This window comes from Nocardia sp. NPDC005746 (genome assembly GCF_040630785.1).
Lineage (GTDB): Bacteria > Actinomycetota > Actinomycetes > Mycobacteriales > Mycobacteriaceae > Nocardia.
In genome coordinates, this window is record NZ_JBEXYE010000006.1 from 284959 (window position 1) to 340065 (window position 55107).

Here is a 55107-nt window from a genome sequence, read left to right on the forward strand (position 1 = left end):
CGCGATGGGCGCGGCGGTGGCGATATCGCCGAGCCGGGCCAGGCTCCACGCCTGGATCGCGAGTGCCCGGGTCAGCAACCCCAGCCGACCGGCGGAACGGAATCCGGGTGCGGACGCCGCCGCGAACTGGGCAGCCAGATCGAACGCGCCGACCTGGTAGGCGGCGCTGCTGAGATAGTGGTCGACCTCGGTGTCGCGGCCGGAGGTCGCCGCCAGCGTACGCAGGTGGCCGAGGACCTCGTCGCCCCGCTCGAACGGGGCCACGATCGAGTCGATCGCCAGCTTGGCCGGATCGCCGTCGGGAATGGCGAAGGTGTCGGCGACCGCGAGCACCGCGCGCCGGGTGTCGGGCCCGGGTTCGGACCAGAAGCAGCGGGCCGCCGCCGCCCACAGGATCCGCAGCGCGGGATCCGGGTAGCCGTCGGCGGCGACGTCGGCCGCCAGCACGGCCAGTTCGCCGATGCGCGTGTGGCTTTCGCGCATGCCGTCCTCGAAACCGCTGAGCAGCCAGGCCGCGGTGGCCTGCTGTCCGGCCGTGAGGGGCAGCATGCGCGCGGCGTCCACCAGCCGTTCGACGGTGTCGCGGCGGCCGGCGTCGACGGCCAGTTCGGCGGCGCGCAGCAGGCGGTCCGCGCGGCGGCCGGCGGTGACGGTGAGGGCCGCGGCGTGTTCCATGGCGGCGACCGCGCCACCGCGGTGCCGGGACCGTTCGGCGGCGGCTTCGAGCGCGGCGGCGACGTCCTCGTCGGCGCCGGCCGTGCCCGCCGCCCGATGCCACACCTGGCGTTCCGGCGACTCGGCGAGCACGTCGGCGAGCGCCAGGTGGGCGCGGCGGCGTTCCGCGCCGGTCGCCGCGGCCACCAGGGCCGACCGCACCAGGGGATGACGGAAAGTGACCGTGCCGGAACCGATCTCGACCAGCCGGGCCGCGACCGCCTGGGCGAGATCCTCGGCGGTGGCGGCGGAATCCAGGAGAATCCCGGCGGCGGTCAGGGTTTCGGCGACCGAGTCGCCGTCGTTCAGGGCGGCGACCAGCAGGACCGAGCGGGTCGGGCCGGGCAGGGCGGCGCTCCGGGCCGAGAAGGCCTGTTCCAGACGCTCGGTCAACGGCAGCGCCGAAGCGCTCTCGGTGAGATCCATCGCGGTCAGGGGTAGCTCGGTCAGGGCGAGCGGGTTGCCGTGCGATTCGGCCAGCACGCGACGCCGGACCTGTGCGGGCAGATCCGGTGCGACGGCGTCGAGCAGCGCGTTCGCGTCATCGCCGGGAAGCGGTCCGAGCCGCATGACGGTCAACCCGGCGGCGCTCAACGGCGAGACCGCGCCGTCGCGCCGGGTCGCCAGCAGCGCAACGGGTTCGGAGTCGATGCGGCGCGCGACGAAGGCCAGCACCTCGGCGCTGGCCAGGTCGAGCCAGTGCACGTCCTCGGCGACGACCAGCACCGCGCGCTCGGCCGCCGAATCGGCGAGCAGGGTCAGGGCGGCGAGCCCGACCAGGTGAATGCTCGGCTCGTCGGTGCTCTCCGACATACCCAGAGCGGTTGTCAGCGCCTCGAATTGCCGGGCGGGCAGGGTGCCGAACTCACGGCGCAGCGGGTACAGGAGCCGTTGCAGCCCGGCGTAGACGAGATTGCGTTCGGCTTCCACGCCCGCGGTTCGCAGCACGCGATGACCGGCGGCGGAGGCGGCGGCGACGGTCTGCTCGACCAGCGCCGACTTACCGATGCCCGGCTCGCCCTCGATCAGGATGCCGCTGCGCTCGCCGGGTCCGTCCACCAGGGCGGACAGGTCTTTCAGTTCGGTGTCGCGGCCGAACAACGGCATGGTGCGGAATCCTCCTCCGGGCCCGCACGGACGATGTGGGTCCCGCCGCGACCCTACCCACCGCCGATTACGTCAAGACAGCGTCATCTGACAGATTCGGCGACCCAGCCGTGACGGCGAAGGTATTTCCATGGCTACCGTTCGATTCCACCTGATGTCCACCCTGTCCCCCGCCGAGGTCATGCACGTGCTGACCGACTTCGGCCCGACCCGCCCCGACGCCTGGCCCAGCATCGACGCCGAACACTTCGTCGTCCACGCTCGCGGCGACAATTGGGCCGAGGTCACCGAGGGCACCGCCGCCGCCTGGGAGCGCGCCCGCTACGACTGGGACCCGTCCGGCGACACCGTCACCATCACCACCCTCGATTCCAAACTCTTCGGCGCGGGTGGCGGCTGGGTCTTCCGCATCACCCCCGACCTGCCCGGCAGCCGGGTGGACGTCGAGCTGACCCGCACCCCGCAGGCGTTCAAGGGCAAGATCCTCGCCGCACTGCTGCCCCTGATCGGTCCGTCCTCGCTCCGCAAGTCCTTCGCGACACCGCTGCGGGCCGCGTGATGTCCGCATCACAGCCCCACCAGCACGTGATCGCCGATCTTTTCGTCTGCGGACCGGTCGCGATGCTGCTCTGGTCCGAGACCGCCGTGCTGCACGGTCGCGGGCCGTCGGTGCGAGATCTCCTCGGCTAGTCCGGATCCGGTTGTCGGTTCGGGAAGATCGGGCGGCATCGCGCGCTTGTACCGTCCATGACGACAACCGGCTCGGAGGACCTCGTGAACCAGCAGAACCCCAACGGCTCGACCGTGCTGTCGGTCGGATTGCATCCCAGCGCAGTGGATTACAGCAACTACCCCCAGTTGACCGAGGAGATTCTGACCGCGCGCATCGCGGCCGGCGAGGCCGCCTTGCGCGAGGCCGGGTTCGATCTGGTGTCGTGTCAGCTGCCCGCCGACCCCGATGCGGCGGAAGCGGCACTGCGCGAACGCATTGCGGGGCAGACGTTCCGGGCGGCCATGATCGGCGCCGGCGTCCGGATGGCGGGCGAGCACACGCTGCTGTTCGAGCGGCTGGTCAACACGCTGACCGATGAGGTGCCCGGAATTCGGTTCTGCTTCAACACTTCACCGGAGACCACCATCGACGCGCTGCGCCGCTGGGTGAAGCCCAGCGCGCGCTGACCCGTCAGTCCGCGTCGTCCCGGATCTGCCACATCGCCTGGCCGATCGCCACCACACCGCGGGCGGGCAGGGTGACGTCGCCGATCCGGGGGTTGGCGTCCAGGTGGGCGGGGCGACCGAGGTCGTGACCGTCGAGGACCGCGGTCGAGTCGGTGACCAGGTACATGCGTTCGGGCATGAGGAGGCCGGTGTGTCCGCTGGGCATGGTTCCCGCCATCTCCAGACGCCCCAGGCCCAGTGCCGTGGCCATCATTTCGCGTGAGCGGATGAGGGTGCGGGAGCGCCAGGTGGCGAGTGGCAGGTGGCCGCCGACGGCGTTGAGGGCGCGCAGGGCCGGGGTTTCCGTCACGGTCAGCGTCCAATCGAGGGCCGGGTTGTCGACGGTGACGTACAGGGACGTCGGGCCCGTCCATTCGGCGCTGACCGACGCGAGACCGGTGTGGTCGCAGGCGGGGCCGTAGTAGCGCGGGCACGCGTGATCCAGGCGTTCGCCGTCCACGAAGATCGACCAGCGGCCTTCGGGGTCCCGATGCCAGACGGTTTTGTAAGGGCCGAAATCGTTTTCGGGGAAGACGCGGAGCGCCAGCACATGGCCGCTGTCGAAGGGGAGGCCGAAAACGCCCCAGCCCTTGACGTATTCGTGGCCGGGCCAGGGCGCCTGGCCGCGGTGTTCGGGGAGGCCGGTGAGCCGGGAGGCCAGATCGAGCATGGGGTCACCTCCGGTGGGGGGGTCAGTAGCTGAAGGTGGTGGCCGGGTCGTCGCCGATCCACTGCCACATCGGAATGGTGCCCTGCAGCTCGGCGTTGCCGACCAGGTTGTCGGCCTCGAGTTGCTTCGCGTTGAAGCAGATCGGGCACACGAAGTAGCGGCCGCCGGCCGCCTCGTAGCGTTTGCACAGCTCCTGGAGGGGCGGGCAGCCGTCGCACGCGACGCCGATCGCGGTGTCGGCCAGCGCGAGCCGGACCGCCTCCTTGGTGAGGAACATCAGGGTCTCGCGCCCGGTCTCGGCGGCGCCCACGGCTACCAGGAACGCGACGGTGACCTTCTCGGGGTCTTCGAGCCCGGTGGTCAGGCTGATCACGGCTTTCGACATGATTCGACGGTAGGCGCGGCGAATCCGGGTGTCGTCGGGCGTTCACCCTACGAATCGGTGGTCAGTGTGTCTCGGTGGTCAGTGTGTCGAGCAGACCGTGCTGGACGGCGTAGAGGGTGACGGTCGAGCGGGTCGACGAACCGGTCTTGGTGTAGATGCGTTCGATGTGGGTGCCCGCCGTTTTCGGGGCGATGCCCAGGGTGCGGGCGACCTGGCGGGTGGACGCGCCGCGGGCGATCAGGGCCAGGACCTCGAGTTCCCGCGGGGTGAGGCCGTCCGGACCGGTGCGGCGGCGCTGACGGGGCTGTCCCGCCGCCTCGAGGACGGCGTTGACCGCGCCCGCGTCGAGCCGCCCGCGGCGCACCTCGGAGCGGAGTTCGGCGAGAATCCGCTTGGGCGGCAAGGCCTCCCGGTACGCGCGCGGTTCGCTCATCGCGCGATAGGTGTCGGCGGCGGCCAGCAGCCGCGCCGAGACCGGAATCGACGGACCGGTCAGGCCACGATGCGCGCCAGAGCCGTCGAGGCGCTCATAGGCCATGGCGGCGATGGCGCCGATACGGGCCAGTCCGGCGGGGCGGGCGAGGACCCGTTCGGTGTAGTACGAGTTCATGCGCAGCCGCTCCAACTCGGTGACGCTCAAGGGCCCGGGCTTGTCGAGAATCGTTGCGGGAACACCGTGCAACCCGATGTCGTGGAGCAGGGCCGCGCGGCGCAGCACCGTGACGTCGGGTTCGGCAAGCCCGGCGGCGGCCCCGGCCCGGGCCGCGAGATCGGCCACGCCACGCGAGTGGCCCGCCCGATAGGGCGAGCGCAGATCGGTGAAGTCGGCGATCACCTCGAGGGCCGTATCCAGTTCGGCGCCGGTGAGATTGCGCCGCAACGCGGGATCGGCGGCGATGAGCTCCCCGTAATCCGGCTCGGAGTCGTTGTCGGCCAGCAGGTCCCGCGCCGAGGCGCAGAATTCGTCCACCACGGCCGGATCGAACTGGGTGCCCCGCCTGGCCCGGGCGACCTCGACGGCGGCCTCGATTCCGGCTGTCCGATGCAGCACCTCGGCGACGTCGGCGAGATGGAACAGCCTCATCCCCAACCCGATTCGATCCCCGCCGACCCCGACCGGCACCCCCTTGCCGTCCCACCGCGCGAAGAACTGCCGCAGCGAATCCCCGACCGCGGGGGCCAGCCCGAGCCGGTCGGCCATGGTCGATGTGGTGAGGCAGTGCGACATGAGCCCACGCTCGATATCGCGCCCGCCCTTCGCCGCGATCGCCACCGTCTTCCGCACCCGCTGCGCGAACGGCCCCGAAGCCCCCGCGTGCGAGAGGAAGAACCGCGCCCCGCCCATCCCCCGCAGGTCGGTCCCGTAGCTGTCGGCCCGGAACGCGATATCGTCCCCGAACCACGCCGAAACCTCGGGCGCGTCGGCCACACATCCGGCCCAGGCCAGGACCGCGGTGTAGTACAGGTCGGACCGCTCCCCGTCGCTCAGCCCGACCCGCTCCCCCAGTCGCGTGGCGAGCCGCCAGGACCGTAGGACGTGCGCCATCGGCTGGCCCAGGCCGAGGTCCATCGCGAACGAGAACGCTGCCAGCAGTGCCGCCAGCGAAACACCCGTGTCCCGAGCGTCACGCGCCATGCTGCGAGCATAGGCGCGCGCCGAGCCGTTCGATCTCGGATCGGCCCGCGACCTGGACCGACGGTCCGGATCGGGGTGTGCCCGTCAGTCGGCGGCGATCGCCTCGAAGGTGCCCGCCTGGTAGGAGCCGCCCTTGGTCTTCGTGATGACCGCCAGCCGGTTGGCCGCGTTGATCAGGGCGATGACGTAGACGAGCGCCGCGGCCTGATCCTCGTCGTAGTGTTTGCGGACCAGCGCCCACGTCTCGTCGGAGACGCCGTGGCCGGTGTCGGCGAGGCGGGTGCCCTCCTCGGTGAGGGCCAGGGCGGCCTGCTCGGGCTCGGTGAAGACGGTCGATTCGCGCCAGACGGCGACCAGGCTGATGCGGGTCGCGGATTCGCCCGCGGCGGCCAGCTCCTTGGTGTGGCCGTCGACGCAGAAGCCGCAGCCGTTGATCTGGCTGGCCCGCAACTCCACCAGCTCCATCAACGATTTCGGCAGGCCCGACTGGGTGATCGCCAGGCCGACACCGGCGAACCGCTTGCCGAGCTTGGCGCCGACCGCGTTGGTGTTCAGGTCGATTCGGGGTTCCATCATGTGATCCTCACGTGCGGTGATGAATTGGACGACCACAAGACGCCGGGGAACGCGTCCGCGTGACAGCGTCGAGCCTGTGAGGCGGGCCACGGCCGAAACAGAAGCGCCCGCGCCATCCGGGGATGACGCGGGCGGTGGGACGCGCGGCTACTTCGGTTCCGGGTGGGTGGTGGGGGTGTGGATGATGTCGAAGTACACCGTCTTGTCGTTGGCGTCCGGGTACACGCGGTAGGTGAATTCCTTGTCGTTCAAGGTGATGATGTCGGTGACGCGGCGGAACTTCTCCTGTCCCGCATCGTCTTTCGCGACGATGGTGCGGGTCTTGCCGTCGGCGGGGACGGACCAGTCGCCGTGCATCTTCGGGGTGTCGTCCAGGTTGTACATGGTGAAGGTGCCGTCGGGCTTGAAGTAGGCGAAGCCGACGTAGTTCTTGACATTGTCGTCGGTCAGCGGCACCTGGTTGCCGTGGGCGTCGGTCGCGGAGGTGGTCTCCCAGGCGGTCGCGGCCAGTACGGCGGCCGGGGAACCGGGCGGTACGGCCACGGTGGCGGAGGCGGCCGCGGAGGTGGTCGGCTGGGCGGAGGTGGTCGGCTGGGCGGAGGTGGTGTCGGAGCTGGAATTGTCGTTGCTGCTGCACGCTCCGAGCGCACCGACCGCCGCGAGGGCCACGGCAAGAGTCGCGATATTCCTCGTCATCTCTTTACCTGTCATCCGGCCCACTCTAGTTACCCACCGGCAAGCCCCGCTCGAGGAATCGCTGGTCGGAACGGATGGCGGCGGGTCCGTTGAGTCACGCCATCGGGCCGATAGGCCGAATCCGCCCGATCCCCGATTCCGCCGCTCGCGCATATTGCGAGCCCGGTCACAGCTGTGGCAAAGTGATCCCCGCAATATTGAGACTAGGCAGTCTCACAACTTGGGGATTCAGGGTGAGGAAGTGGGTCGATGAAGACCAGGCGACTGACCGGGCGGCTCGTACGCTTCGGGACGGTGTCCATCACGACGCTGGTGGCGGCGGCATTCACGGTGGGACCGGCGCACGCCGATCCGGCCGCGCCGACGCTGCCCCCGATCGCGCCGGCACAGGTGCTGCCACTGCCGCCGGAACTCGATCCCGGCTTCTACAACCCGCCCGCCGACGTGATCGCCGCCGCCGCGCCCGGCGAGATCATCGCGGCCCGGCAGGTCAATCTCGGCAACTTCGGGCTGATCCCGCTGAACGTGGACGCCTGGCAGGTCTCCTACCGCTCCAACAACAGTCGCGATGAGGCCATCGGAGCGGTCGCCACCCTGATCAAGCCGCGCGGCACCGCGCCCGCGCCGCGCAAGCTGCTCTCGGTGCAGATCGCCGAGGACTCCACGCAGGGATATTGCAGTCCCTCCTATGCGCTGCAACACCTTTCGGCCGCGCCGTTCCTCGGGCAGATCGTCGCGCCCGCCGAATTCCTCTTCGCGCAGGCCGCGCTGCAGAAGGGGTTCGCGGTGGTGATCCCCGATCACGAGGGCCCGAATTCGGCGTACGCCGCCGGACCGCTGGCCGGACGCATCACCCTCGACGGCATTCGCGCCGCCACCTCGTTCGCGCCACTCGGCGTCGGCGCCGGCGCGCCGACCGCGCTGTACGGCTACTCGGGCGGGTCGATGCCCACCATGCACGCCGCCGAGATGCGCAAAACCTATGCGCCGGAACTGAATATCGTGGGCGCGGCCTCCGGCGGCACCGGCGCGGACCTGGGCGCGGCACTGCTCATGGCCAACAATCAGGCCACCGCGGGCCTGGTGCTGGGCGCTGTCCTCGGGCTCTCGCGGGAGTACCCGGACTTCAGCGCGCTGCTGGACCAGAAGCTCAACCCGCTCGGCCAGCTGCTGCGCACGGTGAAAGCGCCGTTCTGCGTGCAGTACCAGACCGCGCTGCTGCCGTTCCTCAATATCACCGGCATGATCAACTCCCCCGACCCGCTCGGCGAACCCGCTGTTCAGGCCATGCTCGAGGACACCCGCCTGGGCAAGAGCCTGCCGGACATGCCGCTGTTCGTGTGGCACTCGCGCTGGGACGAGATCCTGCCGTTACCCGCGGCCGACAAGCTGGTCGACACCTACTGCGCGCAGCCCGGAGCGCAGGTCACCTACACCCGGGACTGGGCCAGCGAGCATGTCATCGGCGAGGTCTCCGGCGGACCGGCCGCGCTGCTGTGGCTGTTCGATCGCTTGAACGGTATTGGCGCGCAACCGGGCTGCTCCACCACCGACATGCCGTCCATGCTCGGCACCCCCGGTGAGCTGCAGTCCCTGGGCGAGACGCTGGGTGAGACCTTCGCCTCATTCTTCGGCAAGCCGATCGGCGCCTGATCAGCGGGTTCGGGTCATGGTGCGGTAACGACTCCTTCGCATAAGTAACACTCGGATCTCCGGTTACGACGTCTCCGTTTGTAGACGGCCCGCTCAATCGCTGGGCCTGGCAGTTCACTTGTCGGGGTGAAATGGGGATTCGGGCATGGATATTCGCGGGTTCGCGAAACGACATAAGATCGCGTCGGCGGTCGCCGCTCCCGCGGTGCTGGGTGTGGCGGCCGCGATAGCGGCCACCTACGCGCTGACGGGGCCGGATTCGAAGCAGGCCGATCCGGCGCTGACTTCGTCGGTCACCGAATGCCATGACATGGTGACCATCTCGGTGGCCGGGCGCAACGACTCGCCGCAGTCCGGGACCACCAAGATGCTGGTCGACGCCAACGGCAACGAACTGCCCGCCGCCCTGTCCGACGATTACCAGAGCCACTGGGTGGACCCGGTGGTCAACGCCCCCGGCGGCTCGGTCGACTCCAATTCGTATTCGGCCGTCTACATCTCCTACCCCGCGAACCTGAACAGCTACGAGGACGCCGTCAATACCGGTGTCGCCAATACCGAGCAGGTCATGCGGGATATCTCCGCGGCCTGCCCGAACACCAAGTACGCGATCGTCGGCTATTCCGAGGGCGCGGACGTGGTGCGGCGGGTGGCCATGCAGATCGGCCACCAGAGCGCGGGCGCGGACGGCAAGTACGGGATCGTGGATCCCGGCAATGTCGCGGGCGTGGTGATCCTCGCCGACGCGGGCCGCACCGCCGGGGAAGGTCCGTTCCCGGGCGCGAAGGACCCGAGCCGTCCGGACAACTTCAACCAGAGCTACCAGACCGGCAAGCAGGTCGCGGGCGGGCAGGGCGCGCTGCCCGACCAGGCCGGTGACTTCGGCGCGCTGAACGGCCGCATCGCGTCCTTCTGCTCCGACGGCGACCTCACCTGCGCGGCGCCGAAGAACATCTCGCTGCTGCAACTCGCCATCAATGTCGGCCGCCAGATCAATGCCGACCAGATGCAGAACGAGGGCCTCAACCCGACCACCGGCATCGACGTCGCCGTCGTGCTGGGCAAGATCGCCGGCGACGCCTTCGCCGACATCGCGCACAACCCGGGCTGGTGGACCAGCAAGGAGACCTTCCTCGACGTGCTGCTCAAGGTGTCGCAGCCCGGCTACCAGGCGAACCAGCAGAACGCGACCCCGGTGGCCGCGGACAATATCGCCGCCGAGAACATGTCGCCGCTGGCGTACCTGCCGCAGAAGGTGTTCAACGAGGTCATCGGGCTGATCACCACCAACCAGAACACCATCCCGGTGATCATGAACGACCCGTACAACCTGACCCTGGGCCCGAACGGCACCGGCCACCACTTCGACTACTGGCACGACTCCAACCCGGACAACGGCAAGCCCGTCAGCTCCGCCGAGTACGCCGCCGCCTGGCTCACCGAACTGGCGAAGCAGGCCCAGGCCCACCAACTCGACCCGAAGACGCTGACCACCACGCCGACCCCGACCACCACGTCGAAGGCGGCCGTGCTGGCCGCCGCCCCGAAGTCCGGCGAGGCCGCCACCACCACTCCGGCGACCGGAACCACGACGACCACCACCACCCCGGCCCCGGCCGTCACCACCACGACGCCGCCGGCCACCACGACGGTCGCGCCGGACACCACCACCGCACCGGTCACCACCACTCCCCCGGTGACCACCACCGTCCCGACGACGACACCCGTCGTCACCACCACCACCGCGGCGCCCACCACCACGCCCAAGAACTGACAGCGCAGCAACGCGCCCCGGCATCCCTCGGATGCCGGGGCGCGTTCTGGTTTCGTCACCCGGGGAGACGGGTCAGCGAATGGTGAACCAGACCAAGCTGCCCAGCCCCGCGATCAGGCAGTAGACGGCGAAGGGGGTCAGGGTCTTGGTCTCGAAGTACGCGGTCAGGAACTTGACCGAGATATAGGACAGCACGCCCGCCACCACGCTGCCCACGACAGCGGGACCGAGGATGGCGTGATTCTCGGGCTTGAACAGCTCCGGCGTCTTCAGCACGCCGGCCGCCAGGATGACCGGGGTGGCCAGCAGGAACGCGAAGCGGGCGGCGTCCTCGTGGCGCATGCCCTTGAACAGGCCCGCCACGATGGTGCTGCCGGAACGGCTGATGCCCGGGAAGAGCGCGGCGATCTGGGCCGATCCGATCAGGGTGGCGTCGCGCATGGTCAGGCGGGACAGGCGTACGTCCGAGGCCCGGTCCGGGTCGGTCATCGGCAGCACGATGGTGTCCTCCATGGACACGTCCCGGCGGCCGGTCGGGCCGGCGAACACGAAATCGGCCTCGGGCTCACGCTTGCGCATGATCTCCGCGGACAGCAGTACGAAACCGTTGATCGCCAGGAAGATCGAGGTGGGTACGGGAGTGCCGAGATAGTGGCGGACGATCTTCTCCAACAGCAGTCCGGCGAGGCCGACCGGAATCGTCGCCACCACCAGCAGCACGCCCAATCGTGCTTCGGGCGTGCGGATCTCGCGGGTCAGCGCCACCTCCCACAGGCCGCGCAGGATGCGCACCCACTCCCGCCGGAAGAAGATCACCAGGGCCAGCGCGGTGGCGACGTGCATGGCCACCAGCAACGCCAGGTACGGGGAATCCTTGGCGGACATGCTCAGATCGTCGGCCCACTGCCCGCCCACCCAGGCCGGCAGCAGGATGCTATGGCCCAGGCTGGAGACCGGGAACAGCTCGCTCACCCCTTGCAGCGCGCCGACGACGATCGACTCCAGGTAACTGATGGCCATACGAATTCCTGTCGGGCGGTGGTGCGGGGACCCGAACACCCCGATGGCGCCGGGGCAGCTCGCCTGGCGAGGCTACCGGAAGCAATCCAATTGCGCGGCGCGGCGTCCGGCAGCGTGGAATACTTCGGCGATATGCAGTACAGGGGATTCGGTAATCCCGATGTCGGCGAGGATCCCGAGTTAGCTCAGGCCCGCATCTTCCTGGACGAATTGGAAAGGCATGTAGTCAAACTGACGCGGCGATTACAAACCGCGCCCACCACGGAAGCCCGGCAAACGATCTCGGCCGAACTTTCCACGGTGCGCAAATATGTCGATCGCATTCACCGCAGATTTCCCGGCATCGCCGTCGCTCATTGATCGAGCCGCGGCCGCCAGCGTTCGGCGGAACGGACCATGTCCAGGCCCACCCGCTCGAGATAGTCCCCCATGCCCAGCAGCCGCAGCCCTGCGGGCGTGGCCACACCGAGCGCGTCCGCGCCGTGCCGGGCCTGGGCCGCCAGCCGCTCGTTGACCCGCGCCCCGGCGAGAGTGGTTCGGTACCAAGCGGACTCGTCGATCACGTAGCGGTCGCGGCGGGTGCCCGGGTCCCGGTCGCGGCGGATCAGCGCCCGCTCCTCGAGCCGCCCCACCGCCGCGGACACCGTCGCCGGGCTCACCCGCAACTGGGCCGCCAGCTCGGCCGCGGTGAGACTGCCCGAGTCCGCGGCGTACAGCCGGGCCAGCACCGCGGCGGCCATGCGCGGCATCCCGAACTGCGCGAACAGCAGCGCGAAGCGGTCGCTGACCTCGGTCAGCAGCACCGGATCGCGGCCGTATTCATCGACGCCGGAAGGCTTCTCGACGGGTTTGGGCCGCGGCGTGCGGCGGCGCGAACGCACCGCGGTGGCGGCCTGCGCCAGCTCCGCGCGGTAGCGGCCCGGACCGCCGTTGCGGGTCACCTCGCGGCTCACGGTGGAGGTCGGCCGGGACAGGCGACGGGCGATCTCGGCGTAGCCGAGGCCCCGGGCCAGACCGGCGGCGATGAGGCGGCGATCATCGGGGCTGAGTCTTCCTCCGGGCACGGAGCGGCTCCTTCATCAGATGCCGCCGAGGCGGCGCGGCACCACCCTATTGCAACACGAAAACCGCCCGGCGGGCGCCGCAAATGATCATCGTGACAATCGAAAACCCTTGGCACACTTGCATTATCCGGTTAGTGACGGCATTCGGTCTTCACCCCGGTTGGGAACGCAACGTAGCGTTCGCCATCAGTCGAACAGCCCGCGCTTCACAATCCGGTCAGGTCGGCGAGCACCGTGAAATCCATGATGTCCGCGCCCGCCAGGAACACCGGCTGGGTGGTGTGCGCCCCGCGCACCCGCACCTCACCGCGCGGGCCGCCGTAGCTCACCCGCGCCGCGCCACGCTCGATGAGCCGCACGTCCAGGCTGTGCGCCGCCTCCGCCAGCGAGGCGAACAACAGCAGGCCCTCGTAACAGGATTCGCCGATATTGTTCAGCGCCGGCGCCAGCTGACCGAAGCGGGAGGTGTAGCGGCTGCCGAAGGCCATCGCCTCCCGCGACACCAGGCTCTCGAAATAGCCGCTGGCGGTGAACAATCCGCGCGCGCTGTCCGGACCGCCCGCGTAGAGCACGTCCTCGCCGATCATCATGCTCAGCCGCAGGCGGCTCTCGTCCAGCCCGGCCGCCGCGAAAGCCTGATTGAAGGCCGCGCAATCCGCGCCCACCATGAAGAGCAGCACGCCCTCCGCGGGCGAAGTGCGGATGAGATCCAGCGCCGCGGTGAAATCCCGGCTGCCCAACGGCACGAAAACCTCACCGACCACGTCGATATCGCTCGCGTCAGCGAATTCCCAAGTGACCCTTGCCGTTTCACGCGGCCAGACATAGTCGTTACCGACGATGCACCAGCGGCGTACCCCCAGCTCGGCGCGGAACCAGCGCAGCGCGGGGAACAACTGCTGATCCGGGGTCTCCCCCACCATGTAGACGCCGTCGGAGTCCTCGCCACCCTCGTAGAAGGTGGTGTAGATGTAGGGCACCCGGCCCGCGGTGTACGGGGTGATGGCCTTGCGCGCGTTCGACAGATGCCAGCCGACCACGCCGTCGATCATGCCGCGGCTCACCATCCGGTCGATCCGCGCGGCCAGCACCGGCAGCGGCGCGCCCGCGTCCACCGGATGCAGCCGAACCCGGCGGCCCAGGATCCCGCCCATCGCATTGATGTCCTCGACGGCCAGCGCGGCACACGCCTCGCAGGAAGGCCCGAAGATGCCGGCCGAACCGCTCATCGGGACGACCAGGGCCAGGTCCACCGTCGCCCGGCGCGACCGGGCCGCACGTGGCGTCATCGATCATCACCGCCGTCCGAATACCCACGGACCCGCCCGCGCGCCCACCCGGGACCACGCGGTGCGAGACGAAGGGGCACGATAGCACCGTGAACAGTCCTGACGCGCGCGAGCTCATGTTGCTCGCCGGTGAGCGCACCATCGCCGAACGCGGGCCGCACGTGGCCCTGCGCGATATCGCGGTGGCGGCGGGACAACGCAACAACTCGGCGGTCCACTATCACTTCGGTTCCCGGGACGGACTCATCGCCGCCATTATCGAACGCCATCAGCCCGCATTGGAATCCCGCCGGACCGAACTGCTCGCCGAGCACGAGTCCTCGGGCGCCCCGGACAGCGTCGCCGCGCTGGTCGCCATTCTGGTGCGGCCCATGTTCGACGTGCCCTACTCCGAGGGCTCGACGCACTACGCGCGGTTCCTGGAGCAGGCCCGCGCCCATCCGGCGGTCACCGGACCCAATCTTAACGAAAAGCGTTGGCAGACAACACGAGTGCTCGTCGCCAGGCTGTATCACGCACTGGCGGAACTGACTCCGGCGCAACGCCGGTACCGGCTGCAGGCCATGACCACGGTCATGTTCGCCCTGCTCGCCGACTACGAGCGGTACGTGCTGCCCACCGAGATCGAACGCGAGGACGTGCGCGACAGCATCATCGCCATGATCGTCGGACTACTCAGTGAACCGGTGAACCACCCCGGTCAGGGGGCCACCGTCCGGGCGTCCGGATCGAAGCCGCCCGGCACCTCGTAGACCACGCCGTCGCCCGCCGACCAGCCGGCCGCGAACGGAGCCACCGCCCCGGTGTCCGGGTCGACGGTCACGATGCCCGCCTGCCGCAGCGAATCACCCACGACGACACGGGGATCCGCGCCGTAGCCGATCAGTAGCCGGCCATCCGGGATCCAGGCCGACGCACCCGCCCCGCCGGAGGCCACCCGCGCGATCGGCACCGCCGGTGCGCCAGGGGCATCGATCCGGAAGATCCGCCCGCTCACCAGATCGGTGACGCACCCGCGCCCGGCCGGGTCTACGGTGATCCCTTCCAGCGCGGTCCCCGTCAGATTCGCCACGGTGACGGTCGGCCCGCCCGCGCTCGCGCACACCGGTGCGGCATTCGCGGGAGTCGCGGCGACCGTGGACCAGGCCGCGGCCGCGAGCGTGGCGAGAGCCAGTGCCGCCGTTTTCCTCGCACCCATTGCCCTACCTCGCACTATCGGCCAATTGATCAAGAATTCGGGGGAATCACATCCGGCGATCGGTTCACTGGAAGCGACGCGCTCCGGTCACCGGCATATTCGACAGCGGCGAGACCTTCACCCCGGAACCGTAGTCACTGGCGTGAATGATCTTTCCGTCGCCGAGGTACATCGCCGAATGGCCACCACCGTAGTAGGAGACCAGATCACCCGGCTCCAATTCGTCGATCCCGACCGGGGTTCCCGCGGCGAGCTGTGAATAACTCGTGCGCGGCACTTCCACGCCCGCCTCTCGATACGACCACTGCACCAAACCGGAGCAGTCGAAGGAGTCCGGGCCGTTCCCGCCCGTGCTGTAGTTCGCGCCGAGTTTGGTGCGGGCCGCCTCCACCGCACGCTCGCCCGCCGTTTTCGGCATCACCGCGGGCACCGTGGTGCGGGTGACCGCGGAATCGGTCACGCCGGGGATTCCGGTCAGCGGGGGCAGGGCGGCGGGCACCACGAAGGTGCCGAGACCGGCGACCGATACCGTGCGCGATTCCGGCGCGGGGGCCTGGATCACGGCGGTCGGGTCGGCGAGGGCAAGGGTGCCGATCGCCGGAGTCGGGGCGGCGACGGCAGGGGTGCCGATCGCCGGAATCACGATGGCCTGGCGCAGCGACTCCGGGAGCAGCGACCGCACCGGCGCCGGGTCGGGCATCGTGTCGGCCGGGGCGATGACGATGTGCTGCGGCGCCACCGTCATCCGGGGGGCCTCCGGCTCGCCGATCGCCGATTCCGGCGTGGGAGACATGGTTCCGGCCGCGGGGGGCAGAATGCCGATCGCGGGGGTCACCCGGCCGAGCGGGGCGGCGATCTCGTCCGGGATGTCGATCGCCCCGATACCGGGGATCGTCACCGGCGCCGCCTGCGCCTGGCCCGCCGCGAAGAACAGTGCGGCTCCAATGGCTGCAGCTCCGAGGACTCCTGTCACCAGGGTCCACAGGCTCAGCCGCGGAAGTAATCGAACCTTCTGTCTATCACCGTTGGTTTCCATGAGCGGTCGTCCTCCGATCAAGCCGTGAGAGCTATCCGGTTTCCGTCCATCACGCGAAATTTTTCGGTACTGCCAGCAGATCCGAGAATGCATATTTCGCCGGAAGATCAGAGGTGGCAACGAATGACATGCGTATTATTCATTACGAAACGGTAACCATTGACGGCTGTGTCCAATTGGACACAGCCGTTTTTCAACCAATTCGACACCCCCGAGCGAGCCTTCACGGGCGCGCCCCGCGCGCGTGTGAGACTGATCGAGGAAGCTGCCCTCCCCATCAACAGGAGGTTGACCGATGACCAAATCCCCTGCGCTAGGCAACCTTCCCGAGCCGCTGGTGATCACGCTCGGGAATCTCAAAGGAGGCGTGGGCAAGACGACCTCCGCCTTCTTCATCGCCTCGTATTTCACTACCGCGCACAAACTTCGAGTACTGGTGATCGACGCCGACCCGCTGAGCCAGACCGGGTACTCCTGGTATCGGCGACTACAGAAGGCCGAGATCGACATTCCCTTCGAATTGCTCGCCTTCCCCTCGCGGCACGTGAACGACTGCATCACCGACAATTCCGCGAACTACGACGTGATCATCGTCGACGCCGGCGGCGAATCGGCCGACATCTTCAAGGCCGCCGTCCCCGTCAGCGACGAACTCATCCTCGTCACCAGCGTCAGCCCCTCGGAAGTCAAACGCGTCCCCAGTACCTACCGCGCCGCCGAGGAGGCGGCCGCCGAACACGAGAAGGCCATTCGCGTGCGTGTGCTCATGACCAAGGTTCCGGTCACCATGAAGAACGGCGTCAACGTATCCACCGAATACCGCACGCAGCGCGGCAATCTCGAGGACGCGGGCTACGAGGTCTTCGACTCCTACATCAGCGCCTGGAAGTGGTATCGGGAGGCCGCCGACGGCGAAGTCGGCGACGGCGCGGAGAACCCGATCGAGGATCTCGGCGAATACCGGGCCGTCGGCGACGAACTGGTGCGCGACTACATCGAGTCCCGTGTCCCGGCGGAGGTGTCGGCCTGATGCCGCCCCAGCGCAGAAAGACCTCCATCGGCGGCGGCCTGGGCCGAAACCCGCTCTCCGACGAGGCCGAGCACACTCCCCCGGTGTCCCCGCTGCGCGACGCCAAATGGCCGCGCACGCCGAAACTCTCACCGGCCGCCACCACCGTCCTCATGGCCCCGGCCGCGCCCGCGGCGGAAGCGGCGGCGCCCGCCGCCACCGCGACCGCCACCCTGACGCCCGAGACGGTGGCGGCCGAACCCGTGGCCGCGCAACCGGCCACGCCCGCGCCGAAGATCCCGGCCGCACCGAAGATCCCGGCCGCACCGAAGGCTCCGGCACCGGAGCCGGTGGTGCGCGAGGCCAGCCCGGCGGCGGCCGAGAGCGCGCCCAGCGTGCTGGATCTGCCGCTGCCCACCACGGGTGGCGAAGGACCGCTCAGCCGCAGCGAGTCCGATCAGCTCGAGGTGTGCGAGTCCTCCATCGACGCGCTGCGGGTGGCCTTCTGGACCGCCGGGCGCGCCCTGCAGATCGTGCGCGACGGCCGGCTCTACCGTGCCGACCACGCCACCTTCGACGAGTACGTGGAGAAGCGCTGGGACATGCAGCGGTCCTACGCGCACAAGCTGATCCGGGCCTGGCCGCTCGCCGCGCGCCTGCACCCGGTCGCGCCCGCCCTCAACGAGGGCCAGATCCGTGAGCTGCTGCCGGTGGCCGCGGCCTACGGTGAGGACGCGGCGGTCACCGTGTACACCACGCTGGCCGCCGACGTGAAGGTCACCGCGGGCAAGCTCCGCGAGGCCGTCGCCGTACTGCCCGACGACTACGAGGAGGGCGCGGTGGTGCAGCGGCTGCGCGCCTGGCTGCGCGGCGACCTCTCCGAGGAGCAGCCCGCCACCGCCGACGTGTTCAGCGCGGTCGAGTCCCGGCTCACCGCACTGACACAGAAGGTGGTGAAGGGGTCCGGGGAGCATCCGGTGGCCGCGCGCGAATTCGCGGCCAAACTCCGGACGCTGGCCGAACTCATCGAGCGGCAGATTCCGGTAACCGGCCGAATGCCGGACGTCGATTAGCTCGCGACAGCACCCGCCGAAAGGGCCCGGCCGAAAGCCGGGCCCTTTCGCTGTAATAGCAAAAGCCTATTCAACTTCACGAGAGGTAACACTCGAACCTCTCAGCGGCTATGCCCCCGAACCCGCTGAACCCGCAGCCTCACACCCGATCTCCAGACAACTCCGAGCGTCGCTCACAGCAGCCGCGGTCGTCGCTCGCGCGACCGGCAGTGTGGGGTTGTCCGCCGGGGATTCCAGCACCTGGACGAGGTCGCCGATGAAGGCCCTGAATTCGACTGGATTACTCCCGATTCATATCAACTGGCAGTCATGGGCAGGCTCGTGCCCGCCGCGCGCCCAATGAATCGCGACCCGCCCCCGGCCGCGAAGAACTCTTGGCCTCACCCCCGGCCCTTGCGAACTCTCGGGCCTCACTCAGCACGGCCGTCGGCTCAGCGCATTCACCCGCATATCCCTTGCCCCAGCGCCTCACCCGCATAACCGTGACTAAGCGCCTCACACACACCCGCGACTCAACGCCTCACCCACACACCCGCGACTCAGCGCCTCTCCCGCGCTGTCCGTGGCGCACATCCTCGCCTCGCACCGCCTATTACGACCAGATATGCGAGAAGGGCTCCCCGTTGAACGGGGAGCCCTTCTCGGTGCGTTGTGGGCTATTCGCCTACCGCGCGGCGTTCGCGGGCGCCGGCGGCGCGCTGGCGGGTGGCGCGGGCCTCGGCGGCGTCGAAGAGGTCGAGGTGCTCGAAGAACGGGTCCTCGTCGTCGGATTCGACCAGAACGGCACGGCGCAGCTGGGTGCGGGTCTCGTCGCGGTCGGGGCGGGGGCGTTCGCGGGTGCGGCGCTCCTCCTCGGCGTCGGCGTCGGCGTCGGTCTGTGTGCGGGACGCGCGGGCGGCGCGGCGGCGGCGGATGTCCTCCTCGATGCGGACCTGCTTGCGTAGGTAGGCGAGGTAGGCGACCAGCACTATGCCGGACAGCGCCGAGAGCCACCACAGGATCGAGGAGATGGCCAGGCCGGCGGCGGCGAACAGCAGGACGGCGAGCACCAGGCCCAGGACGGCGCGCTGACGGAAGGTGTAGCGGGCCGCGCGGGCGGCGGCGTCGGCCTCGGGGTCGAATCCGCCGCGTCCGCGCCGGGACGGCACGAAATCCTCGTCGTCGGATTCGGATTCCGGCTCCGGCTCGGGGTCACGCAGCGCGGGGGCGCGGGAGACCCGCTTGCGGGGCTCGGCCGCCGGCTCGTCGGACACGGCGGCTTCCGGCTCAGCGTCGTCGGTCTCGGCCGCGGCATCCACGGTCTCGGATTCTGTCTCATCCGTGGCGGTTTCGGGGTCGGTCTCGGATTCCGCTGCGGCGGGCTCGGATTCGGCGGCGCCCTCGTCCGCGTCGTCGGCGTCCTCCGGGTCGGTCGAATCCGTCTCGGGTTCCGGCAGTTCGGCGCTCACCGCGGCGACGACCTCGTCCTTCTCGACGACGGTGGCTGCCGTGTCGGCCGCGGCGGCGGTGAGGGCTTCCGGTTCGGCGGGGCTGTCGTCCGATCTGGTCATCCGATCCTCCGGATCCTCGCTCGGGTGAAGCTTTCTGCGAACCGGCACGTAGTCCGGGTCGGTGTCATGTCCGGTCGCCGGACCTTTCCTGGTGCGTCGCTTGGCACCACCGCGATGCAACACTCGTGTCGAGAGGGCGGCGTCGGTGTGCTGCCGGATGCGGGGATGGCGATTGGCCAGCATCGGGAAAAGCACGAAGACCCAGAGCACCACCAAGCCGATCCACAAGATCGAATTCGGCATTGGCCCTTACACCTCCGTCCCGCCCTGTTGTCTGTCCCTTCTGATCGGAAAACAGACGCACCACCGACGTGCGTAGGTTAATTCCACGCCGTGGGTATTCCCCTCAGGCGCGCCGACCACACACGCAACACTAGTCACACGAATTCGGTCGAGAAAACTCTCACACGCCGCGCTCAGCGAGTTATCAGGCTTTGCTGGCGCGCCCCGCGCGAATCAACCTGTCCACCACGGTCCCCGAAACCTCCTCGACCGTCATGCCGACCAGCAGATGATCCCGCCACGCGCCGTCCACGTCGAGGTAGCGCTGCAGCATGCCCTCCTCGCGGAAACCGACATTGCGCAGAACCGCCTGACTGGCAAGGTTTTCCGGCCGCACCGTGGCCTCCACCCGGTGCAGGCCCACCTCGCCGAAGCAGTGGTCCAGGCCCAGGGCCAGCGCCGCGGTGGCCACGCCCTGCCCGGCCAGCTCGCTCGACACCCAGTAGCCGATCCACGCCGATCGCAGCGCGCCGCGCACGATATTGCCCACCGTGAGCTGACCGCTGAACTGGCCGTCCACCTCGATGACGAGCGGAATCATGGCGCCGCGCCGCGCCTCGGCCTTCAACGCCGACCACAGCGCGGGCCAATTGCTGGAGTGGTTACGCGCCTCCCACGGACCGCGGCCGGTGGGCTCCCACTTCTCCAGATAGTCCTTGTCCCGGACCCGGATCCGGCCCCACGCGGACGCGTCCCGCAGGCGGATCGGCCGCAGCGTGACCGTGCCCGCCGCGACCCGCACCGGACCCAGATGCGCCGGCCAGCCCGGATGCTGGGCCGAACGGAAGACGTTCACGCTGAATCCATTCGCCATGCTCGGGTGCTCTGCGTTGTTACGCGAGCTGCCGCCTTCGGGCCCTGACCGATCATGTCGGACCTCACCCACGCTGAGCCAGGAACGCGACCTGGACCTCGTCACCGGTACGCACCTCGGTGGTCTCGGGGTCGATCACGATGAGGCTGTTGGCCTCGGCCATGGTGGCCAGCAGATGCGAGGACGCCCCGTTCGGGCCGCCCAGCGGCTGCACCAGGTAGTCGCCGGTCTGCTCGTCGCGCATGAGCTGCGCGCGCAGATAGCCGCGGCGGCCCGGGATCGAGGCGATCGGCAGGATGGTGCGCGCCCGTACCATGCGCCGCATGGGGTGCCGGCGGCCCAGCGCGATCCGGATCAACGGCCGCACCATGACCTCGAAAACCACCAGCGCGCCAACCGGATTCGCGGGCAGCAGGAAGGTCGGCACCTCGTCGCGGCCGAGCAGGCCGAAACCCTGCACCGACCCGGGATGCATGCCGACCCGGGTGATCTCCAGCTCGCCGAGCCCCTCGAGGGCCTCGCGCACCTGCTCCGACGCCCAGCCGCCGACCGCACCCGCGATCACGACCACCTCGGAGCGGACCAGCTGGCCCTCCACCACATCCCGCAGCCGCTTCGGATCGGCGCTCACGATGCCGACCCGGTTCACGTCCGCGCCCGCGTCGCGCGCGGCGGCAGCCAGGGCGTAGGAGTTCACGTCGTAGACCTGGCCGGGTCCGGGCGTGCGGTCGATGTCGACCAGCTCGCCGCCCACCGACAGCACCGACAGCCGGGGCCGCGGATGCACCAGCACCTTGTCCTTGCCGACCGCGGCCAGCAGGCCCACCTGGGCCGGGCCGATGATGGTGCCGGCGCGCACGGCCAGATCGCCGGGCTGCACGTCGTCACCGATGCGGCGCACGTAGTCGCCGGAGCGGACCGCCTCGTAGACCTTCACCCGGGCGCGGCCGCCATCGGTGTTCTCCAGCGGCAGCACGGCATCGGCGAGGGTCGGCAGCGGCGCGCCGGTGTCCACCCGCACGGTCTGGCGGGGCTGCAGGCGGATCGGCTGGCGGGAACCGGCCGCCACCTCCCCCACCACCGGCAGGCTCAGGAGCACCGAATTGCCGTCCTCGTCGCGGATATTCGCGCCCGCGCCGGCCACATCCACACTGCGCACGGCGTACCCGTCGATGGCGGCCTGGTCGAAGCCCGGCAGCGGGCGCTCGGTGACCACATCCTCGGCGCACAGCAAACCCTGTGCCTCGCTGATCGCGACCCGGACCGGCCGTGGGGCCACGGCCGCGGCGGTCACCTTGATCTGCTGATCCTCAACCGAGCGCATGCCGCCCTTCCGTAGTCTCTCCCGTCCGTCGCCTCATTCGCATGTGGTCAGCTGCGGATTCCAGTCCGGACCGAGCCGCTGCTCGAGCCACTCGCGCAGGGCGGGACCGTATTCCTCGCGTTCCAGAGCGAAATCGACCGCAGCTCGAAGATAACCGCCAGGGTTGCCCAGATCGTGCCGCGACCCACGATGCACTACGACATGAACCGGGTGGCCTTCCGCGATCAGCAGCGCGATGGCGTCGGTCAGCTGCAGTTCGCCGCCCGCACCGGGGGTGATGCGGCGCAGCGCGTCGAAGATGGCGCGGTCCAACAGGTATCGCCCGGCCGCGGTGAAGGTGGAGGGCGCCTCGTGCACGGCGGGCTTCTCCACCATGCCGTTGACCTTGAGCACGTCGCACGGGCCGTCGGGCAGTTCCTCGACATCGAAGACGCCGTAGGCGCTGACCTCTTCCTTGGGCACGTCGATGGCGCACAGCACCGAACCGCCGTAGGTGTTCCGCACGTTGGCCATCAGCTCCAGCACGCCGCCGGGCAGCACCAGGTCGTCGGGCAGCAGCACCGCGATGGCGGTCTCGTCGGCGTCGAGCACCGATTCCGCCTGCGCCACCGCGTGACCCAGGCCCAGCGGCTCCTCCTGCACCACCGAGGTGACGTCGAGCAGGGCGGGGGCCTTGCGCACCTTCTCCAGCAGATGGAACTTGCCGCGCTCGGCGAGGGTGCTCTCCAGCACCAGGTCCTCGACGAAATGCGCGACCACACCGTCTTTTCCGGGCGAGGTCACGATCACCAGCCGATTGGCGCCGGATTCCGCGGCCTCGGCGGCGACCAATTCGATGCCCGGGGTGTCGACCACCGGCAGCAACTCCTTGGGAACCGTCTTGGTCGCGGGCAGGAACCTGGTGCCGAGCCCGGCCGCGGGGACCACCGCGGTGCGGAAGCACGACTCGGTTCCGCCGCCAGTAGCTGTCATGAATTTCACCCTATCCATCCGTCATATGCCCGAGAGCGGCTCGTGGCCGCCTCGATATCCCCGAGAGCCTAAGGGGCGAGGACGGCAGGAGCGCACCGAACGCCGGACCGAGGGCATTCTCACCGACCGACCCGTTCTTTTCATTTGGCGTTCGTCGCACTGTGACCTCCCTCGTACCCACTGGTTGTTGACTGACACCCATGACCGATCGTGAGGATTCCCACAACCCCGATTCCACGCCGGACAACCCCGACACCCCTACTGTCAGCACCCCTGACACCACCCGCGCGGTCAGCCGCCGCCAATTGTTCGGCGCGTCGGCCGCCGCCGGCCTGGCCGGACTGGCCGTCGGCGCGGGCGGCGCGGTCGCGCTGAAGAGCTCCGGATCCAACGCCGCCGCCTGGCCCCGCTCCGCCGAACTCGTCACCACCCCCGACCGCGCCGCCGCGCCCCGGGTCTCCGGGCTGCACCTCCAGTTCGGGGCCGACGCGGCCCGCGAGGTCGTGGTCACCTGGCACACCCTCGGATCGGTCACCGCGCCCACCGTGCGCTACGGCACCGCCGACTCCGGATTCGGCACGGCGGTCTCCGCGCGGACCCGCACCTACCGGGACGCCAAGTCCGGCATCGAGATCCAGGCCCACCACGCCCGGCTCACCGGCCTGTCCCCCGACACCGACTACGTCTACGCCGCCGGGCACGACGGCGCACCGCCGGAACTGGGCACCATCCGCACCGCGCCCGCCGGGCGCGCCAAGTTCCGGTTCACCAGCTTCGGCGACCAGGGCACCCCCACCGTCGGCAAGATCGTCGACGGCAAGGCCGTCAACGACAATCTCGGCTCCCAGTACGCCGGCGACATCACCTCCGCAGTGGAATCACTGGCCCCGCTGTTCAACCTGGTCAACGGCGACCTCTGCTACGCCAACCTGTCCACCGACCGCATCCGCACCTGGAACGACTGGTGGGCCAACAACTCTCGCTCGGCGCGCTACCGGCCCTGGATGCCCGCCCCCGGCAACCACGAGAACGAACTCGGCAACGGGCCCATCGGCTACCAGGCGTTCCAGACCTACTTCACCGTCCCCGACGCCGGGAGCGAGGAACACGCGCAGGGCCTGTGGTACTCGTTCACCGTCGGCGGCATGCGGGTGATCGCGGTCGCCAACGACGACGTCTGCCTGCAGGACGGCGGCAACAGCTACGTCAAGGGCTACTCCGGCGGAGCCCAGAAGCGCTGGCTGGAAAGCGAACTGGCCAAGGCACGCGCCGACAAGGGCATCGACTGGGTGGTGGTGTTCATGCACCAGGTCGCCATCTCCTCGGCCGACAAGGCCAACGGCGCGGACCTGGGCATCCGCACCGAATGGCTGCCGCTGTTCGACCGATACCAGGTCGACCTGGTGTTGTGCGGGCACGAACACCATTACGAGCGTTCGCATCCCGTGCGCGGGACGACCGGGTCCGAGACCCTCACCCCCAAGCCCGCCGACACCCGCAAGGACGTCGTCGACACCGGCAAGGGCACCGTGCACCTGGTGATCGGCGGGGGCGGCACCTCGGTGCCGTCCAACCACCTGTTCTTCCCGGGCGACAGGTGCCGGGTCATCACCGCCGTGGGGAACGCGGATCCGGCCACCGGCAAGAAGGTTCCGACGTACGTGCTCGAGGACGCGCCCTGGTCCGCGTTCAAGGACGCCGAACATCCCTACGGCTTCTGCGCTTTCGACGTCGACCCCGGCACGCCCGGCGGGAACACCACCATCAAGGGCACGTACTACGCCCTCACCGGGCCGACCAGCGAGCTGAAGGCCGTCGACACGTTCACCCTGACCCGGCCGCGCGCGGATCGCTGAGCACGGCGGGCGCGGATCGCCCAGGGCGGCAGCCCTAGGGTGGAAGCGTGACGGACGAGCGGGACAAGACGGCGTGGCGCGCGGAGATCCTCGCGCGCCGCAAGGCCCTGCCCGCCGAGGTCCGCGAGCGCGAGGCCGCGGCGCTGGCCGCCGCGGCCGGACGGCTCCCGGACGGCGGCTGGGTCTGCGCCTACGTGCCGGTGGGCGGCGAACCCGGCTCGGTGGCCCTGCTCGACGCGCTGCGAGCCGCCGGCGCCCGGGTGCTGCTGCCGGTCACCGGCGAACCCGGGCCGCTCGCCTGGGCCGAATACACCGGGCCCGACGGGCTGCGCCGCGGCCGGTTCGGGCTGCGCGAACCGGACGGAGACCCGGTCACGGACGGAATCTCGACGGCTTCGACGATTCTGATTCCGGCGCTCGCGGTGGATCGGCGCGGGGTCCGATTGGGACGCGGAGCCGGTTATTACGATCGAAGTCTGAACGCCGCGCGCGCCGACGCGCGATTGATCGCCGTGGTGCGCGACGACGAACTCGTGGACCGTTTGCCGGAGGAGTCACACGACCATCGAATGGGGTGGGCACTGACCCCGTTCGGCGGGCTGCGCCGCCTCGGAGATCGAGCCGGGAATTGACACCCGATTGGCAGCGTTGGCACTGCCAGCTGTAGAGTGCTAATTCGACGAAGAGCGTGGAGGTTTCCCGATGCCTACTTACTCGTATGCATGCACCGAGTGCGACAACAAGTTCGACATCGTGCAGTCCTTCTCCGATGACGCACTGACCACGTGTGACCGTTGCAACGGCAAGCTGCGCAAGCTGTTCAACTCGGTCGGCATCGTCTTCAAGGGCAGCGGCTTCTACCGCACCGACAGCCGTAACGGCTCCACCTCCTCCGAGCCGGCCAAGCCGTCGTCCTCTTCGTCGGACAACGGCGGCTCGAGCTCCACCGCGTCGAGCGCGGCCACGTCGAGCACCTCGACCTCGTCGTCCAGCGGTTCCAGCACCTCCGCGGCCTGATCTCAGCTTTCTCCACAGGCTCTTCGTTATCCACAGCCCGGGTTCGGCCCGGGCGTGCCGGTGTCGGGGCGACCGTACGCTGCCCCCGTGACGCGACCGTACCGAGCTTTCCCACACGAGTTCCGTAGCCGCCTGACCTGGGTGGACTCGGTGCTACTGCGGCGGGCCGGGGCGGTCGCGTTGCTCATGGCGGCGGCCTTCCTGGCCGTACGCCCGGATCCATCCGCGGATCGGACATCCGTCCTGGTCGCCGCGCGGGAGCTGCCGCCCGGGCAGGTGCTCGGCGACGGCGATCTGCGCACCGCCGACCGGGAGACCGCGACCCTGCCCGCCGGAGCCGTGCGCGACGCCGCGCGGGTGCGCGGGGCCACCCTCGCCGCCGCGCTGACGGCCGGGGAGATCCTCACCGACGTGCGGGTGCTGGGCCCGCGACTGGCCGCCGTGGCGGCGGGCTCCCCCGATGCGCGCATCGTCCCGATTCGCCTGGCGGACAACGCCGTTGCCGAGATCCTGCGCACCGGCGACCGGGTGGACGTGGTGGCGGGCGAGGACACCGGCGGGACCGGCCGTCCCGCACGGCTATTGGCCGCCGACGCCGCCGTGGTGCTGGTGCCGCAGGCCGACGGAACCCGCGGGCGCACGGACCGGGTGGTGCTGGTCGCCTTGGATTCCCGACGCGCCACCGCGGTGGCCGCCGCCTCGCTGCGGACGGCGCTCACGGTCGTGTTCCACTGAACCGGCGCATCGGTGAACTAGCATCGCCTCAGATCCCCACAACTCTGCGTTCGATCCCTCAGGTAGAGGAGTTTCGGCAATGCTCAAGGGTTTCAAAGAATTTCTGATGCGCGGCAATGTCATCGACCTGGCCGTGGCCGTCGTCATGGGTACGGCCTTCGTCGCGGTCGTCACCGCCTTCACCGACGGCATCGTGACACCGCTGCTCGCGGTCTTCGGCGGCACCAATCAGCTCGGGCTGGGCTTCCAGCTGGTGGCCGACAAGCCCGCCACCTTCATCGCGATCGGGCCGATCATCACCGCGGCTATCGATTTCGTCATCATCGCGGCCCTGCTCTACTTCATCCTGGTCATCCCGGCCGCCAAGGCCAAGAAGCTGTGGGGCGCCAAGGCGGACGACGCGCTCACCGACAACGAACTGCTGCGCGAGATCCGGGACCTGCTCGCGGAACGCAGCGCGGGCGGGCGGCACGAACTCTGACCCGCGGCCCGAACTCCCCAGCGTGGCAAGGCAAAACGGGCCCGGCGCGAAAAGCGCCGGGCCCGTTCGTATCACACCGGAGTGTGGATCAGCCGAGGCTGAAGGGCTGGCCCCACAGGGTGACCCAGCTGATCACGTTGTCGGTCTCGACCTCGACGCTCACGAAGGCGCGCGCCTGAGCGTAACCGCCACAGCCGTTCAGGCCGATGGTCTCGTCCGACCAGGTGACCGAACCGCTGGTGCCGCTGAAAGCGTTGCGCTTCTTGTGGATTTCGTGACCGAAGTCGTCCGGCATCTCCAGATCGAGGATGTAGAACGACTTGGCCTGACCCGGACCCAGGGTCAGGTTGGCGCCGGAGTTCACGCCGCCGGTCGGAGTGGCGTTGCCACTGCTGTCCCAGCTCGCGCCGCCTTCGGCACCACCGCTGACGCCGCCGCCGTCGATGGTGACCTGGCAACCCACGACATAGCCGGGGTAGATCTTGCCGCCGGTCGCGGTGGTGTCGCCGGAGATGTTGACCTGCGCCGACGCCGAGACCCAGGCGTTGCGGTGCACCGGGGTGGCACCCATCGACGGGCTGATGTTGGCGGACTCGCCGACCAGCTTCACCGTGACCACGGTGCCGTCGGACAGGGTCTGGGTGAGCTCGCCGCCCGGCAGCGGCACGAAGGTGTCGGCATTGGCCGCACCGGTGGAGAACAGGCCAAGGGCCGCGGTGGCGACGGCACCGACACCGGCCACCCGCGCCATTGTCTTACGGATGTTCATATCTGGTTGTCCCTCAGATTTTGTTCGCTTGCGCGAGAAAGGATTTGGCGGGCGGAGACCACTTAGCCGATGCTGAACGGCTGGCCGTAGAGGGTGGTCTTGGAGTAGTGATCGCCGATGACCTCGACGACCGTGTACGCACGCGCCTGGGCGTAGCCCGCGCAGCCCTGGATCTGGATCTCGGCGTCGCGGTACTCGACCGAGTAGGTGCCCGCCTTGGTGATGTCCTTGTAGTCGATCTGGACGAACGCCACCTGGCCGGGGCCGAGGTTGACGCCGATCGAACCACCGATGCTCGCGCTGTCGAGGTTGATGCTGCCGGAGACACCGGCAGAGATCGCGTCCTCACCGATGGAGATCTGGCAGCCGACGATGTAGCCGGTGTTGATCTGCGAGGTGCCGTGGGTGGACGAGTTGTTGCTGCCGGGGATACCGACCGGGCCGTTGTTCGGACCGACTGTGCCCTCGGGGGTTTCGGTGACCACCGCGGAGGCGGCGCCGCTCACCCACACCACACGGCCGGCACCGTTGGCAGCGAGCGACGGCGACACGATGGCGTGCTCACCCGTCCGGGTAATGGTGACGGTGCCCGCCGGGTTCACCTTCTGGCCGTCCGGCAACGGCACGAAGGTGTCAGCGTTAGCGGCACCAGTGGAAAAAAGGCCGATGGCCACGGCCGCGGCCGCGCCGATGCCCGCAAAACGGGCCGCGGTACGCACACCGTGGGTGCGGTTCTCGCTCATACTTCCCCTCATCAGGTTCTTGCGATCAACCTCGACCACCGAGGTTGAAAAGGGACCCTTGCGGATTCCCCGGTTGAGTTTGTCGCCACATTGTTGCCACTGTGTTACTCGTTACAAATTCTTTTCTCGTAGCGACGCTGGGCACTTTACATCACAGCTGTGACCTCTGAGACGTGAGCGAACAGGATCGACCACTCGCCGACACAAACCCGCAGGTATGCAGAGAAAGTCGTGGATAGCAAAAGGGGCCCGGTGCTAATCGCACCGGGCCCCTTGGCATTCCGCTGAGCGGAAACTGATCAGCCGAGACTGAAGGGCTGACCCCACAGCGTGTAGGCGGTGATCACATGGTCGGTCTCGACCTGAACCGCGATGAACGAGCGCGCCTGCGCGTAGCCGCCGCAGCCGTTCAGGTTGATGGTCTCGTCCGACCACGTCACCGATCCGGAGTTACCCGAGAACTTGTTGCGCTTGTAGTGCGCCTCGCTGCCGAAATCGTCGGGCGCTTCCTGATCCAGGACGTAGAACGCCTGCGACTGGCCGGGGCCCAGGGTCAGGTTGCCGCCGACATTCGCGCCGGCCGACGGGCTCGAGCCGTCGTAGTTGGCGCCCGCGCTCGGGCCGCCGTTGGCGCCGCCGCCGGCGATGTTGACCTGGCAGCCGACCACGTAACCGGGGACGATCTTGCCGCCGGCATCGCCGTGAGTGCCCGACAGTTCGACGCGCGCGCTGCCCGAGACCCAGGCGTTGCGGTGCAGCGGGGTCGAGCCCAGCGACGGGTTGATGTTGGCCGACTCGCCGGTCATGGAGATGGTGACGATGGTGCCGTCGTCCATGGTCTCGGTGATGGAGCCGCCCGGCAGCGGCACGAAGGTGTCGGCGTTGGCCGCACCCGTGGAGAACAGGCCCAGGGTGGCGGTGGCGACGGCGCCGATCCCGGCGGCCCGCGCCATGGTCTTGCGAACGTTCATGATGGTTTCCCTCTAGGGTCGAATTCGCTTGCGCGAGAGATGAATCGGGTGTCTGACCACACGTCAGCCGAGGCTGAACGGCTGCCCGTAGAGGGTGGTCTTCGAGTAGTGGTCACCGATGATCTCGACCACGGTGTAGGCGCGCGCCTGGGCGTAACCCGCGCAGCCCTGCACGTCGACCGGCACATCCTTGTAGTCGATCGAGTAGCGGCCCGCGTCGAGGATGTCCTTGGAGTTGATCTGGAGGAAGGTCACCTGGCCGGGGCCGAGGTTCACGCCGATCGAACCGCCCGCGTTCGCACCGGTCAGGCTCACGCCACCGGAAACACCGGCGGAGATGGCGTTGTCGGCGATGTTCACCTGGCAGCCGATGATGTAACCGGTGTTGACCTGCGACGCGCCATGCGTGGAGGAGTTGTTGGTGCCCGGGCCGTTGGCGGGGCCGTTGTTCGGGCCGACCGTGCCCGCGGGGGTCTCGGTGACGTCGGCGACGACCTTGCCCGAGAGCCAGGCGGTGCGGCCCGCGCCGTTCGCCGACAGCGACGGCGAGATGACGGCGTGCTCGCCGAGACGGTCGATGGTCACGCCCGGTCCGACCTTCTGACCGTCCGGCAACGGTACGAAGGTGTCGGCGTTGGCGGCGCCGGTCGACAGCAGGCCGAAAGCCACGGAGGCGGCTGCGCCGATACCCGCGACACGCGCGACCCGACGCAAACCGGCAGTCCGGTTCTCGCTCATTGTTCCCTCATCAGTTTTTTTGCGGACAACCCCGACCACCGGGGCTGAAGAGAGCCACTACGGCACAGAACTCGGCAAGAGCAACTATCAAGCGCGCTGCTCATTTTCTTTGCAGCCGTAGCTTTGCTGACCCAGGGGAGATTTTAGCCACAACAGTTACTGTTTGGCAACAATTAGATAACGGCGCGCAAGATCACAGCCTTCGGGAGATGGCTAATTCCCGGCAGCCGTGATGTGAGCGAATCTCAACCGTGATGGGGCGGCTTCTGCGCGCGCAGCCAATCATCGGAGGACTGAACGGAATCCGGCTCGGGAGTGCGCTCGTCCTTGGTCGTGGACGGCAGTTCGTCACCGAAGACGCGCGCGAGCCGGGCGCGTTCGGCGGGGGTCAAACGACGAGACCCCGCCCGGCGCTCGGCCGGACGGGGCGACTCGGGTGAATCAGGTTTGTCGGCGTCGGTCATTCCGACAGACCGGACAATTCATCGATGACTTTGCTCGCCAGCGGACCCAGGGTGGCCATGCCGTCCCGGACCGCGGCGCGCGAACCCGGCAGGTTCACCACCAGCGTGCTGCCCGACACCCCGGCCAGACCGCGTGACAGGCCCGCGTCCAGCGACCCCGAGGCCAGACCCGACGCCCGCAGGGCCTCGCTGATCCCGGGCAGCACCCGGTCCAGCACCTCTTCGGTGGCCTCCGGCGTCACGTCACGCGGGGACATACCGGTGCCGCCGACCGAGATGACCAGGTCGACACCACCGATCACCGCGGTATTGAGGGCATTGCGGATCTCCACCTCATCGGCCGACACCGACACCGAGGCGTCCACCAGGAACCCGGCCTCGGTGAGTAGCTCGGTGACCAGCGGACCCAGCGAGTCCACTCCGCCATGGGCGGTTCGATCGTCGACGACCACGACAAGAGCACGGCCCGCCACAGCGGCATCGATTTCCATGGTGCTCACCGTAGCGCCCTTGTCCGACAACAGCTCCCATCCCCCGTCGGAGGTGACACGGATCGCCGGTACCGGTTCCCTGCCATTGACACGGTTGCTCATCGTCCGCCCTCCGCGGCTGCTTCGCCGAGGGTGACCTCGACGGTCTTGGGGTTCTTGCCCTGGTCGTCGGTGTAGGTCACCTTGACCTTGTCGCCGGGCCGGTGCGAGCGCACCCCGGCGATCAGTGAATTGCCCGAGTCCACGATCTGGTCGTCGATCTTGGTGATGATCGCGTTCTTCGGGATGCCCGCCTTGGCGGCCGGGCCGTCGGGCGACACGTCCATCACGCGCGCGCCGTTCACATCGTCCTGCGCCCGCACGGTCACACCGATCTGGGCGTAGGTGGCCTTGCCGTTCTTGATCAGCTCGTCGGCGACGCGGCGCGCGGTATCCACCGGAATCGCGAAGCCCAGGCCGATCGAGCCGCTCTGCGCGCCCGCCGACTCGGCGGTGCCCATGGTGGCGATGGCGGTGTTGATGCCGACCAGCTTGCCGTTCATATCGACCAGCGCGCCGCCGGAATTGCCCGGGTTGATGGCCGCGTCGGTCTGGATGGCGTCGATGACCGTGCCCTGCGAACCCGGCTCGCCGCTGGTGGAGACCGGGCGGTTCAGCGAGGAGACGATACCGCTGGTCACCGTGCCCGCCAGGCCCAGCGGCGAACCGATCGCCACCACGCCCTGCCCCACCTGCAGATTGCCGGACTGGCCCAGCTCGATCGGCTTCAGATCCGACTTGCCGGTCACCCGGATGACCGCGATGTCGGAGACCGGGTCCGCGCCCACCACAGTGGCCGGAGCGGTCGAGCCGTCATTGAACGCCACATCCATCTTGGCGTTCTGGCCCGCGCCGCTGACCACGTGATTGTTGGTGAGGATCAGCCCGTCCGAGGACAGGACCACCCCGGAGCCCTCGCCCTCGGCCCGCGCACCCGCGACCCGGATCATGACAACGCTCGCGAGCACCTTCTGCGCCACCGCCTGCACCGAACCCTCCGGCGCGGGCGCGGCCTTGCCATTGCCCGCGGGCTGATCCAGCGCATTGCTCACCGTGCCGTGATCGCTGCCATGCGTGGCCAGCGCGCCCACCGCGCCACCGATACCACCGCTGAGCAGCGCCAGCACAACCGCGCCGGCGACCAGACCGGTGCGGCCGGACCGCTTCGGCCCCGGCGCGGCGGCATACGCCAGACCCGGCTCACCCGGCACCCCGGGCCCACCCGGACCGCCGGGCACGGCCGGAATCACCTGCGTCGGATGCGGACCCGCCGCGTACGCCGGAAGCTGCCCCGTCGAATACGCCGACTGCTGCCCTGTCACGTACGCGGGCTGCTGGCCCGTGGCGTAGGGCGACTGCCCGGCGGCAGGCTGCTGGCCCGCCCCGGCGGTCGGCGGCTGTCCCGTCGCCGGCGTGGGCTGCTGCCCGGCCGCGTACCCGGCCCCCGACGCCGCGTACGCCTGCCCGTAACCCCCGCCCGGAATCTCCCCGGTCGGCGGATTCCCACCGCCGTACTGCTGCGAATAAGGCTGTGCGCCACCGAACGCCGCCCCATAGGCGGGACCACCCTGCGGCGCGCCGAAACCCGCCTGCGCCGCACCGGGCAGCGCCTGGGTGGCCGGATCGACCGCGCCCGAACCCGGTTGCCCCGCAACGCCGTACGCCGTCCCGCCCGGACCGCCGAAGGCCGGCGCCGAGCCGGCGGGCGGCTGCGCGCCCGCAGCGGGCTGATCGGCCCGCGGATCGCTGCCCTGAGCCTGGAACGCTCCGCCGGAGAACGATTGCGCCGCACCGAAACCGGGCGCGCTGGGCGTACCGGGAGCGCTCGACGCGGGACCCGCCGCGGGCGCTCCGGGATGGCCGGGCTGCGCCGGGGGCGGGAACCCCCCGGGAGCCGGAGCCGAACCCGGGGTGGCGGCCGCGAAGCCGTTGAAGGAGTCGGCGGCGGGAGCGCCCGCGGGATCCCGCTTCGGCAGGCCGGACGCGGTGGTGCCGGAGCCGGAGGTCGGGCGGTCGGAACCGGGGGCCGGGCTGCCGGACGCGGCCGCGGCGGCGTTGTCGGCGGCCTGGCCTTCGGGCTCGGTGCCCCGCTGGTTCGAATCCTCGGTCATTTCTCGTTTTCTCCTCGAGTCTCGTCGCCAAGCCTGGCGGGAACGACTGAGAGTGGACTGAGACCGTGCTTGCTTTTCGCCGAGCTTTCCGGGTTCAGTTGTCCGCCTCGGCGGGCAGGGGCGGTGCGCTTTCCCCAGGCAGAACGATACGGATCAACGCGCCCCCTCGGTCGGAAGTGTCGATGTTGATGGTGCCACCGTGTTTGGTCACCACCTGCTTGACGATGGCCAGGCCGAGCCCGGAGCCGGGCATGGAGCGCGAGGCCGTGGTGCGGTAGAAGCGCTCGAACACCAGCTCGCGTTCGGCGGGCGGGATGCCGGGCCCGGCGTCGTCGACGGCGAACTCGAGCAGTCCGCGCCCGTTCTCGCGCATGGTGACGAACACCTGCGCGCCCTCCGGACTCCACTTGGCGGCATTGTCGAGGACGTTGAGCAGGGCGCGTTCCAGGCCGGGTTCGTCGCCGTAGACGAACCAGGGCCGCAGCTGGGCCTCGAAATCGATTCCGGTGCGCCGCCGCCGGACTCGCTCCAGCGCGCGTTCGGCGATCTCGCCGAGGTCGATGCGCTCGTACACGGTTTCCGGGGCGTCCTCGCGGGCCAGATCGACCAGATCGCCGACCAGCGTGGACAATTCCTCGATCTGGGCCATCACGTCCGAGCGCAGTTCGGCCATGTCCTCGTCGGGGATCCGGGGCGCGCCCGGCCGCGAGGAGGCGATGAGCAGTTCCATATTGGTGCGCAAAGAGGTCAGTGGCGTCTTCAGCTCATGGCCGGCGTCGGCCACCAGGCGGCGCTGCCGTTCCCGGGATTCGCCGAGGGCGCGCAGCATGGTGTTGAAACTCTCGGTGAGCCGGGCCAGTTCGTCGTCGCCGGTGACCGGGATGGGGGTCAGGTCGTCGGTGCGGGCGATGCGTTCGGTGGCGGCGGTGAGCCGGGCGATGGGCCGCAACCCGGTACGGCCCACGGTGGTTCCGGCCGCCGCGGCCACGATGACCCCGCAGCCGCCGACCACGAACAACAGCCAGGCCAGCCGGTCGAGGACCTCCTTGGTGGGTTGCAGCCGCTGCGACACCACCAGCGTGGATCCGGAATGGGTGCGGCGGGCCAGCACCCGCTGGTCGTCGACGGTGCGCAGCGAGAAGCCGATCTCGCCGCGGGCCACCTGCCGTTCCTGGTTGCCGATCGGCGGAATCGTGGTCTGCGGAGGCACGTACTGCGACTGGTCCGCGAACACCAGCGCCACCCCGACGTCGCTGGAGTACAGCCCCGCGAAAACCAGCGACTGGAAACCGAGGCTGTCGAGGTTGTTGTCGATCATCACCGAGGCGCGGGCCCGCAGCTGCGAGTCCACGTCGGCGTACAGCGACCGGGCCACCATGGCGTAGGCGGCGATGGAGGTGAAGGCGACGGCCACGGCGACCACCGAGGCGGCCAGCAGTGTCACCCGCCAGCGCAGCGACACCGAACGGGTCAGCGGCATCGGCGGCCGCAGTCCGTCGTTCTCCGTCCGCGATCCGAGTCCGGCGACCACCGTCCGCCGGGGAACGGTTCTACCCACGAGCGCCTGCCCTACGGAGGAGTCTCGCGCAGCACGTAGCCGACGCCGCGCACGGTGTGGATGAGCCGCGGCTCACCGTCGGCTTCGGTCTTGCGGCGCAGGTAGCCGATGTACACCTCGAGCGCGTTGCCGGAGGTGGGGAAGTCGTAGCCCCACACCTCCTCCAGGATGCGGCTGCGGGTGAGCACCCGGCGCGGGTTGGCCATCAGCATTTCCAGCAGGGAGAACTCGGTGCGGGTGAGGCTGATCGGGCGTTCGCCGCGGGTGACCTCGCGGGTGACGGGGTCGAGCGAGAGGTCGGCGAAGGACATGGCCTCGGAGGAGGCGTCGACCGGGTCGCCGGCGGTGCGGCGCAGCAGGGCGCGCAGCCGGGCCAGCAGTTCCTCCAGCGCGAAGGGCTTGGGTAGGTAGTCGTCGGCGCCGGCGTCCAGCCCGGCGACCCGCTCGGACACCGAATCCCGTGCGGTGAGTACCAGAATCGGCAGATCGTCGCCGGTGCTGCGCAGCCGGCGGCATACCTCGAGCCCGTCCAGACGGGGCATCATGACGTCCAGGACCAGGGCGTCGGGTCGCTGACTGGCGGTCTTCTCCAAGGCGTCCAGACCGTCGACGGCGAGGTCGACGGTGTACCCGTTGAAGGTCAGCGAGCGACGCAGCGATTCACGAACCGCGCGGTCGTCGTCGACTACCAGAATGCGCATGGCAACCAGTCTGCCCACAACGACTGAGAGTCCACTGAGAAGGGCCCCTCCGACACGCCGGGTGGGTGAGGCAGATGACCTGCGTGTTTTACGAACGACCAATGCCGAGTGGTTGCGGTGTCACCCAATTCGACGCGAAAGCCGTTGTGGCAAGCCCGCATTCGGAGGCTTATACACTACGTCCTCCGAATTGCCGTTACTCAGCTCACGCGGTATGTTGCAGGCCGGAAAAGAAGACCCTTAGTTGGTTCTGCGCGGGCTCGACCCCAAAGCCGTACAACCGCATACATACCCGGGGGTCAATCGTGAAAGCGGAGGCGACGGAAGCGGGATGGAAGCAGCACCCCGGTCGTGGCAATTCAGCCTGTCCAACTGGCCCGTTACCCGCAAGGTCGGCATCGTGCTGGTGCTCCCGGTGCTTCTCGCCGCGACCTTCGCGGTACTGCGCATCAACAGCGAATTGCAGACCATCTCCAAACTGAGCGCGGCCTCGGAGCAGATGGACGTGCTCCGCCCCACGGTCAAATTCCTCACCAGCACCAATGAACTCGCGGTCGCCGCCATCGTCGGCGGCAACCAGGACGTGGACGCCGACCTCGACGCCGCCACCGCCAAGTTCGACCAGGCCCAGGCCGAACTGGAGACCGCGCTCAAGTCCTCCAACGCCGACCCCGGCGTCGTGAAGGAACTCGGCACCGCCATCGCGGTCGCGAAGACCATGCGCAACAGCCTGCGCACCAGCTCCCCCCAGACCATCGGCGATCAGGCCGACGAGGTGCAGACCCGGGCGCAGAACTCGCTCGCGGGCGCGCCCACCGTCGGCGACCTCCGGGTGCAGCAGTCCTTCCTGCAGTTCGGCGCGGCGCTGACCGCCTTCCGCCTGCTCACCCAGGAACGCGTCATGCTCGCGGTGCCGGGCGCCGGCGCCAACCCCGCGCTGCGGACCAAGCTGCTCACCGCCATCGGCGCCGAGATCACGATGATCGAGGTGTACCGCGGCATGGCGCCGGAATCGGCGCAGAACGCGAACACGCTGAAGGACAACGCCGGCGCCCGCGTCGGCATCCTGATGCAGAACGTGCCCGACCCGGGCACCCTGCCGGCCATGCAGGACTCGCTGCGCGGCAGCGCGGACGCCTACTCCGCCGAGGTCGCCACCGTCGCGAGCACCATGGGCACCAAGCTGTCCGAGCTCACCACCGAGGCGCGCAACAACGTGCTGCGTGACACCTCCGTCGTGATCGGCATGCTGCTGGCCGGTCTCGCGCTGGCGCTGGTGGTGGCCCGCTCGCTGGTCGTGCCGGTCCGCCGCCTGCGGCGAGACGCCTTGCAGGTGGCCCACATCGATCTGCCGCAGGAGCTCGAGGTGGTGCGCGCCGGCGGTGCGACCCCGGAGATCTCGCCGGTCGACGTGCACACCACCGAGGAGATCGGGCAGCTGGCCCGAGCCGTCGACGACATCCACTCCCAGGCCCTCCACCTGGCCGCCGAACAGGCGCGATTGCGCCTGCAGATCGGCAACATGTTCGAAACCCTCTCGCGCCGCAGCCAATCCCTCGTGGAGCAGCAGCTGTCGCTGATCGAGGAGCTCGAGCGCGACGAGGACGACTCCGAGCGCCTCCAGTCGCTGTTCCGCCTCGACCACCTCGCCACCCGCATGCGCCGCAACGGCGACAACCTGCTGGTGCTGGCCGGAACCGCGCTGCGCCGTGGCCATCTCGCGCCGGTGCCGCTGTCGGACATGCTGTGGTCCTCGGTCTCCCAGGTGGAGGACTACCAGCGCGTCGAGATCGGCACCGTGCCCGACGGCATCGTCGCCGGTGAGCCCGCCGTCGACATCGAGCACCTGCTGGCCGAGCTGATCGACAACGCGCTGCGCTACTCCCCGCCCACCACCCCGGTCGCGGTGTCGGTGGCGCGCGCGGTGGACGGCGGCTACCTGATCGAGATCACCGACCGCGGCCTCGGCATGAACGCCGACGACCTGCAGGGCATCAATGACCGCCTGGCCTCCGGTGGCGAGGTCAATGTCGAGACCGCGCGCCGCATGGGTCTATTCGTCGTGGGCCGCCTGGCCAAGCGGCACCACATCACGGTGAGCCTGCGCCGCACCTCCGCCATGGTGCAGCAGCCGGGCATCACCGCCAGCGTGCACCTGCCGGGCAGCCTGGTCTCGCCGGCGCCGGAACGCCTCGGCGACCCGACCGGTCAGTACCCGGTGGCCACGGCGCTGCCCATGCCCCCGTCGGCCCTGGCCTCCGGGCCGATCCCGGCCGCGGCCCTCGCCTCGGGCCCGATCCCGGCCGCCGCCGGGCCGATTCCGCCGGCGCCGGGACAGATTCCGCCGCCCGTCGGACCGATCACCGGACCGAACCCCGTGGTCAACCCGCCGCGGCTGACGCCGGTCCCGAATCTGCCCGAACCGCCCACCGGCCGCTTCCCGACCACCAGTTCCGGCCTGCCGCAGCGCAAGCCCGGCACCGATACCGGTGAGCACCCGATCGTCTCCGCGTTCCCGGAACCGCCGCAGCAGCAGGCCGATCGCTTCTCCGACGGATTCACCGACGCCTTCACCGCCGACGACGCCCGGGCCTACGGCGCGAGCGCCGTCCGGCCCGAACCCGCGGCGCCGCAGGGGCCCGCGCCCATGAGCTTCTGGGGCGAGGCCGCCGAGTCCACGGAATCGGCCGAGCACAGCACGATTTCCGAGCAGGCTGCCGGGTCCGAGCCGGGTACGGAGGAACCGGCCGGTTACGCGCCGGAGCCGATCGCCCCGACCGCGGACACGGTCGCCCCGCTTCCCCAGCGGGTCGCGCCCCAGCAGATCACGCCGATGCCGCAGCGGGTCGCCCAGGTGCCCGAGCGCCTCGTTCCGGCGCCCGAGCCCGTGGCGCAGGCGCCCGAGCCCTTCACACCGGCGCCCGAGCCCTTCACGCCGCCGGCGCGGGAGCCCTTCACACCGGCGGCCGGGTCCTTCGCACCGGCGCCCGGTCCGACCGCGCCGATCACCAACGCCCGCAACGGCGGCAGCGGCTACGTCGAGAACCCCAACGGCCCGGACACCGGCAGCTATTTCGGCAACGGTTTCAGTGCCTTCGGCGACAACGACCGCCCCACGCTCCCGCCGACCCCCGTCCCCGGCAGCGTGACCGGCGAAACCGCTGTTCGAGGCGCCGACAACGCTATTCGCGGCAATGACGCCGCGCGCGGCAACGAGGCCGCACCCGCCGGGTCGCGTCCGGTCGCGCCGCAGACCGGCCTGCGTCCGGTCGAGGGCGCTCCGACCCCGATCTACCAGCGCATGGTCTCCGAGTGGCTGGTGGAACCGGCCGACGGGCAGCAGACCGGCGCCGCCTGGTCGTCGACTTCGGACGTCGGCTGGGCCGCGGCCGAGGACGCGGCCAACCCGACCACCACCAGTCGTACCGAAGGCGGCCTGCCGATTCGGCGGCCCGGCGCCCAGCTGGTGCCGGGCGCGGTCGCCCAGGAGGACGACGGTACCGGCCGCGACCCGGAAGAGATCCGCAACAGCCTGAGCAGGCATCTCAGCGGCGTCCACTCCGGGCGGGCCGACTCCCAGTACAACGACGGAGGGCATGCATGACCGACACCCAGAGCACCACAACGGATGAGAATCTGAACTGGCTGGTCACCCGCTTCACCAAGGAGGTGCCCGGGGTCTCGCACGCCGTGCTGGTCTCCGCGGACGGTCTGCTGCAGGCCACCAGCCCGCACCTGCCGTCCGACCGCGGCGAGCAGCTGGCCGCGGTGACGGCCGGTCTGGCCAGCCTGTCCGCCGGCGCCGCACAGCTTTTCGAGGGCGGCAAGGTGATGCAGTCCATCGTGGAGATGCAGCGCGGCTACCTGCTGGTCATGAGTGTCGGCAATGGCTCGCACCTGGCGGTGCTGGCCAACAAGCAGCACGACATCGGCCGCATCGGCTACGAGATGGCCCTCCTGGTCGACCGGGTCGGCTCCGTCGTCTCGGCCACCGCCCGCACTGCCTAGATGAGTCGAACACTGCCTAGATGAGCCGCAAATGACCAATCCTCATGGCGGTGGCGGTAACCGGCCACCGACCACCCGCGTTCGCCCCTACGCGTTGACCTCCGGCCGTACCGAGCCGGCGGTCGAGCTACCGCTGGAAGCGGTCGTCGAAACCCTGTCCTACACCGCCCACTTCGACTGGCCCGCCGGCGACGTGCGCACCGAGATCCTGCGGCTGGGCACGGCCCGGCTCTCGGTCGCCGAGATCGCGGCCCACCTGGGCCGTCCGCTGGGCATGGTCCGGGTCGTCATCGGCGATCTGGTGGTCGCCGGAACCCTGCGTGTGCATTCGACTTTGAGCGATCAGGCGACCTTCGACGAGCGCCGCTCCCTGATGGAGAGGACCCTGCATGGACTCCGCGCCCTATAACGGCGGAGGCTACCCCGCCGGCCCGCACGGGGGGCCGGCGTACACCACCGGGCAGTTCCCGAACCCGGGGCTGCAGTACCCGCCGCGGCCGGGCGAGGAGTCGCGCACCGCGTCGACCAAGATCGTCGTGGCGGGCGGATTCGGCGCGGGCAAGACCACCTTCGTCGGCGCGGTCTCCGAGATCGTGCCGCTGCGCACCGAGGCCATGGTGACCGGCTATTCGGACGGGGTCGACGACCTCGCCGCCACGCCCGGCAAGGAAACCACCACCGTGGCCATGGATTTCGGGCGCATCATCCTGCCCGGCAACCTGGTGCTGTACCTGTTCGGCACGCCCGGGCAGCGGCGGTTCTGGTTCATGTGGGACGACCTGATCAAGGGCGCCATCGGCGCGGTCGTGCTGGTCGACACCCGCCGCATCGAGGACAGCTTCGCGGCCGTGGACTTCTTCGAGGCCAAGTCGCTGCCGTTCCTGATCGCGGTCAACCGCTTCCCGGACGCGCCGCGCTTCCCGGTCGCGGAACTGCGCGAGGCGCTCAGCGTCCGCGAGGGCGTGCCGATCGTGGACATCGACGCGCGCGACCCGGTCGAGGTGCGGCGGTCGCTGGCCGCGGTCACCGAATACGCGATCGAACGGCTGATGACGGCGCAGCGCGAAACCGCGCAGCGCGGCTGACGTTCGCCCATCCGGGTTCGGGCTTACGAAGGACAAGGGTGTCTGGATGATCTACTTCTCGATGGGCTACTGGGTGCTCGCGCTGGCGGTGATCGTGTCGTTCGCGGGGGCGGCCTGCGGGCTGGCGTGCATTCGGCAGTCCACCAAGTCGGTGACCCAGAAGTTCCGGATCGTATGGCTTTTCGTGGCGGCGGTGTCGATCGGCGGCGTCGGCGTGGCCATGCCGGTGTTCGTCTCCATGCTCGGTTTCGACGTGCGCGGCACCCAGCTGCGCTACGACAACCTGTCGATCACGCTGTTCTCGGTGCTGTCGGCGATCACCGTGTTCCTGGCGCTGCTGATCACCGGCAAGACGCTGGTGTGGTGGCGGCTGCTGGTCGCGGCGGCCGTGATGGCCTTCGGGATCGGCGACGTGCACCAGCTGCTGCTGGGCGCCATCCGGATCCAGGGCACCGCGGACCCCGGCCTGGTGTCCACCGTCGCGGTGTACGCGATCGCGTTCGTGCTCGCGGCGCTCACCCTGTGGTTCAGCCTGTGGGTCGGTTCGGTGCCGATGGTGCTGGCCGGCGCGGTGGTGTACGCGGTCCTCGTGACCAGCATGCACTACGCCGGACTGACCGGGCTGCAGGTGCACGTGGACCCGAACGCGCCCGCGCCGCAGGGGAACGTGCTGTTCACCTTCTTCGTGCCGTTCTTCATCATCGGCACGCTGTCGCTGGCGATTCCGATCACCGCCATCCTGGTCGCCCCGGACCGGCGTGAGGCCCGTGCCCCGATGGCGGCCCCCGATCCGGCGGTCGCGCACAGCACGTCGCTGCAGGCGGCCTCACAGCACGCCGCGTCGCAGCAGCAGGGTGCGCGCCGGCCGGAATCGATGCTCTGACCCGCACTAGCGCGGCACGTCCCGGGGATCGAGCAGACCGAACAGCTCGCCCTGGGGCGCGGCCATGATGGCCATCCGGCCGAACGGTCCGTCGGTGGCGGACATGAGCACGGTCGCGCCCAGTTCCACGGCGCGGGTGAGGCCGGAATCGATGTCCTCGGACTGGAACCAGGTCAGCCAGTAGGGCTGGGCCGGGGCGACGCCGTTCACGCTGTCGTCGTTGATGCCGCCGACCGAGCCGGTCCCGCCGGGCGGGGTGAAGGTGGCGTATCGCGTTGTCTCGTCGTCGAATTCGGCGAAGGTGAAGTCGAAGACCGCCGCGTAGAAGGACTTCGCGGCCTCGAAATCGCCGGTGTGCAAGTCGTTCCAGACGTAGGCGCCGTGCTCGTTGTACACGGCCGCGCCGTCGTGGGCGCGGGCCTCCCACACCGCGAAGGGCGCGCCGGACGCGTCGGCGGCCACGAACATGCGGCCGAACTCCATCACGTCGAAGGCGGGCACCAGCAGGCGGCCGCCCGCCGCGGTCACCTGCCGCGCGCACGCGTCGGCGTCGTCCACCGCGAAGTAGGTGGTCCACACCGAGGGCATCGCGGCCTCGGGTTTGGGCCCGATGCCCGCCACCGCGCGGCCGTCCCGCAGCGCCATCAGGTAACCGCCCGACTCCTCCTCGCCGCCTTGCATGTCCCAGCCGAACAGTCCGGCGTAGAACTCGCCGGCCTTGGCCGGGTCGTCGACCTGACAGTCGACCCAGCACGGTGTTCCGGGCGGCCACGCCTCGTCGCGTACAGGCATTTACGAATCTCCGTTCTCACTGATCAGTGACGCACCTCACAAAGCGCTCCCAGTCAACCACTCTCGATCGATCGCCGCGATGGTTCGGATTCGGCTCCCTGCGGCGCCGCCGTCGAATTACAGTGGGAGTCATGCGTTTCGGGCTGGACTACGCCGCAGGTCGGCCCGCGCCGCGTGCCATCACGGCCAACGGCTACGACTTCGTGGTTCGCTACCTGTCCGAGGGCGGCCCCTCGCTGCCGGGCAAGCTGCTCACCCCCGCCGAAGCGGATGACCTGCGCGCACACGGGATTTCCATCGTCGCGAACTGGGAGACCACCGCCGCCCGCATGCTGGACGGCTACGGCGCGGGCGTCACCGACGCGCGCGCCGCGCTGGCGCAGATGCTGCGCTGCGGCGGCCGGGCGGATCGGCCGATCTACTTCTCCGCGGATTTCGACGCGACCCCGCAGCAGCAGGTGCCGATCGACGCCTACCTGGACGGCGCGGCGAGTGTCCTCGGACGCTCGAATGTCGGTATCTACGGCGGGTATTGGCCGGTGAGCCGGGCGCTGGACGCCGGGACGGCGACCTGGGCGTGGCAGACGGTGGCCTGGTCGGGCGGGCGGGTGGATCCGCGGATCGCGATCTACCAGAACGGCGAGCAGGTGATCGTCGACGGCGTGGAATGCGATGTGAACCAAACCGACCGAATCGATTTCGGCCAGTGGGATGCGGAAACGGAGGAACCCGACTTGACACCCGAACAGGACGCGGCATTGCACGACATCCAGATCCAGCTGCGCGGACCGGGCCTCAACGGCTGGCCGCAGCTGGGCACCGATGCCCAGGGCCGCAACCGGACGGTGGTGGACGGGCTGGCGGCCGCGCTCACGCGGATCGACGAACTGCGCACCGAGATCAGCGAACTCGAAGCCACCACCGCCGAGTTGAAGGAGGAACTGGCGCGGGTGGCGGGCAAGGGGCACTGGCCCTTCCCGTTCTCGCTCGTCGAGGGTCCGGCCACCGCGTTCGCCGATCAGCTGGCAAAGCTCGAGCAGTTGCTGCCGGATGTGCCGTTGCCGGGCTGGGGAACCGGACCGAACGGACATTCCGGCGATAAGGCCGCGAATGGATCAGCCTCGGCGAGTGCCGCACCGAAAGCCGTATCCGACAGTTAGATTGGGTGAATTGTCGGATTCTCTCCGTCGGGGGAAGAACCCGAAACGGCCTCTGAAGTGGCGATGAGCGGGTTCTCCTGTAGTCAGGAGAACCCGCCCTCAAGGCACGAGAATACCGTCACCAGGCCACGACTTCACAACTTTAGGAAGACTTTTTCGCACCCGCGCGAAATGTTCACCCGCGACCGGGGCCTCCGCAACACCCGAGCAGATCACTGGCGGGACAGCAACTTCAACGCTATCGTCGGGCTCGTCCGTTCTTTTGCTCCAGTTCCAGGCGAAGGAGGCTCTCGTGGCCGTCAACGTGGTACTCGACAAAGCTCTCGACAAGGCCTACGAATCCAAGTCTCTCGACGACATCCTGGCCGCGCCGCCGTCGGCGCTCGCCGGACTCACCGAGAAGCACGACGCCCAGCTGCTCGAGGCGCTCGGTGTGAAGACCATCGCCGACCTCGGCAAGAACAAGTACTTCCGTCTCGCCGCCACCCTGGTGGACCTGGCCGCGAAGGAGGGCTGACGGGCCCCCGGGAAACCCGGACCCGCAGCAGTGGGGGGTTCGGGGGGCCAAGCCCCGAACCCCCACGACCCGTGGTTCTCTCGAACTCAGAGTTTCCCAGGATCGATCAGCCCGCGTTCGACGGCTCGCAGCAGCCGCCGCGGCACCATACGCACCACTCCCCCGACCGTAACCGGCACCAGATCCGGCGGGCTCGCCTTCCACTGCGAACGGCGGCTGTGGGTGTTCGCGCGCGACATCCTGCGCTTCGGAACGGCCATCAGGCGTTCTCCTCTCCGGTGATCGAATCACGGTTTCCTCGAACGCGTTTGCCGTAGCGGCGCTCGAACTTCTCCACGCGGCCCGCGGTGTCCAGGACGCGCTGATTCCCGGTCCAGAACGGGTGCGAATCGGCGGTCACGTCCACCACGAGCAGCGGGTAGGTATTCCCGTCCGCCCACTCGATGGTGCGGGTGGAGACCGCGGTGGAACGGGTCAGGAAGCACTTGCCGGTGCCCACATCCTGGAAGACCACCGGATGGTAGTCGGGGTGAATTCCCTGTTTCATCACTTCACCTTTCGTTGTTGCGGGTCTTGCCGTCGCCGGCGGGCGTCGAGCGTGTGGTGTCGCACGGTTCCTCGTGCTGATCGCCGAACGGGTCGAACCACAGCGCGACCCGTTCCGGGGCGAAGCGCACCTGCCGCAGTTCGTCCTCGTCCACCAGCGCCCAATGCAGCGCGTTCCGGATCTCGTCGGCGTCTGCGTCGGCGACCAGGATCACCAGCGAGGTGTGGCGGTCGCCGAAGTGCTCGTGCCAGCGCAGCGAGGCCAGCACGCGGCGTTCCGGGTCGACCTCGTCCAGCTCGCGGGATGTCATGGCCGCGAGCCACTTTCCGGCGCCGCCGACACGCAGCCCGCCGCCCGCCGATTCCAGCCACACCACCTCGTCGGGCTGGGTGGCCAGCCAGGCCCGGCCGCGCGCGCTCACCACGCCCTCCAGCAGCACATCGATGGCCGAGTGCAGTCGATCGGGGTGAAAGGGGCGGTCGGTGGCGAATTCCAGCAGTGCCACACCGCAATCCGGCTCCAACGGCGGTGCGCCCGCCAGCAGCGGGGCGTGCGGATCGAAGGCCGCGCCGCGGCGCGCGTCGGTGGGCACCCGGCGCAGCAGCCAGGTCAGATCGTCGACGTCGAGGGTGGCGGGGTCGGCTACCCAGCTGATCGGGGCGCGCGGGGCCAGCCGGGCCAGCACGGCGGTCGTGCGCTCCCGGTCGAGCAGGTCGGCTCCGGAGTCGAAAACCAGCAGGGCATCGGCGAACTCGGCCTGGCCGACGGCCAGCTGCGCCACGGTGCGCTCGTCCTCCGCGGTGACATGGCCGCGCTCGGCGAGGGTCTCGTCGCCGGTGGCGTCGGCCAGCCAGTCGCGGGCGTCGACGCAGGTGAGGACGGTATCGATGCGGACGCTGCGGGCGGCCGGGCCATCGACGCGACCGACCACACCGGTCACCACCACGTCATTGACGGCCTGGCACACGGCTTCCGCCTCGAAAGCCGGATCCAGCGCGAGCACGATGCGCCGCACCGAATCCCGTTCGGCGAGCTGACACAGGTAGGGCAACAGGTCCGCGCGCAGAGTGCAGGAGACGCAGCCGTGTGCGAGCTCCAGCACGGTGAGGGTCTCGCGCCCGTCGAGGCGGACTCTCCGGCGCACCACGCCCTCGCGCAGTTCGCTCAGATCGTGCCGGACCACGACGGTGCCGGGCTCGGCGCCCAGCAGGCGCGCGGCCTGCTCGACACCGTCGGCCGCGCGTCCGGGGAGTCCCGCGAGGACGAGCACAGGCTTGCGTTGGGACGCCACCGGTCCCCCTTTCGACAATGATTTTCAATTACCGGGGAGTCAATGTACCGTGGAATAAATTCGTTGTCGAAAACGATTGTCAGTATCGTCTACCCCGAAGGGAGTGCCCATGTCGGCCATCTGCCAGGTCACCGGTCGCAAGCCGGGCTTCGGCAAGTCCGTATCGCACTCGCACACACGGACCAACCGGCGCTGGGACCCCAACATCCAGCGCAAGACCTACTACCTGCCCAGCGAGGACCGCCGCATCACGCTGCGGGTCTCGGCCAAGGGCATCAAGGTCATCGACCGCGACGGCATCGAAGCGGTCGTCGCTCGCCTGCGCGCCGCCGGCGAGAAGATCTGAAAGGAAGACGATGGCATCGAAATCGACCGACATCCGGCCCGTCATCAAGCTGAAGTCGACGGCCGGGACCGGCTACACCTACGTCACGCGCAAGAACCGGCGCAACGATCCCGACCGGATGGTGCTCGAGAAGTACGACCCGGTCGTCCGCAAGCACGTCGACTTCCGCGAGGACCGGTGACATGGCGAAGAAGTCCAAGATCGCCAAGAACGAAGAGCGCAAACTGATCGTGGAACGCTGGGCCGGGCGGCGCGCGGAACTCAAGGAGATCATCCGCAAACCGACCAGCAGCGACGCCGAGCGGACGGCCGCGCAGTCCGCCTTACAGAGAATGCCGCGCGATGCCAGTCCGGTACGATTGCGCAATCGGGACGCCGCGGACGGACGCCCCCGCGGCCATCTCCGCAAGTTCGGCCTCTCGCGCGTGCGCGTTCGCGCGATGGCCCATCGAGGAGAGCTGCCCGGTGTGCACAAATCGAGCTGGTAAGCATCCACCATTCGTTGACAACGACACCGCGTGAGTGAGGAACCGCTGACATGGCAGTGAAGCGAGCACCGTCGAAGAAGATGCGGGCCGAGCAGGCCCGCCGTCCGAAGAAGAACCCCCTCATCGCGGCCGGCGTCGAGACCGTCGACTACAAGGACGTGAACCTGCTCCGCACGTTCATCTCCGACCGCGGCAAGATCCGCAGCCGCCGCGTGACGGGACTGACCCCGCAGCAGCAGCGCCAGGTGGCGGTGGCCGTGAAGAACGCCCGCGAAATGGCCTTGCTGCCCTTCACGAGCCGATAGCTCGCGGAGCGAAAGCCCAGGAATAGGAACAACTCTCGGACGCTCAGGGGGTACCCCTGAAACCCCGGCAGAGGTGTGAGCGGGAGCGACGGCACGGCCCGTCCACCCCCAAATCCGAGGCCCCCGAATGCTTTTGCACTCGGGGGCCTCGTTCTCGTTTACGTGGCGGAGCCGCGAGTTACGGGATGGTCAGCACCTGGCCGGGCTGAATCAGGTCGGGGTTGTCGACACCCGACGCGTTGGCGATCTCCTGGTAGCGGTTGCCGTCGCCGTAGAAGCGCTCGGCGATGGCCCACAGGGTGTCACCCGGCTCGACGGTGTAGGTCTGGGCGGCGGGCGGCGGCGGCGGGGGGACATCCTCGACCGCGGCGGCCTGGGTCTGGACCGGCTCCGGAGCGGGAAGCGGGTTGTCGGTGTTGGTGCCCGACGACCACAGCGAGCCGCCGTCGGAGCCGTACAGCACCACATTGCGGTCGGCCTGCACGACCAGGCGGTCCGCGCTCTTGCCATTGGTCTCGGTGGACCAGGCGGCGCCGTCCTCCTTGTAGAGGACGAAGTTGCCGTCATCCTGCAGGGTCGCCTTCACGACGCCCTGGCCGTTGGTGCCGGAAGCCCATTCGACCTTGCCACTCGGGTCGGACAGCACCAGGTTGCCATCATCTTGCAGGGTCAGGGTGTACGCGCCGCCTTGCAGCGACTGACCACGACCGAGTTCTTCGCCAACCTTCAACGAGTCGCCCACGGTGCGTCCTTTCGGGAGGGGGGAACATGAGATAAGACGATGTCGCGGAACTGCATTCGCACATCTGGGGACGACAGTACCGACTCCGCCCCCGTCACCGCATCGTTACGCGCCGGTTCTGCGAAGATTTCGGCGTGTCTTCGCCAGAAATTCGCCGGCTGGGCTTACACGGCGCTCTGGACCGGTCCGGCGGTCGCGGGACATTAGGGTGTCAGCCATGTACGGGACACGGGCACGCCGCCTGATCGCTGCCGGCGCAGCCACTCTGATCGGGCTCAGCCTCACCGCCTGCGGGAACTCCGGCGACGGCGGCGGCACCACCTCCAGCAGCACCGGCGCGACCACCACCGCCGCCACGCCCACCGAAGCGACGAACGGACAAACCGGACGCGAGTTCACCGCCGACCCGACTATCGTGAGCCCGCACGGCATTCCGTTCGACAGCTGGACCCGCATCGCCCCCGACAAGATCGCCGTCAACTTCCAGACCGGCTCCCCCGAATGCTACGGCGTGGACGCGAGCGTCACCGAGACCTCGTCCACCGTCACCGTGGACCTGCGCTCGGGCACCCGCGCCGACGCGGTCGGCAAGATGTGCACCATGATCGCCGTCTTCGGCAGCCTCGAGGTGCAGCTGAAGTCCCCGCTCGGCGATCGGAAAGTATTGAGCGCCACGTAATCCCGCATACGCGACAGGGCCCGGACCGCATATGCGATCCGGGCCCTGTCCCGATCTCGTGGTACCGCTACCGCGTCACCGCCGACTCATGCTCAGTGCGCGAAGTGGCGAGATCCGGTGAGGTACAAGGTGACTCCGGCCTCACGGCACAGGTCGATGGTGTCCTTGTCGCGGATGGAACCGCCCGGGTGCACGATGGCGCGCACGCCCGCCGCGACCAGGATCTGCGGGCCGTCCGAGAACGGGAAGAACGCGTCGGACGCGGCCACCGAACCCTTGGCCCGCTCCCCGGCCCGCTCCACCGCCAGCTTGCAGGAGTCGACCCGGTTGACCTGACCCATACCGACGCCCACGGCCGCGCCGTCGTCGGCCAGCAGGATGGCGTTGGACTTCACGGCACGGCAAGCGCGCCAGGCGAATTCGAGGTCACGCAGGGTGGCCTCGTCGGCCGCCTCGCCCGCGGCGAGGGTCCAGTTGGCGGCGCTGTCGCCCTCGGCGTCGAGGATGTCACGGTCCTGCAGCAGCACGCCGCCGCTGACCGGACGCAGCTCCGCGCCCTTGCGCTGGGCCGGGTCGGCCACCAGCACGCGCACGTTCTTCTTGCGCGCCAGCACCTCCACCGCGCCGTCGGCATAGGACGGGGCCACCACGACCTCGGTGAAGATCTCGGCGACCTGCTCGGCCATCTCGACCGAGACCTCACGGTTGGCCGCGATCACGCCGCCGTACGCGGAGACCGGGTCGGTGGCGTGCGCCTTGCGGTGCGCCTCGGCGATATCGGCGCCGACCGCGATGCCGCACGGGTTGGCGTGCTTGATGACCGCCACGGCCGGGGCGTCGAAGTCGTAGGCGGCGCGCCAGGCGGCGTCCGCGTCGGTGTAGTTGTTGTACGACATCTCCTTGCCGTGCAACTGCTGCGCCTGCGCCAGCCCGCGCGGGCCGCCCTGGCTGGTGTACAGCGCGGCCGCCTGATGCGGGTTCTCGCCGTAACGCAGCACGTCCTCGCGCTGCCAGGTGCCACCGATCCACTCCGGGAACTGCTGCGCGGCAGCCGATTCCGGCGCCACGGCCGGAACCGCGACACTGGTCATCCAGCTGGCGACGGCCACGTCGTAGGTAGCGGTGTGCTGGAAAGCCTTGGCCGCCAGGGCGGTCCGCTCGGCAAGAGTGAAACCACCCTGCGCCACGGCGGCGATCACCTCGGCGTAGTCACCGGTATTGACGACCACCGCGACCGACGGGTGGTTCTTGGCGGCGGCGCGCACCATGGACGGGCCGCCGATGTCGATCTGCTCTACGCACTCGTCGACGCTCGCGCCCGAGGCCACCGTCTGGGTGAACGGGTACAGGTTCACCACGACGAGCTGGAAGGCCTCGACACCGAGCTCGACCAGCTGGTCGACGTGCTCTTCCTTGCGGGTGTCGGCCAGGATGCCGGCGTGCACGCGGGGGTGCAGCGTCTTGACCCGGCCGTCCAGGGTCTCCGGGAAACCGGTCAGGTCTTCGACTTTGGTGACCGGAATGCCGGCGTCGGCGATCTTGCCGGCGGTCGAACCGGTGGAGACCAGCTCCACGCCCGCCTGGTGCAGACCGCTGGCCAGTTCGATCAGCCCGGTCTTGTCGTAGACGCTTACGAGGGCCCGCTTGATCGGCTTGCGTTCACTCACCGGAGAACTCGCTCATCTGGGATAACTGCCTTTCGTCCATCGGAGACAATGCCTCGGGTAGCGACGGCGGCGACGGTCTCCGCCAGCAGCCGGCGCTCCACGACCTTGATGCGCTCGTGCAGGGTCGCCTCGTCGTCATCGGGCAGCACGGCGACCGCCTCCTGCGCCAGGATCGGCCCGGTGTCGATGCCCGAATCGACCAGGTGCACGGTCGAACCGGTCACCCGCACGCCGTAGGCGAGCGCGTCCCGCACCCCGTGCGCACCCGGGAAGGCGGGCAGCAGCGCGGGATGGGTATTGATGATGCGACCGCCGAAACGGTCCATGAAAGCCGGGCCCAGGATCTTCATGAAGCCCGCCGACACCACCAGATCCGGTGCGAAGGCGGCCACGATCTCGGTCAGCGCCCGATCCCATTCGGCACGGTCGGCGAACTCGCCCAGCGCGACCTTGAACGAGGAGACGTCGAACGCCTCGGCGTGCTCCAGGGCGGCGCAGTCGCGATCCACGCCCACGGCGACCACCTGCGCCGGGTAGCCCGGCTGCCGGGTCGCTTCCAACAGGGAACGCAGCAGGGACCCGGTGCCGGAGGCGAGCACCACGACGGACGCGGGTGCGGTCGGCGGCAACATCGGGGCGGGCGTGGACGTCAGCGCACTACTCCCTGTCGATCGGGGCGGGGAAGGGACAGCGGGAAGCTATCCGCCGACCAACAGCCTAACGACCGTGCACCGGCTACTTGTCCGGCAGGTCTCCCTCTACCACTTCCGCGTCGACGATGTCGGGGTTGTCGGCGGATTTCACACCGGAGGCGGACCCGTCGTCGTCCTGGTCGTCGACCAGTTCGGCGTCCAGGGCGTCGTCGAGGTCCTCGTCGTCGTACCAGCCGCTCTCGGCGTGGTGGCCGGTATCGGACTCCGCGGCGGAGGCGGGGGCGTTTTCGCCGGGTTCGTCGCCGTAGTCGTCGTACTCGTCGTCGTAGTCGTCGTCGGCATACTCGCCTTCGGCGTAGTCGTCGTCGGCGTAGTCGCCCTCGTACTCGTCGTCCGCGTACTCGTAGCCGTCGTCCGCGTAGTCGTCGTACTCGTCCGTGTACTCCTCGCCGGCGACGGCGGGCGCCGCGGCCGGGCCGCCGAACCAGCGCGCGCCGAGCAGGCCCACGTATCCGGCGACCGCGAACCACACGAACACCAGCACCGCGCTCAGCGCGGTCGGGCCGATCCGGCCGAAGGTGCCGAGCTCGCCGCCGGCCAGCGCGCCCAGCAGCGCCATGCCCACGGCCGCGACCCCGGCGGCGGTCAGCGTCGCCCAGGGCGCGGTCGCCCGATCCCGGGAGGTGCGACCGCATTCCAGCCCCGACAGCACGCCGATCGCCGCGGGCGCCAGCAAGAGCGCCAGCCACCACAGCGCCACCGGACCCGACGGCACCGCGGCCGCCACCGGCACCGCGGGCACCGGCGCACCGTCGATCGCGAACAGGCTCAACGACCCCGGACCGATCCGCACCTGCCCGCCGACCAGCAGGCTCACCCCGTCGACCGCGATATTCGGCAGGTAGGCCAGCGACAACAGCGTCAAACCCAGTGCACCGGAGACGCTTCCGGCGGCCGCGTGATAGGTGTCGCCGATCCGCGACCAGTGCGCCAGGAACGACACCACGGTCAGCACGGCCGCGGCGGCCAGCAGCCGGCCCGCGGCCAGCGCACCCGCCCGGGCGCCGGGAACCACCCAGTCCGGCAGCGGAATCGGCAGCAGCTCCGCGAACTCGCGCCACCGGCGCGAACCGATACCGGCCATGGCGGCCAGCAGATTCAGCCAGGCGACCCAGGCGAATGCGGCCAGGGTATCCGGCGGTTGCAGCGGCACCAGGGCCGCCGCGTCCTCGGCCACCGCCAGGCAGACCGCGGTGATCAGCAGCGGGCCGCCGACGGCCGCCCCCAGCACCCAACCCAGATCGCGGATCTCGCAGTCGGAGTCGGCGGCCTGAGCGCTGTCGCGGGCCACCAGCCACAGCATCAGGAAGGTCGGCAGCAGCGGCCACAGGCCGATCCCGGTCTTGCCGATGACCAGCGGAACCTGGTGCACCGCAAGCCAGCTCGCGGCGATCGCCCCGGACGACCCGCCCATGCCGCCGCCGGCCGCGAACAGCGTGGCGTACACCAGAATGAAGATGATCAGCAGCGTGATGGCCGACGCCCGCGCCGCCACCAGCATCAGGACCCGCGCGAATTCCGGGGTGAGCGAACCGAATCCCCCGCCGTCGCCCCCACCCCGCTGCACCGGCGGCCGCCGCGGCGCCCGCAGGTCGGGGTCGCTCAGGCGAGCCAGGGCAGTTCTCGGGGCACTCATGGACAACCAGCGTGGCAGCATCTCGGAAACCGTAGGGTCAGGCGCGCCGGGCGAGCGGCGCGCGGGCAAAGAGAACGGCCCCCGGTCGGATACCGGAGGCCGCACCTTTGACGCGGAAAACTACTTGTCGTCCTGGCCCGGACGGAAGGCGCGGGTGGCGTCCGCGGCCGGATCGGCCGCCTGCTCACCACCGAACGGCTGCGCCGGGCGCTGCTGCTGACCGCCGAAGTGCTGGGTCGCGTCCGCGCTGCCCGCGGGCTGCTGCTGCGCGCCGTAGGACGGCTGCTGACCGAAGGACTGCTGCGGCTGCTGACCGTACCCGGGCTGCTGCTGACCGTAGGTCGGCTGCGAACCGGTGCCGTAGCCCGCGGGCTGCTGACCGTACCCGGCCTGCTGGCCGTACGACGGCTGCTGACCGTAGGCGGGCTGGGCGGGCTGGCCGAAGGACTGCTGCGGCTGCTGGCCGAAACCGCCCGGCTGGCCGAACGAGGGCTGCTGGTAGGACTGCGGGCCGGTCTGGCTGAACGGCTGCTGCGGCTGCTGACCGAAACCACCCTGCGGCGCGGCCGGTTTCGGCTCCGGCGCCTTCACGATGCCGGCCTCGAACAGCAGTGCCAGCACCGCGACCACGGCCTGCACGAACGCCAGGAACAGGATCACCCAGCCGCCCCACTTCAGCGTCATGCTGTCGCCGAGGTTGAAGGAGCCGAACAGGATTCCCAGGAAGGCGCCCAGCGAGGCCGCCGCCACCAGACCGGTGTTGCCGCTCTGCTTGGGCAGCAGGGACAGCCCGGCCACCAGCCCGGCGATCAGCAGGATCGTTACCAGCGCCGCGGAGCCCGCGCTCTCGAACAGGCTGAAGGTGGTGTCACCGCCGACCCGGGTGTTGCCGATCTCGACGGCCTTGGTGCCGACGTAGGGCGCGAAGCCCAGCAGGAAGTTGAGCACGCCGAGCGCGGCGACGCCGACGGTCAGGAAGAAAGGCAGCCCCTTGCCCGCAACAGGCGAGGTTCCCGAACCGGCCGCGGGAGCGCCCGCGCCGAATCCGGAACCGGAGGAAGGCGTCGGCTGGGGCGCGTTGTATCCCGAGCCCCCGGTCGGGTAAGCCATGTCGTCGTCTCCTATCGAGTCGTTCACGAACTTCCACCGACGCTACTGCACGCAGCGGCCGGTGGCAGCATCTACCACCACCCGTGCCTCTACCGCAATAGCCGATTCGGCGCAGTACCCGACGGCAGTACCCGCCCCCGCGCGTCCCCAAACGCCCGGCGCACGACGCGTTGCTCACACTCCCGCGAATCACGAAGGCCGCCTGTCGAATTCGACAGGCGGCCTTCGTATCAGCCATGTGGAGCAGGTGGGCCTGCGACCCGCATCGGCATCAGCTGTGCACCGCCACCTCCGGCAGCGGACACCAACCAGACACTTCTCGGTTTGCGCCCCGCATCAGCTGTGCACCGCCACCTCCAGCAGCGGACACCAACCAGACACTTCTCGGTTTGTGCCCCGCTGTCGTCAGACAGCGGGGCACGAGAACCATCAAGCGCTGATGGAAGCCTTCTCCAGGATCTCGCGCGCGAGGGCGGCGGTCTCGGACGGGGTCTTGCCGACCTTCACGCCCGCGGCCTCGAGGGCGTCCTTCTTGGCCTGGGCGGTACCGGCGGAGCCGGAGACGATGGCGCCGGCGTGGCCCATGGTCTTGCCCTCCGGGGCGGTGAAGCCCGCGACGTAGCCGACGACCGGCTTGGTGACGTTGGCCTGGATGTAGGCCGCGGCCCGCTCCTCGGCGTCGCCGCCGATCTCGCCGATCATGACGATGAGCTTGGTCTCCGGGTCCTTCTCGAACGCCTCGATGGCGTCGATGTGGGTGGTGCCGATGACCGGGTCGCCGCCGATGCCGATGGCGGTGGAGAAACCGAAGTCCCGCAGCTCGTACATCATCTGGTAGGTCAGGGTGCCCGACTTGGAGACCAGGCCGATCGGGCCCTTGCCCGCGATGTTGGCCGGGGTGATGCCGACCAGCGACTCACCCGGGGTGATGATGCCGGGGCAGTTCGGGCCGATGATGCGGGTCTTCTGACCCTTCTCCACGTTGTAGGCCCACGCGTACGCGGTGTCCTGCACCGGGATGCCCTCGGTGATGACCACGAGCAGCGGGATCTCCGCGTCGATGGCCTCGATGATGGCGTCCTTCGAGAAGGCCGGGGGAACGAACGCGATGGAGGTGTCGGCGCCGGTCTTCTCCATGGCCTCGGCCACGGAAGCGAACACGGGGAGCTCGACGGTGTTGCCGTCCTTGTCCACGTGCGACACGGTGGTGCCGGCCTTGCGGGCGTTGACACCGCCGACCACGTTGGTGCCCGCCTTCAGCATCAGAGCGGTGTGCTTGGTGCCCTCACCGCCGGTGATGCCCTGGACGATGACCTTGTTGTCCTTGTTCAGGAAGATAGACATGTGGGTTCGTGTCCTTACTTGGCGGCGGCCAGTTCGGCGGCCTTGTCGGCGCCTTCGTCC

61 protein-coding genes and 1 pseudogene (2 of these 62 cut by a window edge) are annotated in these 55107 nt (G+C 69.4%); 26 read left to right on the top strand and 36 right to left on the bottom strand.

Annotation, left to right across the window (positions count from 1 at the left end):
- Positions 1–1821, bottom strand: partial view of an AAA family ATPase gene (locus ABZ412_RS14460; RefSeq protein ID WP_357280595.1) — the 5' portion only. Its footprint begins 894 nt before the window's first position; 1821 of the gene's 2715 nt are visible here — the first part of the coding sequence; its start codon is at positions 1819–1821; the stop codon falls past the left edge of the window.
- A 130-nt stretch (positions 1822–1951) separates the two neighbouring features.
- Here ABZ412_RS14460 and ABZ412_RS14465 point away from each other — a divergent pair, with 130 nt between their 5' ends.
- From ABZ412_RS14465 to ABZ412_RS14475, 3 genes are read left to right on the top strand one after another with little or no spacing between them, the layout of a single operon-like run.
- Positions 1952–2380, top strand: coding sequence for a hypothetical protein (locus ABZ412_RS14465; RefSeq protein WP_357280597.1), 429 nt, complete (start codon positions 1952–1954; stop codon positions 2378–2380).
- Positions 2380–2511, top strand: coding sequence for a hypothetical protein (locus tag ABZ412_RS14470; RefSeq protein WP_357280600.1), 132 nt, complete (start codon positions 2380–2382; stop codon positions 2509–2511). Before ABZ412_RS14465 ends, ABZ412_RS14470 begins: the two co-directional genes overlap by 1 nt.
- Positions 2512–2568: 57 nt before the next feature.
- Positions 2569–3000: a hypothetical protein gene (locus ABZ412_RS14475; protein WP_357280603.1), complete on the top strand. Its 432-nt coding sequence runs from the start codon at positions 2569–2571 to the stop codon at positions 2998–3000.
- 4 nt (positions 3001–3004) lie between these two features.
- On the opposite strand, the gene ABZ412_RS14480 is transcribed toward ABZ412_RS14475, so the two are convergent.
- From ABZ412_RS14480 to ABZ412_RS14500, 5 genes are all read right to left on the bottom strand, one after another.
- Positions 3005–3709 carry a hypothetical protein gene (locus ABZ412_RS14480; RefSeq protein WP_357280606.1) on the bottom strand — a complete coding sequence of 235 codons (705 nt, stop codon included), beginning with the start codon at positions 3707–3709 and terminating at the stop codon, positions 3005–3007.
- Positions 3710–3731: 22 nt separating this feature from the next.
- The gene (locus ABZ412_RS14485) at positions 3732–4097 is read right to left on the bottom strand and encodes a DsrE family protein (protein WP_357280864.1); all 366 of its coding nucleotides are present in this window, start codon (positions 4095–4097) and stop codon (positions 3732–3734) included.
- A 58-nt stretch (positions 4098–4155) separates the two neighbouring features.
- The gene (locus ABZ412_RS14490; protein ID WP_357280609.1) at positions 4156–5730 is read right to left on the bottom strand and encodes an HD domain-containing phosphohydrolase; all 1575 of its coding nucleotides are present in this window, start codon (positions 5728–5730) and stop codon (positions 4156–4158) included.
- 84 nt (positions 5731–5814) lie between these two features.
- Positions 5815–6303 carry a carboxymuconolactone decarboxylase family protein gene (locus ABZ412_RS14495; RefSeq protein WP_357280611.1) on the bottom strand — a complete coding sequence of 163 codons (489 nt, stop codon included), beginning with the start codon at positions 6301–6303 and terminating at the stop codon, positions 5815–5817.
- A gap of 150 nt (positions 6304–6453) precedes the next feature.
- Positions 6454–7017, bottom strand: a complete 564-nt coding sequence (locus ABZ412_RS14500) for a DUF4822 domain-containing protein (RefSeq protein ID WP_357280614.1) — start codon at positions 7015–7017, stop codon at positions 6454–6456.
- Between the two features lie 234 nt (positions 7018–7251).
- Between ABZ412_RS14500 and ABZ412_RS14505 the strand changes: the two genes are divergently transcribed.
- Together ABZ412_RS14505 and ABZ412_RS14510 are read left to right on the top strand one after the other, a co-directional pair.
- A complete protein-coding gene (locus ABZ412_RS14505; RefSeq protein ID WP_357280617.1) occupies positions 7252–8655 on the top strand; it encodes a lipase family protein in 1404 nt (467 codons plus the stop codon).
- Positions 8656–8800: 145 nt separating this feature from the next.
- Positions 8801–10429 (top strand): cutinase family protein, encoded by a 1629-nt coding sequence (locus ABZ412_RS14510; protein ID WP_357280619.1) that lies wholly within the window; start codon positions 8801–8803, stop codon positions 10427–10429.
- Positions 10430–10501: 72 nt separating this feature from the next.
- On the opposite strand, the gene ABZ412_RS14515 is transcribed toward ABZ412_RS14510, so the two are convergent.
- The gene (locus ABZ412_RS14515; protein WP_357280867.1) at positions 10502–11455 is read right to left on the bottom strand and encodes an undecaprenyl-diphosphate phosphatase; all 954 of its coding nucleotides are present in this window, start codon (positions 11453–11455) and stop codon (positions 10502–10504) included.
- Positions 11456–11467: 12 nt separating this feature from the next.
- Here ABZ412_RS14515 and ABZ412_RS14520 point away from each other — a divergent pair, with 12 nt between their 5' ends.
- A complete protein-coding gene (locus ABZ412_RS14520; protein ID WP_357280887.1) occupies positions 11468–11809 on the top strand; it encodes a hypothetical protein in 342 nt (113 codons plus the stop codon).
- Here ABZ412_RS14520 and ABZ412_RS14525 read toward each other — a convergent pair.
- The 3 genes and pseudogenes from ABZ412_RS14525 to ABZ412_RS14535 all read right to left on the bottom strand — a co-directional run bounded on the left by ABZ412_RS14525 (position 11803) and on the right by ABZ412_RS14535 (position 13802).
- Entirely contained in the window at positions 11803–12198 is a 396-nt protein-coding gene (locus ABZ412_RS14525) for a MarR family transcriptional regulator (protein WP_357280870.1), read from the bottom strand. The genes ABZ412_RS14520 and ABZ412_RS14525 overlap by 7 nt on opposite strands.
- A 135-nt stretch (positions 12199–12333) precedes the next feature.
- Positions 12334–12513 (bottom strand): annotated as a pseudogene (locus ABZ412_RS14530) (helix-turn-helix domain-containing protein); the annotation flags it as partial.
- 206 nt (positions 12514–12719) lie between these two features.
- Positions 12720–13802 carry a substrate-binding domain-containing protein gene (locus ABZ412_RS14535; protein ID WP_357280622.1) on the bottom strand — a complete coding sequence of 361 codons (1083 nt, stop codon included), beginning with the start codon at positions 13800–13802 and terminating at the stop codon, positions 12720–12722.
- Between the two features lie 89 nt (positions 13803–13891).
- Between ABZ412_RS14535 and ABZ412_RS14540 the strand changes: the two genes are divergently transcribed.
- Positions 13892–14554 (top strand): TetR family transcriptional regulator, encoded by a 663-nt coding sequence (locus ABZ412_RS14540; protein ID WP_357280624.1) that lies wholly within the window; start codon positions 13892–13894, stop codon positions 14552–14554.
- On the opposite strand, the gene ABZ412_RS14545 is transcribed toward ABZ412_RS14540, so the two are convergent.
- Both ABZ412_RS14545 and ABZ412_RS14550 read right to left on the bottom strand, forming a co-directional pair.
- A complete protein-coding gene (locus ABZ412_RS14545) occupies positions 14503–15000 on the bottom strand; it encodes a hypothetical protein (RefSeq protein ID WP_357280626.1) in 498 nt (165 codons plus the stop codon). The two genes, ABZ412_RS14540 and ABZ412_RS14545, sit on opposite strands and share 52 nt — an antisense overlap.
- Before the next feature lie 64 nt (positions 15001–15064).
- Entirely contained in the window at positions 15065–16036 is a 972-nt protein-coding gene (locus ABZ412_RS14550; RefSeq protein ID WP_357280628.1) for an NlpC/P60 family protein, read from the bottom strand.
- Between the two features lie 295 nt (positions 16037–16331).
- Here ABZ412_RS14550 and ABZ412_RS14555 point away from each other — a divergent pair, with 295 nt between their 5' ends.
- Together ABZ412_RS14555 and ABZ412_RS14560 are read left to right on the top strand one after the other, a co-directional pair.
- Positions 16332–17066, top strand: coding sequence for a ParA family protein (locus ABZ412_RS14555; protein ID WP_357280630.1), 735 nt, complete (start codon positions 16332–16334; stop codon positions 17064–17066).
- Positions 17066–18118, top strand: a complete 1053-nt coding sequence (locus ABZ412_RS14560) for a hypothetical protein (protein ID WP_357280633.1) — start codon at positions 17066–17068, stop codon at positions 18116–18118. Before ABZ412_RS14555 ends, ABZ412_RS14560 begins: the two co-directional genes overlap by 1 nt.
- A gap of 656 nt (positions 18119–18774) precedes the next feature.
- Here ABZ412_RS14560 and glpR read toward each other — a convergent pair.
- The 4 genes from glpR to ABZ412_RS14580 form a co-directional block, all read right to left on the bottom strand.
- Positions 18775–19911, bottom strand: a complete 1137-nt coding sequence (gene glpR, locus ABZ412_RS14565) for a gephyrin-like molybdotransferase receptor GlpR (protein WP_357280635.1) — start codon at positions 19909–19911, stop codon at positions 18775–18777.
- A 184-nt stretch (positions 19912–20095) separates the two neighbouring features.
- On the bottom strand, positions 20096–20764 hold the full coding sequence (locus tag ABZ412_RS14570) for a GNAT family protein (protein WP_357280638.1): 669 nt from the start codon (positions 20762–20764) through the stop codon (positions 20096–20098).
- A gap of 64 nt (positions 20765–20828) precedes the next feature.
- Positions 20829–22088: a gephyrin-like molybdotransferase Glp gene (glp, locus tag ABZ412_RS14575; RefSeq protein WP_357280640.1), complete on the bottom strand. Its 1260-nt coding sequence runs from the start codon at positions 22086–22088 to the stop codon at positions 20829–20831.
- Between the two features lie 33 nt (positions 22089–22121).
- Positions 22122–23060, bottom strand: coding sequence for a UTP--glucose-1-phosphate uridylyltransferase (locus ABZ412_RS14580; RefSeq protein WP_357280643.1), 939 nt, complete (start codon positions 23058–23060; stop codon positions 22122–22124).
- Between the two features lie 200 nt (positions 23061–23260).
- On the opposite strand from ABZ412_RS14580, the gene ABZ412_RS14585 reads away from it, so the two are divergent.
- The 5 genes from ABZ412_RS14585 (at position 23261) to mscL (ending at position 27149) form a co-directional block, all read left to right on the top strand.
- Positions 23261–24916, top strand: a complete 1656-nt coding sequence (locus tag ABZ412_RS14585) for a metallophosphoesterase family protein (protein WP_357280646.1) — start codon at positions 23261–23263, stop codon at positions 24914–24916.
- Positions 24917–24963: 47 nt separating this feature from the next.
- Positions 24964–25548, top strand: coding sequence for a 5-formyltetrahydrofolate cyclo-ligase (locus ABZ412_RS14590; RefSeq protein WP_357280648.1), 585 nt, complete (start codon positions 24964–24966; stop codon positions 25546–25548).
- A 70-nt stretch (positions 25549–25618) separates the two neighbouring features.
- On the top strand, positions 25619–25933 hold the full coding sequence (locus tag ABZ412_RS14595; RefSeq protein ID WP_357280651.1) for an FmdB family zinc ribbon protein: 315 nt from the start codon (positions 25619–25621) through the stop codon (positions 25931–25933).
- An 87-nt stretch (positions 25934–26020) separates the two neighbouring features.
- The gene (locus ABZ412_RS14600; protein ID WP_357280654.1) at positions 26021–26668 is read left to right on the top strand and encodes an SAF domain-containing protein; all 648 of its coding nucleotides are present in this window, start codon (positions 26021–26023) and stop codon (positions 26666–26668) included.
- Positions 26669–26747: 79 nt separating this feature from the next.
- Positions 26748–27149: a large conductance mechanosensitive channel protein MscL gene (mscL, locus tag ABZ412_RS14605; RefSeq protein ID WP_357280657.1), complete on the top strand. Its 402-nt coding sequence runs from the start codon at positions 26748–26750 to the stop codon at positions 27147–27149.
- A gap of 88 nt (positions 27150–27237) precedes the next feature.
- Here the strand turns inward: mscL and ABZ412_RS14610 are convergent, their stop codons facing one another.
- From ABZ412_RS14610 to ABZ412_RS14650, 9 genes are all read right to left on the bottom strand, one after another.
- Positions 27238–27918 (bottom strand): MspA family porin, encoded by a 681-nt coding sequence (locus tag ABZ412_RS14610; RefSeq protein WP_357280660.1) that lies wholly within the window; start codon positions 27916–27918, stop codon positions 27238–27240.
- Between the two features lie 62 nt (positions 27919–27980).
- Positions 27981–28661: an MspA family porin gene (locus ABZ412_RS14615; protein WP_357280662.1), complete on the bottom strand. Its 681-nt coding sequence runs from the start codon at positions 28659–28661 to the stop codon at positions 27981–27983.
- A 299-nt stretch (positions 28662–28960) separates the two neighbouring features.
- Complete coding sequence (locus ABZ412_RS14620; RefSeq protein WP_357280665.1) at positions 28961–29632, bottom strand: MspA family porin; 672 nt, start codon at positions 29630–29632, stop codon at positions 28961–28963.
- Between the two features lie 63 nt (positions 29633–29695).
- Positions 29696–30370 (bottom strand): MspA family porin, encoded by a 675-nt coding sequence (locus ABZ412_RS14625; protein ID WP_357280668.1) that lies wholly within the window; start codon positions 30368–30370, stop codon positions 29696–29698.
- Positions 30371–30615: 245 nt separating this feature from the next.
- On the bottom strand, positions 30616–30834 hold the full coding sequence (locus ABZ412_RS14630) for a hypothetical protein (protein WP_357092278.1): 219 nt from the start codon (positions 30832–30834) through the stop codon (positions 30616–30618).
- Positions 30831–31325 carry a MogA/MoaB family molybdenum cofactor biosynthesis protein gene (locus ABZ412_RS14635; protein WP_357280873.1) on the bottom strand — a complete coding sequence of 165 codons (495 nt, stop codon included), beginning with the start codon at positions 31323–31325 and terminating at the stop codon, positions 30831–30833. Before ABZ412_RS14635 ends, ABZ412_RS14630 begins: the two co-directional genes overlap by 4 nt.
- Positions 31326–31423: 98 nt before the next feature.
- Complete coding sequence (locus tag ABZ412_RS14640; protein WP_357280875.1) at positions 31424–32848, bottom strand: trypsin-like peptidase domain-containing protein; 1425 nt, start codon at positions 32846–32848, stop codon at positions 31424–31426.
- A gap of 721 nt (positions 32849–33569) precedes the next feature.
- Entirely contained in the window at positions 33570–34955 is a 1386-nt protein-coding gene (locus tag ABZ412_RS14645) for a HAMP domain-containing sensor histidine kinase (protein ID WP_357280877.1), read from the bottom strand.
- Between the two features lie 89 nt (positions 34956–35044).
- Positions 35045–35734: a response regulator transcription factor gene (locus tag ABZ412_RS14650; RefSeq protein ID WP_357092281.1), complete on the bottom strand. Its 690-nt coding sequence runs from the start codon at positions 35732–35734 to the stop codon at positions 35045–35047.
- A gap of 331 nt (positions 35735–36065) precedes the next feature.
- Between ABZ412_RS14650 and ABZ412_RS14655 the strand changes: the two genes are divergently transcribed.
- From ABZ412_RS14655 to ABZ412_RS14675, 5 genes are read left to right on the top strand one after another with little or no spacing between them, the layout of a single operon-like run.
- A complete protein-coding gene (locus ABZ412_RS14655) occupies positions 36066–39338 on the top strand; it encodes an ATP-binding protein (RefSeq protein WP_357280670.1) in 3273 nt (1090 codons plus the stop codon).
- Complete coding sequence (locus ABZ412_RS14660) at positions 39335–39742, top strand: roadblock/LC7 domain-containing protein (RefSeq protein WP_213559341.1); 408 nt, start codon at positions 39335–39337, stop codon at positions 39740–39742. The genes ABZ412_RS14655 and ABZ412_RS14660 overlap by 4 nt, the downstream gene beginning before the upstream one ends.
- A gap of 31 nt (positions 39743–39773) precedes the next feature.
- Positions 39774–40151 (top strand): DUF742 domain-containing protein, encoded by a 378-nt coding sequence (locus tag ABZ412_RS14665; RefSeq protein ID WP_357092287.1) that lies wholly within the window; start codon positions 39774–39776, stop codon positions 40149–40151.
- Positions 40132–40827 (top strand): ATP/GTP-binding protein, encoded by a 696-nt coding sequence (locus tag ABZ412_RS14670; RefSeq protein ID WP_357280672.1) that lies wholly within the window; start codon positions 40132–40134, stop codon positions 40825–40827. Before ABZ412_RS14665 ends, ABZ412_RS14670 begins: the two co-directional genes overlap by 20 nt.
- A gap of 46 nt (positions 40828–40873) precedes the next feature.
- A complete protein-coding gene (locus ABZ412_RS14675; RefSeq protein ID WP_357280675.1) occupies positions 40874–41710 on the top strand; it encodes a hypothetical protein in 837 nt (278 codons plus the stop codon).
- Between the two features lie 6 nt (positions 41711–41716).
- On the opposite strand, the gene ABZ412_RS14680 is transcribed toward ABZ412_RS14675, so the two are convergent.
- Positions 41717–42502, bottom strand: coding sequence for a VOC family protein (locus ABZ412_RS14680; RefSeq protein ID WP_357280677.1), 786 nt, complete (start codon positions 42500–42502; stop codon positions 41717–41719).
- Between the two features lie 131 nt (positions 42503–42633).
- Here ABZ412_RS14680 and ABZ412_RS14685 point away from each other — a divergent pair, with 131 nt between their 5' ends.
- Together ABZ412_RS14685 and ABZ412_RS14690 are read left to right on the top strand one after the other, a co-directional pair.
- Complete coding sequence (locus ABZ412_RS14685; protein WP_357280680.1) at positions 42634–43662, top strand: DUF1906 domain-containing protein; 1029 nt, start codon at positions 42634–42636, stop codon at positions 43660–43662.
- 292 nt (positions 43663–43954) lie between these two features.
- Positions 43955–44179 carry a hypothetical protein gene (locus ABZ412_RS14690; protein ID WP_213559337.1) on the top strand — a complete coding sequence of 75 codons (225 nt, stop codon included), beginning with the start codon at positions 43955–43957 and terminating at the stop codon, positions 44177–44179.
- A gap of 86 nt (positions 44180–44265) precedes the next feature.
- Here the strand turns inward: ABZ412_RS14690 and rpmF are convergent, their stop codons facing one another.
- From rpmF to ABZ412_RS14705, 3 genes are read right to left on the bottom strand one after another with little or no spacing between them, the layout of a single operon-like run.
- Positions 44266–44439 (bottom strand): 50S ribosomal protein L32, encoded by a 174-nt coding sequence (gene rpmF, locus ABZ412_RS14695; RefSeq protein ID WP_357092303.1) that lies wholly within the window; start codon positions 44437–44439, stop codon positions 44266–44268.
- A complete protein-coding gene (locus ABZ412_RS14700) occupies positions 44439–44726 on the bottom strand; it encodes a type B 50S ribosomal protein L31 (RefSeq protein ID WP_357280682.1) in 288 nt (95 codons plus the stop codon). Before ABZ412_RS14700 ends, rpmF begins: the two co-directional genes overlap by 1 nt.
- A gap of 4 nt (positions 44727–44730) precedes the next feature.
- Positions 44731–46017, bottom strand: coding sequence for a GTP-binding protein (locus ABZ412_RS14705; protein WP_357280685.1), 1287 nt, complete (start codon positions 46015–46017; stop codon positions 44731–44733).
- A gap of 109 nt (positions 46018–46126) precedes the next feature.
- Between ABZ412_RS14705 and rpmB the strand changes: the two genes are divergently transcribed.
- Genes rpmB through rpsR form a run of 4 tightly spaced genes read left to right on the top strand, consistent with a single transcriptional unit; the run spans position 46127 to position 47156 of the window.
- Positions 46127–46363, top strand: coding sequence for a 50S ribosomal protein L28 (gene rpmB, locus ABZ412_RS14710; protein WP_357280687.1), 237 nt, complete (start codon positions 46127–46129; stop codon positions 46361–46363).
- Positions 46364–46373: 10 nt separating this feature from the next.
- On the top strand, positions 46374–46544 hold the full coding sequence (rpmG, locus tag ABZ412_RS14715) for a 50S ribosomal protein L33 (protein WP_326306153.1): 171 nt from the start codon (positions 46374–46376) through the stop codon (positions 46542–46544).
- A gap of 1 nt (position 46545) precedes the next feature.
- Positions 46546–46851 (top strand): 30S ribosomal protein S14, encoded by a 306-nt coding sequence (gene rpsN, locus ABZ412_RS14720; protein WP_357280690.1) that lies wholly within the window; start codon positions 46546–46548, stop codon positions 46849–46851.
- Between the two features lie 50 nt (positions 46852–46901).
- Complete coding sequence (rpsR, locus tag ABZ412_RS14725) at positions 46902–47156, top strand: 30S ribosomal protein S18 (protein WP_357092315.1); 255 nt, start codon at positions 46902–46904, stop codon at positions 47154–47156.
- 178 nt (positions 47157–47334) lie between these two features.
- Here the strand turns inward: rpsR and ABZ412_RS14730 are convergent, their stop codons facing one another.
- Positions 47335–47898: a LysM peptidoglycan-binding domain-containing protein gene (locus tag ABZ412_RS14730; RefSeq protein ID WP_357280692.1), complete on the bottom strand. Its 564-nt coding sequence runs from the start codon at positions 47896–47898 to the stop codon at positions 47335–47337.
- Between the two features lie 217 nt (positions 47899–48115).
- Between ABZ412_RS14730 and ABZ412_RS14735 the strand changes: the two genes are divergently transcribed.
- Positions 48116–48577, top strand: a complete 462-nt coding sequence (locus ABZ412_RS14735; protein WP_357280695.1) for a hypothetical protein — start codon at positions 48116–48118, stop codon at positions 48575–48577.
- 92 nt (positions 48578–48669) lie between these two features.
- Here ABZ412_RS14735 and purH read toward each other — a convergent pair whose 3' ends face one another.
- From purH to sucC, 6 genes are all read right to left on the bottom strand, one after another.
- Positions 48670–50244: a bifunctional phosphoribosylaminoimidazolecarboxamide formyltransferase/IMP cyclohydrolase gene (gene purH, locus ABZ412_RS14740; protein WP_357280698.1), complete on the bottom strand. Its 1575-nt coding sequence runs from the start codon at positions 50242–50244 to the stop codon at positions 48670–48672.
- Positions 50241–50876 (bottom strand): phosphoribosylglycinamide formyltransferase, encoded by a 636-nt coding sequence (gene purN / locus ABZ412_RS14745; RefSeq protein ID WP_357280701.1) that lies wholly within the window; start codon positions 50874–50876, stop codon positions 50241–50243. The genes purH and purN overlap by 4 nt, the downstream gene beginning before the upstream one ends.
- Before the next feature lie 103 nt (positions 50877–50979).
- Positions 50980–52593 (bottom strand): DUF6350 family protein, encoded by a 1614-nt coding sequence (locus ABZ412_RS14750; RefSeq protein WP_357280704.1) that lies wholly within the window; start codon positions 52591–52593, stop codon positions 50980–50982.
- A gap of 120 nt (positions 52594–52713) precedes the next feature.
- Positions 52714–53703, bottom strand: a complete 990-nt coding sequence (locus ABZ412_RS14755; protein ID WP_357280706.1) for a DUF5336 domain-containing protein — start codon at positions 53701–53703, stop codon at positions 52714–52716.
- A gap of 429 nt (positions 53704–54132) precedes the next feature.
- Positions 54133–55047 (bottom strand): succinate--CoA ligase subunit alpha, encoded by a 915-nt coding sequence (gene sucD / locus ABZ412_RS14760; RefSeq protein WP_357280709.1) that lies wholly within the window; start codon positions 55045–55047, stop codon positions 54133–54135.
- Between the two features lie 14 nt (positions 55048–55061).
- Positions 55062–55107, bottom strand: the 3' portion of a protein-coding gene (gene sucC, locus ABZ412_RS14765) for an ADP-forming succinate--CoA ligase subunit beta (RefSeq protein WP_357280711.1). 1121 nt of this gene lie beyond the right edge of the window; only the last 46 of its 1167 coding nucleotides appear in the window; the start codon falls outside the window, past its right edge; the stop codon is at positions 55062–55064.

Bases quoted from the DNA above. Each gene is read 5' to 3' on its own strand.
- ABZ412_RS14680 (WP_357280677.1), bottom strand. From the start codon at position 42,502: ATGCCTGTACGCGACGAGGCGTGGCCGCCCGGAACACCGTGCTGGGTC.
- ABZ412_RS14550 (WP_357280628.1), bottom strand. From the start codon at position 16,036: ATGGAAACCAACGGTGATAGACAGAAGGTTCGATTACTTCCGCGGCTG.
- ABZ412_RS14490 (WP_357280609.1), bottom strand. From the start codon at position 5,730: ATGGCGCGTGACGCTCGGGACACGGGTGTTTCGCTGGCGGCACTGCTG.
- ABZ412_RS14525 (WP_357280870.1), bottom strand. From the start codon at position 12,198: ATGCCGCGCATGGCCGCCGCGGTGCTGGCCCGGCTGTACGCCGCGGAC.
- ABZ412_RS14495 (WP_357280611.1), bottom strand. From the start codon at position 6,303: ATGGAACCCCGAATCGACCTGAACACCAACGCGGTCGGCGCCAAGCTC.
- purN (WP_357280701.1), bottom strand. From the start codon at position 50,876: ATGTTGCCGCCGACCGCACCCGCGTCCGTCGTGGTGCTCGCCTCCGGC.
- ABZ412_RS14510 (WP_357280619.1), top strand. From the start codon at position 8,801: ATGGATATTCGCGGGTTCGCGAAACGACATAAGATCGCGTCGGCGGTC.
- ABZ412_RS14555 (WP_357280630.1), top strand. From the start codon at position 16,332: ATGACCAAATCCCCTGCGCTAGGCAACCTTCCCGAGCCGCTGGTGATC.
- ABZ412_RS14650 (WP_357092281.1), bottom strand. From the start codon at position 35,734: ATGCGCATTCTGGTAGTCGACGACGACCGCGCGGTTCGTGAATCGCTG.
- rpmG (WP_326306153.1), top strand. From the start codon at position 46,374: ATGGCATCGAAATCGACCGACATCCGGCCCGTCATCAAGCTGAAGTCG.
- ABZ412_RS14580 (WP_357280643.1), bottom strand. From the start codon at position 23,060: ATGACAGCTACTGGCGGCGGAACCGAGTCGTGCTTCCGCACCGCGGTG.
- ABZ412_RS14665 (WP_357092287.1), top strand. From the start codon at position 39,774: ATGACCAATCCTCATGGCGGTGGCGGTAACCGGCCACCGACCACCCGC.
- glpR (WP_357280635.1), bottom strand. From the start codon at position 19,911: ATGCCGAATTCGATCTTGTGGATCGGCTTGGTGGTGCTCTGGGTCTTC.
- ABZ412_RS14480 (WP_357280606.1), bottom strand. From the start codon at position 3,709: ATGCTCGATCTGGCCTCCCGGCTCACCGGCCTCCCCGAACACCGCGGC.
- ABZ412_RS14675 (WP_357280675.1), top strand. From the start codon at position 40,874: ATGATCTACTTCTCGATGGGCTACTGGGTGCTCGCGCTGGCGGTGATC.
- ABZ412_RS14505 (WP_357280617.1), top strand. From the start codon at position 7,252: ATGAAGACCAGGCGACTGACCGGGCGGCTCGTACGCTTCGGGACGGTG.
- ABZ412_RS14755 (WP_357280706.1), bottom strand. From the start codon at position 53,703: ATGGCTTACCCGACCGGGGGCTCGGGATACAACGCGCCCCAGCCGACG.
- ABZ412_RS14685 (WP_357280680.1), top strand. From the start codon at position 42,634: ATGCGTTTCGGGCTGGACTACGCCGCAGGTCGGCCCGCGCCGCGTGCC.
- ABZ412_RS14465 (WP_357280597.1), top strand. From the start codon at position 1,952: ATGGCTACCGTTCGATTCCACCTGATGTCCACCCTGTCCCCCGCCGAG.
- ABZ412_RS14615 (WP_357280662.1), bottom strand. From the start codon at position 28,661: ATGAGCGAGAACCGCACCCACGGTGTGCGTACCGCGGCCCGTTTTGCG.
- ABZ412_RS14660 (WP_213559341.1), top strand. From the start codon at position 39,335: ATGACCGACACCCAGAGCACCACAACGGATGAGAATCTGAACTGGCTG.
- rpmB (WP_357280687.1), top strand. From the start codon at position 46,127: ATGTCGGCCATCTGCCAGGTCACCGGTCGCAAGCCGGGCTTCGGCAAG.
- ABZ412_RS14670 (WP_357280672.1), top strand. From the start codon at position 40,132: ATGGACTCCGCGCCCTATAACGGCGGAGGCTACCCCGCCGGCCCGCAC.
- ABZ412_RS14570 (WP_357280638.1), bottom strand. From the start codon at position 20,764: ATGGCGAATGGATTCAGCGTGAACGTCTTCCGTTCGGCCCAGCATCCG.
- ABZ412_RS14470 (WP_357280600.1), top strand. From the start codon at position 2,380: ATGTCCGCATCACAGCCCCACCAGCACGTGATCGCCGATCTTTTCGTC.
- ABZ412_RS14630 (WP_357092278.1), bottom strand. From the start codon at position 30,834: ATGACCGACGCCGACAAACCTGATTCACCCGAGTCGCCCCGTCCGGCC.
- ABZ412_RS14610 (WP_357280660.1), bottom strand. From the start codon at position 27,918: ATGAACATCCGTAAGACAATGGCGCGGGTGGCCGGTGTCGGTGCCGTC.
- ABZ412_RS14535 (WP_357280622.1), bottom strand. From the start codon at position 13,802: ATGACGCCACGTGCGGCCCGGTCGCGCCGGGCGACGGTGGACCTGGCC.
- ABZ412_RS14625 (WP_357280668.1), bottom strand. From the start codon at position 30,370: ATGAGCGAGAACCGGACTGCCGGTTTGCGTCGGGTCGCGCGTGTCGCG.
- ABZ412_RS14585 (WP_357280646.1), top strand. From the start codon at position 23,261: ATGACCGATCGTGAGGATTCCCACAACCCCGATTCCACGCCGGACAAC.
- ABZ412_RS14635 (WP_357280873.1), bottom strand. From the start codon at position 31,325: ATGGAAATCGATGCCGCTGTGGCGGGCCGTGCTCTTGTCGTGGTCGTC.
- ABZ412_RS14700 (WP_357280682.1), bottom strand. From the start codon at position 44,726: ATGAAACAGGGAATTCACCCCGACTACCATCCGGTGGTCTTCCAGGAT.
- sucD (WP_357280709.1), bottom strand. From the start codon at position 55,047: ATGTCTATCTTCCTGAACAAGGACAACAAGGTCATCGTCCAGGGCATC.
- ABZ412_RS14750 (WP_357280704.1), bottom strand. From the start codon at position 52,593: ATGAGTGCCCCGAGAACTGCCCTGGCTCGCCTGAGCGACCCCGACCTG.
- ABZ412_RS14595 (WP_357280651.1), top strand. From the start codon at position 25,619: ATGCCTACTTACTCGTATGCATGCACCGAGTGCGACAACAAGTTCGAC.
- ABZ412_RS14475 (WP_357280603.1), top strand. From the start codon at position 2,569: ATGACGACAACCGGCTCGGAGGACCTCGTGAACCAGCAGAACCCCAAC.
- ABZ412_RS14560 (WP_357280633.1), top strand. From the start codon at position 17,066: ATGCCGCCCCAGCGCAGAAAGACCTCCATCGGCGGCGGCCTGGGCCGA.
- ABZ412_RS14645 (WP_357280877.1), bottom strand. From the start codon at position 34,955: ATGCCGCTGACCCGTTCGGTGTCGCTGCGCTGGCGGGTGACACTGCTG.
- rpsR (WP_357092315.1), top strand. From the start codon at position 46,902: ATGGCAGTGAAGCGAGCACCGTCGAAGAAGATGCGGGCCGAGCAGGCC.
- ABZ412_RS14735 (WP_357280695.1), top strand. From the start codon at position 48,116: ATGTACGGGACACGGGCACGCCGCCTGATCGCTGCCGGCGCAGCCACT.
- mscL (WP_357280657.1), top strand. From the start codon at position 26,748: ATGCTCAAGGGTTTCAAAGAATTTCTGATGCGCGGCAATGTCATCGAC.
- ABZ412_RS14500 (WP_357280614.1), bottom strand. From the start codon at position 7,017: ATGACAGGTAAAGAGATGACGAGGAATATCGCGACTCTTGCCGTGGCC.
- ABZ412_RS14545 (WP_357280626.1), bottom strand. From the start codon at position 15,000: ATGGGTGCGAGGAAAACGGCGGCACTGGCTCTCGCCACGCTCGCGGCC.
- rpsN (WP_357280690.1), top strand. From the start codon at position 46,546: ATGGCGAAGAAGTCCAAGATCGCCAAGAACGAAGAGCGCAAACTGATC.
- ABZ412_RS14655 (WP_357280670.1), top strand. From the start codon at position 36,066: ATGGAAGCAGCACCCCGGTCGTGGCAATTCAGCCTGTCCAACTGGCCC.
- ABZ412_RS14620 (WP_357280665.1), bottom strand. From the start codon at position 29,632: ATGAACGTTCGCAAGACCATGGCGCGGGCCGCCGGGATCGGCGCCGTC.
- rpmF (WP_357092303.1), bottom strand. From the start codon at position 44,439: ATGGCCGTTCCGAAGCGCAGGATGTCGCGCGCGAACACCCACAGCCGC.
- glp (WP_357280640.1), bottom strand. From the start codon at position 22,088: ATGCGCTCGGTTGAGGATCAGCAGATCAAGGTGACCGCCGCGGCCGTG.